We start from the raw sequence: 57,671 nt of genomic DNA, 5'->3' as shown, positions 1-57,671 counted from the left end.
TGAGCATCAATCTGGGCCTGCGTTACTCCGACTATACCAATGACAGCCTCGACGGCACGGTGACGAGCTATGGCGCGACGACCTACAAGGCCGAGCTGGATTATGCGCCATCACCCGACGTCCGCTTCCGCGCCAGCTACAACCACGCGATCCGCGCACCCAATGTCGCTGAACTGTTCGCCGCGCGCGGGCTCGGCAACGTCCAGGGCCAGGATCCGTGCTCGGGCCCGACGCCGATCGCGTCATTCGACCGCTGCGCGCTGACCGGCGTGACCGCGGCGCAATACGGCCGCATTCCCGAATGCCCCGCCGAAACCTGCGTCACGCAGGGCGGCGGCAATCCGCTGCTCAAGCCGGAAGAGGCGGACACCTACACGGTCGGCATGATCCTGACGCCGCGCGCGATCCCGAACCTCTCGTTCTCGCTCGACTACTATAATATCAAGGTCGACAAATATATCGGCACGGTCGATCCGTTCCTGACGATCAACCAGTGCGTCCAGACGGGCAATCCGTTCTTCTGCGACCTGTTCCACCGCGACCCGACGACGGGCGTAATCTTCGGCACCGATGGCTATATCGTCGCGACCACGCTCAATACCGGCTTTCTCAAGACTTCGGGCATCGACGTGAACGCGAGCTATGCTTTCGATCTGGATACGCTCGGTCTCAACGAGGGCGGAAAGCTGAACTTCGAACTGGTGGGTACATGGCTCGACGAGCACAAGGTCCAGCCGCTTCCTGGTCTCGGCACTTATGACTGTGCAGGCCTGTTCGGTCCGACCTGTGGCCAGCCGACGCCGCGCTGGCGGCACCAGTTCCGCACGACCTGGCAGATGCCCTGGTCGAACGCGACGCTCTCGTTCAACTGGCGTTACTTCGGGTCGACCAAGCTTTCGAGCAACACCGACAACGAGTTCCTCGCGGGCACGCCCTATGTCATCAACAGCAAGATCGACGCGTACAGCTATTTCGACCTTGCCGGCACGGTGGACGTTCTGGAGAACTTCACGCTGCGCGCTGGCATCAACAACATCTTCGACAAGGATCCGCCGGCGATCGTGCAGGGGCTGCTAAGCTCCTTCGGCAACGGCAACACCTATCCCGGTGTCTACGATCCGCTCGGACGGATGCTCTTCGTCGGCCTGACCGCGAAGTTCTGATCTTTCTCCCCTGCTGCTGCCGATGTGTCCCCGGACGCATCGGCAGCTTTTTTGCTGCGGGACGCAGGCGCCTGCCTGCCTGATCGCGGCCACCACATTCTGAACGATGGGCGTCGGCCCGACGCGAATGCCCATTTGCGGAGGTACAATGCGACGGACACCCTATTTCATCGCGATGCGGCAAGGTGTGGCTCTGCTGGCGCTCATTGGCCTTGGCACTCCAGCACTTGTGCCCGCGCAACCGGCCGAAGGCGGTCAGCAAGCTGGAAGCAAGAACATCATCTGGCTCGATGCGCTGGATCTCACGCATTACCATCAGCGTCGGGGACGACCTGAGAAGGGCAAATCGCTGAGCGGCAAGCCGATAACGATGAGCGGCGTCGTCCATTCGCGTGGCATCGGATCGCGCTCGATTGCCGAACTCGTGCTCGATCTGCGTGGGCAGGCGTTGCGATTCCGTTCGACGGTGGGGCTGGACGATTTCGCCGACGACAAGCAGCGTGAAGGATCCGTCCGGTTCCAGCTTTGGGCGGACGAAAAGCTCGTTGCGGACAGCGGCGTGCTGCGCGTTGGCGATGCTTCCAAAATACTCGATGTCGATCTTCGTGGTGCGCGGACCCTGACGATGCGCATCGACGATGGCGGCGACACGAGCAATGGAGATATCGCGAACTGGGGCGATGCGATGATCGAGATGGTCGCGGGCGCGGCTGCGCCGACGGCGTATGTCGCACCGGCGGCACCGCATCCCGTCATCGCCTTGCCTGATCGGACGCGCACGCAGCTTCACGGTCCGCGCGTCGTCGGCGCGACGCCCGGCAAGCCGTTCCTGTACCGGATCGGCGCCACCGGACCGGGCACATTTCGATACCGCACGCGTGGCTTGCCGAAAGGGCTCGTGCTCGATTCCACGACCGGGATCATCAGCGGCGCCATTCGCACCCGGGGCAAAAGCGAGGTCACGGTGTCGGCCACGGGTTCCGGCGGCACGGCGGAGCGCCGGCTGACGATCCTCGCCGAGCCGAATATGCTCGCCCGGACACCGCCAATGGGCTGGAATTCGTGGAACGTCTGGGGCACCGCGGTCGACGATGCCAAGGTTCGCGCCGCGGCCGACCGGCTGGTGTCGAGCGGGCTTGCCGCACATGGTTTCGACCATGTCGTACTCGATGATGCGTGGACGAATGGCCGCAACGCCGACGGGAGCCTGAAGCCCAACGAGAAATTTCCCGACATGAAGGCGCTGGTGGATTATGTGCACTCAAAGGGGCTCAAATTCGGCATCTATTCCTCGCCCGGCCCGAAGACGTGCGGGGGCTACGAAGGCAGCTACGGCCACGTAGAACAGGATGCCGCGACATTCGCCAGCTGGGGCGTCGATTTCCTGAAATATGACTGGTGTTCGTACGACGACGTGGCTCCGGATCGCGGCCTTGCCACGCTGAAGAAGCCCTATGATCTGATGGGACGGGCACTGGCGGCGCAAAACCGCGACATCATCTTCAGCCTCTGCCAATATGGCTATGGCGATGTGTGGGCATGGGGTGGCGATGTCGGTGGCCATCTCTGGCGCACGACGGGCGATCTGCTGGACAGCTGGTCAAATCTGGACAGTGTCGGCTTTCGACAGGCCGGCCGCGAGGAGTTCGTCTCGCACGGCCGCTGGAACGACACGGACATGCTGGTCCTCGGAACCGTAGGCTGGGGGCCCAACCTTCATCCCACGAACCTTACGCCCGACGAGCAGATTCTGCACATGACGCTTTGGGCAATGCAGGCGGCCCCGTTGTTCATCGGCGCCGATCTGTCGAAGCTCGATGATTTTACAATGGCGCTGCTGACCAATGATGAAGTGCTTGAGGTCGATCGCGATGCGCTGGCGAAAGCGGGCGGCCGTGTCTGGGCAAAGGACCGGCTCGAGATCTGGAGTCGCCCGCTCGCAGACGGCACGATCGCCGTGGCGCTGTTTAATCGCGGGCTTGAGCCGCAGCGCATAGACGCGCGCTGGAGCGACCTCGCAAGGACCGGTCCCCAACCCGTTCGCGACTTGTGGAAGCGCGCGGATCTGGGCGTCTTTGAGGACGGTTATGGCACAGTGGTACCGAGCCACGGCGCCGTTCTGCTGAAAGTCGGGCAATCGCGATGAGGCTGGCAGTGGCGACTAGCGGCCTCTCATCTTGCGGCGGGTTTCCGAGGGGGTTTCGGCGAACTCGGTGCTGTACCAGCGGGTGAATGAGCCGAGCGAGGAATAGCCGAGAAGCTCCGATATATCGGTCAATCGCAGCTTGGGATTGGCCATGTATCGCCCGACAAGCTGACAGCGCGTGCGCTGGAGCAGGTCCGAATAGCTCGATCCGGCGAGGTCGAGATGGCGTTGCAGCGTGCGCAGGTTCATGCCCAGCGCCTCGGCGCTGGCGCCGATCGTCGCGCGTCCGGTCGGGAGCAGGAGCAATATGGTTTGCTCGACCTCCTGATTGAGCGTCCTTTCGCCCGTGTCGACAATCGCGCTCACAAGGCTGCGCGCATGGCTCGCCAGCGCGGCATCGGCACGCGGATTGGGCTTGTCGAGATCGCTGCTTTTCAGGACGATGCCGTTGATGTCCGCATTGAACTCGATGCGGCAGCGGAACAGGCGCCGATAGACTTCACGGTACGGTGCCGCCGGCTCGTCATAGCTGAAACACATGGTTTCGGGCTGCCAGTGCGGCCCGAGAACGGTGCTGCAGATGCGCGAAAGCACGCCGATGGCGAGATCGGTCGCCTGGCGCGCCGGCTCCTTCCCGTCGAGTGTCAATTCCTCGCGCAGGATCGCGGTGTCTTCCACCTCCTCGATCTGGAGCATGAGCATCGAATTGATGCGGTTGCGATACTGTGAAATCACGTCGAGCGCCGCGCGCAGCGTAGGTTGATGTGCGATCAGCAGGCTGACGACGCCAAGATCCGCCAAATTCCGGCTCTCCGCCATCTGCAGCGCGAATGTCGGGCAGTTCGCGGCCGCAGCCGATTGCTCAAGCAAGGTCACGACCGCGGGGGCGGGGATCATCTGTTCGGGGTTGGCAAGCAGCGAGCGCGGCAGCCCCACCTGACGCAGCAATCTCGTCGTATCGAGCCCGAAGTGACGCGCGACCGGAAAATAGTTCGTCAAGGCAGCAGCACGAACCAGTGCGGGCATCGCGGGCGCTCCATCCTGGGCGGGTCGCAACGGGACCATCATTGAGATTTCAGTGACGCGCGGAGTGTCGCCAGAAACAAAATTTATGTCATCAAATGCGAAATAGGCAAGCGCGTTTGGGGCTATTCAGGCTGGCGTAGTTCTGAATGGAAGGCGAGAGGCCCCGCGAATGGCAAAAGTGATCCGTTTTCATACCGCCGGGGGGCCGGAAGTTCTGACGCTCGAAGACCTGCCCGTCGGCGATCCCGGCGCAGGCGAGGTGCGCGTTCGTCACGTCGCGGTCGGCCTCAACTTCGCCGACACCTATTTCCGCATGGGCTATTATCCCGTGCCGGTGCCCAACGGCATGGGCGTCGAAGGCTCGGGCGTGATCGAGGCGGTGGGCCCCGGCGTCAACGGCTTCGCGGTGGGCGATCGCGTCACTTATACGGGCAGCCCGCTCGGCGCCTATTCGACCGAGCGCGTGATGCCGGTGGATTCGCTCATCAAGCTGCCCGACGCGATCAGCCATGAGACCGCGGCTGCGATGACGATGCGCGGGCTTACGGCCTCCTATCTCATGCTTCGCATCAATCCCTGGCTGAAGTCGGGCGACACGATCCTGCTGACCGCCGCTGCGGGCGGAGTCGGCCTGATTGTCTGTCAATGGGCCAAGATCCTGGGCCTCAGGGTCATCGGTACGGTCTCCACCGAGCAGAAGGCCGAACTGGCCCGAGCACATGGCTGCGACGAGATCATCTTCTACCGGCAGGAAGACGTTGTCGCCCGGGTACGTGAGCTGACGGACGGGGAAGGCGTGCCCTATGTCATCGATACCATCGGCAAGGACACCTTCGAAGCCTCTCTGGCGTCGCTGCGCCCGCGTGGGCTGCTTGTGTGCGCTGGCACGTCATCGGGGCCGATCCCGCCGATCGACGCCTTCCAGCTTGCCTTGCGGGGATCGCTCTATGTGACCCGTCCGGCGCTCGCCAATTACATCGCTGACCCCGCGGAGCGCGCTGAGCTCTCGGGCCAGCTTTTCGATCATGTCGCATCGGGCAGGATCAGGATCGAGATCAACCAGCGCTACCAGCTGGAGGATGCGGTGCAGGCGCATCGCGATCTGGAGGCCGGCAACACGACCGGATCGTCGATTTTCGTGCTTTGAAGGAGAAGAGAGGATGCGCGCCGAACCCCTGACGGCCACCATCGGAGCCGAATTGTTCGATGTCAGCCTCGCCGACGCCGCCCGCGACGATGCGCTGTTCGGCGGCATCAAGGAACTGCTCCTCAAGTACAAGGTGCTGTTCCTGCGCGATCAGGCGATCAGCCGGGCGGATCACGTGGCGTTCGCCAGCCGGTTCGGCGCGCTTGAGGATCATCCGGTGGCGGGCAGCGATCCGGATCATCCCGGCCTTGTCCGGATCTACAAGGATCTCGACTCCCCGCCCGAGCATTATGAGAATGCGTGGCACTGTGACGCGACATGGCGCGACAGCCCGCCCATGGGCTGCGTTCTGCGCTGCATCGAGGGGCCTGCCGTGGGCGGCGACACCATCTGGGTCAATATGGCCAAGGCCTATGCCGACCTGCCCGAGCATATCAAGGCGCAGATCGAGGGGCTCTATGCTCGCCACAGCATCGAAGCGACCTTCGGCGCCAACATGCCCATCGAGCAGCGCCACGCGTTGAAGGCGCGCTTTCCCGACGCCGAACATCCGGTGGTGCGGACGCACCCCGAGACCGGCGAGAAGGTGCTCTTCGTCAGCGGCTTTGCGACCCATTTCACCAATTTCCACACGCCCGCCAATGTCCATTACGGGCAGGATTATGCGCCGGGCGCGGGGCAGTTGCTCGCCTGGCTTATCGGCCGCGCTGCGATCCCCGAATATCAGGTGCGCTGGCGCTGGACACCGAACAGCGTCGCCATCTGGGATAACCGCTGCACCCAGCACTATGCAGTGCAGGATTACTGGCCCGCGGTGCGCAAGATGGAGCGCGCGGGCATCATCGGCGACAAGCCCTTCTGATTGATTGACCGAAGACCCCTGAGGAGAGGTTCACATGCAGTTTCTCGACGATTCCCTGCTTCCTGAAACCCAGGAAAAGCTGGTCATCACGGTGGCGCCCTACGGACCCGAATGGGCGCCCGAGGACTTTCCGGAAGACATTCCCGTAACGATGGAGGCGCAGGCTCAAAAGGCGCTCGACTGTTACAATGCGGGCGCAACGGTGTTGCACATCCATGTCCGCGAACTCGACGGCAAGGGCTCCAAGCGGCTGTCCAAGTTCAACGAGCTGCTCGCCATGCTGCGCGAGACCGTGCCCGACATGATCCTTCAGGTCGGCGGCTCGATCTCGTTCGCGCCCGAAGGCGAGGGGGCCGAGGCGAAATGGCTTTCGGACGAAGCCCGCCACATGCTGGCAGAACTGACGCCCAAGCCCGACCAGGTGACGATCGCGGTCAACACGACCCAGATGAACATCATGGATCTGATGAACGATGTCGAATATCGCGACACGAGCCTCGCCGATCCCGAGCTTTACCACGCCTATCGCGAAATGGTCGTGCCCGCAGGCCCCGAATGGGTCGAGGAGCATCTGCGCCGGCTGACCGCGAACGGTATCCAGCCGCATTTCCAGCTGACCTGCATGCCCGATCTGGAAACGGTCGAACGGCTCGTGAGGCGCGGCCATTATATGGGGCCGCTCAACCTCACCTGGGTTGGCATCGGCGGCGGCTTTGATGGGCCAAACCCAAACAACTTCATGGAGTTCATCCGGCGCGCGCCCGACGGTTCGACCGTCACGCTCGAAACGCTGATGCGCCATGTGCTGCCCGTCAACGTGATGGCGATGTGCATGGGCATGCACACCCGCTGCGGGATCGAGGATACGCTCTATGACCAGCACGGCAACAAGATGACCTCGGTCCAGCAGATCGAACAGATCGTGCGGATCGCGGGTGAGCTTGGCCGCGAGGTCGCGACCGCGAAGGAAGCGCGCGAGATCTACCAGATCGGCGTGCAGTACAACAGCGTCGACGAGACGCTGGCCCGGCTGGGCATGGCGCCCAACCGCGCGCCGCGTCAGCGCGCCGTTCCGATCCGCTACGCCGCATGAAGCCAGCCGGAGAATCTGGCCTGCCCGCTCCGCAGCGCTACGCCTGGCTGATCTTCGCGCTCAGCTTCGGCCTGCTGATTTCGGACTATATGGCGCGTCAGGTTCTCAACGCGGTATTTCCGCTGCTCAAGGTGCAGTGGGCATTGTCGGACGCGCAACTCGGCGCGCTCAGCGGCATCGTGGCGCTGATGGTGGGGCTGCTGACCTTTCCCCTCTCGCTGCTCGCGGACCGATGGGGGAGGGTGCGCAGCCTTGCGTTGATGGCGGTCCTCTGGTCGGTCGCCACGTTCATCTGCGGCATGGCGCGTAACTATGAAGAGATGTTCATAGGGCGCCTGCTCGTCGGCGTCGGCGAGGCAGCTTATGGCAGCGTCGGAATCGCCGTCGTCCTCAGCGTGTTTCCTGCACGGATGCGCGCGACGCTGACCGGTGCCTTCATGGCGGGCGGGCTTTTCGGCTCGGTACTCGGCGTGGGTCTGGGCGGGTTCATCGCCGGACAATTCGGCTGGCGCTGGGCCTTTGTCGGGATCGCGCTTTTCGGGCTCGTGCTCGCGCTGATCTATCCGATCGTGGTCCGGCCCGATCGCATGAAGCTGGCCAGCGAGCAGGCCGGTGGACAACCCGATGAGGCCGAGACGAACAAGCGTCCGCCGCTTGCCTCGCTGTTCGCGTCCCGATCCGTGCGATGCGCCTATGTCGGCAGCGGCGCGCAGCTCTTTGTCGGAGGCGCCGTCCCGGCCTGGTTGCCAAGCTATTTCAACCGCTATTACGGCCTCGAGCCCAGCCGCGCGGCCCTGTATGCGGCGCTGTTCATCCTGATCAGCGGCGTCGGCATGATCCTGTGCGGCATCGCAAGCGACCGCGTCTCGCAAGGCGCGCCCGAGCGCAAGATCAGCCTCGCGATCGTCTATTGCCTCGCCTGCGCTGCATTTCTCTCGCTCGCATTCTGGATGCCCCCGGGCGCGATGCAGTTGGGCGCACTCGCAATCGGCGTCTTCCTTGCGGCGGCAACATCGGGGACATCGGGCGCGATGGTCGCCAACCTCACCCCGCTGGCGATTCACGGGACGGCCTTTGCCACGCTCACGCTTGCCAACAACCTGATCGGCCTCGCGCCGGGGCCCTATCTGACGGGGCAGCTGGCCGATTCCGTCGGTCTGCTCGGCGCCTTCCGCTACCTGCCGGTGGCGAGCATCGTGGCGGCCGTGGTGTTCTACATAGCGCGCCGCAGCTATCTCGCCGATCTGGCCGCGCAGCGCGCACCGAAAGCAAAAGCCGTACTGATATGATCCTGACGATGACGGCGGGATGGGACGCGCGTGCGCGCACGATTGCGCCCGGTTTTCTGGCGAGCCTGGTGATCGCCGCGGCAGCCACCTTCCTTTCGGAGCATTACGGCGCGCCGGTCATGTTGTTCGCGCTGTTGCTCGGCATGGCGATGAACTTCCTCGCCGACGATGGGAAATGCGCGAAAGGAGTCGAGTTCGCGGCGCGTCATGTGCTGCGGATCGGTGTCGCGCTGCTGGGCGCACGGATCACGCTTGACCAGATCGTCGCGCTCGGATGGCAGCCGGTGGCGATGGTGATCCTGGCCGTGGTGCTGACCATCACGCTGTCGATGCTGGTCGCACGGTGGATGGGTTTCCTGTCGCTGTTCGGCCTGTTGAGCGGTGGGGCTACCGCCATTTGCGGCGCCTCCGCGGCACTGGCGCTATCGGCCGCGCTCCCCGCGCACCCGGGCAAGGAGCGCGCGACGCTGTTCACCGTGATCGTGGTGTCCACGCTGTCGACGATCGCGATGATGGCCTATCCCGCGATCGTCCGGCTCGTCGGCCTCGATGCGACCGATGCGGGGATTTTCCTTGGCGGGACCATTCACGACGTCGCGCAGGTCGTCGGCGCCGGCTATTCGCTTTCCGAGGAAACCGGCGATGTCGCAACCGTGGTCAAGCTGATGCGCGTGGCGATGTTGCTGCCCGTCATCATAGTTGCCGGCATGATCACGCGCGCGCGCAGCGCGGGAGAAGCCGTCGAAAGACCGCCTCTGCTGCCATGGTTCGTGCTCGCCTTCATCGTGCTGGTGATCAACAGCCTCGGCTGGATCGCGGCGCCCGTCCAGCAATGGGGAAGCGATCTGTCGCGCTGGTGCCTGGTGACCGCGATCGCCGCGATCGGCGTGAAGACGCAATTGCGCGAGCTGCGCTCGGTAGGGCTGCGCCCGATTGTCCTGATGCTGGGCGAGACCGTGTTCCTCGCCGGTCTTGTGCTGGCGATGCTCAGGATCGCTTCCTGACCACCGCGATGGCGACCCCGACACCATGAAAGGATATTGCGATGAGCGCTGATAGATCCGCGACGATATTGTTCGTGCCCGGCCTGCGGGATCATGTTGCAGACCATTGGCAGACGCTGATCGCCGCCGAATTTCCGGGATCGGTGACGGTCGAGCCGCTGACCGAAGACCGGCTCAGCCGTGCAGCGCGTGTGGCCGCACTCGACGCCGCACTCAACGCCATTTCAGGCGACGTGATCATCGCCGCGCACAGCGCAGGCGCCCTTATGGTCGCGCACTGGGCGCAGAATCCGACGCGCGCCGTTCGAGGAGCGTTGCTTGCCACGCCGGCCGATGTCGAGGTGCCGCTCCCGGCGGGCTATCCCGCGTTCGCGGATCTCGAGGCCAATGGCTGGCTGCCCATTCCGCGCGGACGGATTCCTTTTCCGACGATCGTCGCGGCGAGCCGCAACGATCCGCTGGCGGCCTATGACAAGGTGGCAGGGCTTGCCGCGGACTGGGGCGCGGAGCTCTATGACGCGGGCGATGTCGGCCATCTCAATCCGGCCGGCGGATTTGGCCCATGGCCCGAGGCGAAGGCACTGCTGGCCAGGCTCGCCGAATGATCGGCCCGGAAGTGTGGTACCGGTATACGGTACACGCTTCCGCCGCATGGATCGAATTCGCGGACACAGAAAAACGCCCCGGTTCTCTCGAACCGAGGCGCTCCCCCCCTGTAGCCTGATCAGAAGCGTATCGTTGCCGACACGCCATAAGTGCGCGGATCGGCGCGAAGGCACCGCACCGCTGTGCTGCCCGTTCCCTGGACCCCGGGCGCAATCAGGCCGGTTTGTCCGGTGGGCACGCCATTGTTCAGACCGAATGCCGCGCCGATCGGTTGATAGGCGGTGCCCGAGCAATAGGCGGTGTCGGTCAGATTGTTGCCAAAGGCCGAAACCGACCAACGCTCATTTTCGCCGTTGATGGTCACGCGGGCGCCGAGCAGGGCGTAGCCATCGGCCTTGCTCTGTGGATTGGCGTCATTGACAAGGCCGTCATAATAGTCGCCCGTGAACGACAGGTTCGAGTTCACCGCCCAGGTCATGCCGGAATCGCCGAGATCGCCCGTCCATTCGGCCCCGACATTGCCCGACCAGCGGGGGGAGAAGGTGGCGGGCTTGCCGGTCAGGTCCTGCACGGCTGCCGGATTGGGCACGCCGCCAACGGTGGCGGGGAAGCCGGGAAGACCTGCCGCGCCGGGATAGCGGGTGAATTCGGAGTCCAGATAGGCCACCGCGCCATTGAACGAGAAATTTGAGCTCGGCCGGATCGCCATGTCGAACTCGACGCCCTGCTGTCGCAGATTGCCGGCATTGCGCACGACGAAGCTGGTTCCGTCGAAGCTGCGATCCTGGAAGCCCTTGATATCCATGCGGAAGATCGTGACGTTCGCGCGCAGCGCATCGTCCAGCCAGCTGGTCTTGGCGCCAATTTCGTAGTTCTCGACGGTCTCGCGCCCGAAGACGCGCTTGGTCTGCACATCGCCATTGGCATCGAGAATTGCGTTGCCGCTGGCGTCGACCACGGTCTGCGATGGTGTACCCCCGCCGCTGTTGTATCCGCCGGATTTGTAGCCCGTCGAATAGTTGGCGAACAGCAGGTGATCTTCGGACGGCTTGTAGTTGAGGCTGACGCGGTAGGTGAAGCGGTCTTCGCTCACATCGGGAAGCGTCAGATGCTCGGGCGCACGCAGCGCCGCTGCGAACGGATTGGCACGGAACTGGTCGAAGGATCCCGATTTCTCGTCCTTGGTCCAGCGCCCGCCCAGCGTCAGCGACAGCGGATCGGCGAGCTTGAAGGTCGCCTGGCCATAGGCCGCGAAACTGTCGACATCCTGGCTGAACGTCTGATCGGTCGCATTGACGCCAAGGCCAGCTGCAAGCGTGCCGTTGCACAGCCCGCGAGCCGGTGCCGGGGCGAGCACATTGCAGAACTGGCTGTCGAGATGGAACTGCTCGCCGATGCGATAGTCCTCGCTGAAATAATAGAGCCCGGCCACCAGGTCCAGGCGCCCGTCCATCCACTCGTCGGTGGGAGAGATGAACTGCAACTCGTGGTTCTGGCTCTTCGACGAATAGGCGCCGGTGCGCGACACCAGCGGCAAGGGCATGAAGGTGACGTCGCCGTCGATCTGTTCGTTCTGCCAGTCGCGATAACTGTTGATCAGCCGGATCGTCGAGCCGTCGAGATCGAGCGAGGCGTTGCTGGAGATACCCCATTGCTCGTCGTTGAGATCAGCGGTGATGAACTGGTTCATCGTCCGGTCGCTCAGATTGGTGTCCGGGAGAACGCCGCCCAGCCTTGTCCGCAGCGTGTTGAGTTGCGCGGGCGTGACCGACCGGGGGGCGAAATCGAAATTGGCGACACCGTCGCCCTCACTGCGGTTATAGTCGCCGCGGACGATCCAGGTCAGATCGCCGAATTCGGCCTTGAGGCTCGCGCGCAGCGCCTGATCATCGGTGCCGCCATATTGTTTCCCGTCGAGCGTATTGGTCCAGTATCCGCCGAACCACTGGCTCATGCCCGCGAGACGGAAGGCAATCGAGTCGCCCAGCGGAACGTTGATGTATCCATCAACCTTGTAGCGGTCGCCAGTGCCATATTCGCCCGTCACGCGCCCGGAAAAGTCGAATTCGGGGTCCGCGGTGCGCAGCGAAAGCGCGCCCACGCTGGCATTGCGTCCGAACAGCGTGCCTTGAGGGCCACGCAGCACCTCGACGCCTTCCATGTCCAGGAAATTGCCGATGATGGCGCCCGCGCGCGGCACATAGACGCCATCGACGAACACCGCGACGCTGGGTTCGATCGCAGTGTTGCCCGCTGCACCGATCCCGCGGACGTTGAGACGCAGATAGCTGGACTGCGCACCCTTGGCGACAGTGAAGTTGGTAGCGATCTTGCTGAGGTCCTGGACGGTCATGACATTCGCCTTGGTCAAGGCTTCTTCGTCGAAGACCGCCATGGAAATGGGAACGTCCTGGAGCCTTTCGGCGCGCTTCTGTGCGGTCACGACGATTTCGCCGGATCCGGCCTCTTCGGCTGGACCGGCCTCTTCCTGGGCCTGCGCAGCCGAACAGGAAAAGGCGATCGCCCACATGCTCGTGCACATTACGGGCCACCGAACGGCGTGTAATTTCATAGCTGCATCCCCATCAGGTTATAATTCTGGATGGATGGGATAAGCGGATAGCGGCGCAGTCACTTCGCTAATTGTGACAGTATTTTCTCATTCTGCGACATGCACGGGCCGGGTTGAAGGGTTCGTGTTCGTCGCCGGCACCCACTGCAAGCGCAACGCCCTGGGATTTCATCGGGAATGTCGCCCTGACACCGCGGGATGAAGATTGCAAACAATGGTGGCGTGCAATGCAATTGCGCCTGGCAAGCGTCTCCAGCGCGTGCGGGCTCCGGTCTGGACCGCCATCGCCTGGAACAAATGAATATATAGGGATACCTCTGCGCGTCTTGCTTCGTAAAATCGCGTAGTTACGATGGCCCGGTAAGCGCTTAACGTCAGCACCTGATCCTCTGAAGGGAGTTGCCGTCGATGAAAACCATCCTGCTTCACGTCCATGACGATGCCGGCCAGGAGGCGCGGCTCCAGGCTTCACTTGACCTTGCGCGGGCGACCGGTGGGCACATCGTCTGCGCACAGATCACCCCGCTCGAATATTTCGTGGGTACCGACCCCTTTGGCGGGATGTATGCGGTCAAGGAGGTTCTCGCCAATTTGCGCACGCAGGAAACCGTGGAGCGGGCGCGCATCGAAGCCCGGTTGGCGACCGAGGGTGTTTCGTGGGACTGGCGACAGTTCGACGGCAATGTCGTGCAGACACTGGTCAGCTATGCGCGGCTTGCGGACGTTGTGGTGCTGAGCCAGCCCCGGCGCGGCAGCGATCCGCTGACCGAGCCGATCCCGGTGGTGTCCGACGTCGCCATCCACGCGCGTGCGCCGGTCCTGTCGGTCCCTGCGGAAACGCGTTCGCTCGATGTCGGCGGCAAGGCGATGGTCGCGTGGGGCGGATCTTATGAAGCGGCGCATGCGTTGCGTTTCGCGCTGCCGCTGCTGCGGCTCGCGGGATCGGTGCATCTGGTCGAGATCACCGACGAGACCCGTGAATTCCCGTCGACCGCCGCTGCAGAGTATCTTTCGCGCCACGGTATTGCTGCCGAGATGCGTGAAATTCCGCATTCGGGGCGCGACACCGGCGCCGCGCTGCTGGATGAGGCGTCCACGCTGGGGGCGGGTTATCTGGTCATGGGTGCCTATGGACATTCGCGGTTGCGCGAGATGATGCTTGGCGGCGTGACCCGAAAGTTGCTCGGCGAAGCACCGATCCCGTTGCTGATGGCGCATTGACCCTCACACGATGACGATCGCGTCGATTTAGCATGGACCTGAACAGCCATCCCGCGTTATGCTGAGCTGACAGTGATGTTAATAGAAGATGCGGTACGAAACCGCGCGCGAGAGGAAGGATTGGCTGTGGAGCATTTCGACGTGCTTGTCGTCGGGGCCGGCATTTCCGGTATTGGCGCTGGCTATCATCTTCAAAAGCATTGCCCCGACAAACGCTATGTGATCCTCGAAGGGCGCGAGGCGATGGGCGGAACATGGGACCTTTTTCGGTATCCCGGTATCCGGTCCGACTCGGACATGTACACGCTTGGCTATGCCTTCAAGCCGTGGACCAATGCCAAGGCGATCGCCGATGGCCCCGCAATCCTCGATTATGTGCACGAGACCGCGCGCGAGCACGGCATCGATGCCAAGATCCGTTATGGCCATATGGTCAGGCGCGCGAGCTGGTCGAGCGAGGATGCCCGCTGGACGGTGGAAGTCGAGCATGGCGGCGAGACCCGGCGCCTGACCTGCGGCTTCCTGTTCATGTGCAGCGGCTATTACGATTACGAAGCGGGTTACACGCCCGAATTCGAGGGTGTGGAGGAATTCGCGGGAGAGCTCGTCCATCCGCAGAAATGGACCGATCGGATCGATTACAAGGGCAAGCGCGTCGTCGTGATCGGCAGCGGCGCGACCGCGGTGACGCTGGTCCCCGAAATGGCCCGGGATGCGGCGCATGTGACGATGCTGCAGCGCTCGCCGACCTATATCGTCTCGCGTCCGTCGGAAGACCGCATCGCCAACAGTCTCCGGTCGGTACTGCCGGCGAAAGTCGCCTATGGCATAACGCGCTGGAAGAATGTGTTGCTCGGCATGTTCTTCTTCAATCTTGCGCGCAAGCGGCCCGACCGCGTGAAGGGCAAGATCCTGGACGCAGTCAGGAGCGAACTGGGCGCCGACTATGACGTCGAGACGCACTTCACGCCGCGCTACAATCCGTGGGATCAGCGCCTGTGCCTTGTCCCCGATGGCGACCTTTTCCAGTCGCTTCGTGCGGGGACCTCGTCGATCGTGACCGACACGATCGACCGCTTCACGAAAAAGGGACTCAAGCTGGCATCGGGCCGGGAACTGGACGCCGACCTGATCGTGACGGCGACGGGGCTCAGTATCAAGCTGCTGGGCGGGCTCGAGGTCGTGGCCGACGGCGTTCCGGTGAATCCTGCGCGTTCGCTGGCTTACAAGGGGATGATGTATAGCGGCATCCCCAATCTCGCATCGTCCTTCGGCTATACCAATGCTTCCTGGACGCTGAAGGCGGATCTGACCTGCGGCTATGTCTGCCGGCTGCTCAGGCATATGGATCGGATCGGGATGCGTCAGTGCACTCCCGTGGCGGTGGACGGCGAGGTGCCCGAAGCACCTTTCCTCGATTTCAGCTCGGGCTATGTTCAGCGCGCGGTCGACAAGATGCCCAAGCAGGGCGCGCACCGCCCGTGGCGCGTCTACCAGAATTACGCGCTAGACATCATGGCGTTTCGCTTCGGCGCGCTGGAGGACGGCGCGATGCAGTTTTCCAATCCACGACGTGCCGCCGAACGGGGCGGGGCGTCGATCGGACGCGAGGCAGCGGCGGGCGCAACGCCATAGACGACGGCCGCGCGAGGCGACCCGCCGAAGCGGATCAAAATCGCGCGAAAAATGCCCGCCCTGCGCCGGCGGGCGGTGGCCCCGTCTCCTATAATGCTTGCAGAAACACAGTCCCGGCACGCCGTGGTGCCTTGGGGACCTTGGAGATGTGAGCATGATTTCGCCCGAAGTAAGGGGTCGTCTGGAATTCTGTGAAATGGACGACCGTCAGCGCGCGACGCTGGCTGCGGCGCGCCCGATCGTTGAGCGGTGCATCCACGGCGCGCTCGACCGATTCTATGCGGCCGTTCGCAGAACACCCGAAACCGCGCGTTTCTTTGGTGGCGAAGGCCATATCCGCAAGGCCCAATCGGCACAGGCAGCGCACTGGCTGACGATCGCGGAGGGGCGTTTCGACGCGCGCTATTACGAAAGCGTACGGCGGATCGGATCGGTGCATGCCAGGATCGGCCTCGATCCACGCTGGTATATCGGCGGCTATTCGCTGGTGCTGGAGGAGATTGTCGGGAGTGTCGGGCGCGCATTTTCACCGCTGAAACGTCTTGCGCGCCTGGGCCGGGGGCCGAGCCAGGCCGAGGTTACAGCGGCGCTCGTCAAGGCAGCGTTGATCGACATGGAGCTTTCTATATCGATCTACTTCGAGGTAGCCGACAACGAACGCCAGGCGGCGATTGGCGCGGTCGGCGGCGCGCTGGCACGGCTTGCGGCGGGCGACCTCGTGCAGGATCTTTCGGGCCTGCCCGAGAGCTTCAGGCCGCTCGAAGCTGCCTATAATGAATCGATCGGCAATCTGCGCGGGACCATCGGAGCGGTTTCGCAGAGCGCCAGCGGGATACGCACCGCGTCGCACGAGATCGCGCGTGCGTCCGAAGATCTGGCGAGACGGACCGAAAGCAACGCCGCGAGCCTCGAACAGACCAGCGCGACGCTCGTCCAGGTCGAGGGCAGGGTCAAGACCACCGCGGCCAATGCGCGTGCGACCGTCGTCAGCGCCGACCAGGCGATCGGCGTCGTGCAGGGCGGACGCGGCACCGCTGTGGAGGCGGTACGCGCGATGGATCTTGTCCGCGAAACCGCGCGGGGCATCGATTCGGTGATCGAGGGAGTCGACAAGATCGCCTTCCAGACGCGCGTCCTCGCGATGAATGCCGCGGTCGAAGCAGGCAGGGCGGGCGAGGCCGGGCGCGGTTTTGCGGTCGTCGCCGATCTGGTCAGTTCGCTGGCCATGCGCGCCGAGGAAGAGGCGCAACGCGCGCGTGACGGGCTGACCGCGACCCAGACAGAAATCGGCACCGCGGTCGAAGCCGTGACGCGCGTCGATCGCGCGCTTGAGGAGATCGCCGACGAGGTGAACAAGGTCCACGGACTGCTGGGGCGGATGTCCGAAGACAATGCCGCGCAGGCCAGCGCCATTTCGGAGATCGCGACCGCCATCGGCGCGATGGATCGTTCAACCCAGCAGAACGCCGCGATGGTCGAGCAGACGTCCGCCGCTGCGCGCGGGCTGACCGATGAGGTGGCAACGCTTGCCGATCAGGCCGCCCGTTTCGAAACTGGCGCGGCCCAGGAATCGCGCACGGGTCGAAGAGGGCTGCGCGCGGCCGCCTGACATGATTCCGGCCCCCACCAGTGGAGGCGCGTCAGGCCATTGGCCGGGCGCGTCTTTCGGGTTCAGGGGGGCTGGCAACATTTTCCGGTTGTGCGCGCGCGCGGATTTTGGCTTTTGGCGCGCATGACCATTGCCCGCCCGCGCCGCAGCGCCCTTTATCTGCCCGCCTCCAACGCTCGCGCGATCGAAAAGGCGCGCACGCTCGACGCCGATGTCGTCATTCTCGATCTCGAGGATGCGGTCGCGCCTGAAATGAAGGCGCAGGCGCGCGAACAGGCGGTCCAGGCCGCGCGCGAAGGCGGATTTGGTGGGCGTGAGCTCGTCATCCGGGTGAATGCGCTCGACACCGAATGGGGGGCGGACGACATTTCCGCGGTCGCCGGCGCAGGCGCGGACGCGATACTCGCGCCCAAGGTCAGCAGCGCCGAGGATGTAGCGGCATATCGCGCGCGGCTGGCGAACGCGCCGCTGTGGGTGATGATCGAAACCTGCGCGTCGCTGTTCCGGCTGGAGCAGATCGCCGCCGCGGGCCCCGCATGCCTTGTCATGGGCACCAATGATCTGGCCAAGGAAATGCGCGCACCGCTGACGCGCAAGCGAACCGTCTTCCATCCCGCGCTCGCAATGACTGTTGCCGCAGCGCGCAGCGCCGGAATCGCCGTGCTCGATGGCGTTTGCAACGAAATCGAGGATCAGCCAATTCTGGACGAAGCCTGCCGGCAAGGCGTCGAATTCGGCTTCGATGGTAAGACGCTGATCCACCCCGCGCAGATTGCGATCTGCAATGCCGCCTTTGCCCCCTCGCTGGAGGCGCTCGCGCATGCCCGAGCTGTGATCGCGGCCTTTGCCGATCCCGACAATGCCGGAAGAGGTGCGATCCGTGTTCAGGGTAAGATGGCAGAGCGGCTCCATCTGGCTGAAGCCGAACGTCTCGTCGCGGTAGCGGCAGCGATCGCGGAGCGCTGACATGGGCGAGATGCGCGGCGGGATCTATATCGACTGGCGGCGGCTCGCCGATGGCACGCTCGCCTATGAAATGCCCTGGCCCGCAGCCGATGGCGACCGGTTCGAACGGATCGCGCGTGGCTTCGCGGCGCATTACCAGCTCGACTGGCAATCGCCCGATGGCTTCGGCTTTTCGCGCGGCGAGGGCTATACCCGCTTCGGGCGTCGCGATGCGTTCAACTATGTCGACCGGGGGACCGTCGAGCGCGTGCGCGCCGAGGCTCAGTCGCTCGATGGAGAGGCAGAGAATGTCGTGCTGCTTCCTCCCGGCTATCGCGGTCTGCGTTTCACGCTGAACATGCGCGTGATCCTGATATTTTACGCGGTGTTGCTGGTGACAATCTATCTGGCCTTCTTCGGTGCCACTCCGGTCATGGCGTGGATCGGCGGATTTCTTGCGATCTATGCGCTCCACATCGTGCTGGTGATCGCCAGCCTGAAACGCAAGCTGGCGGGCTGGGTGGCCCGCGAAAGCTGGCACTGAAGGCTGCGGGGAGTGCCTGTTTCGACGTAAGTTTGAGTATGACGGTGGACCGGGTCATCCATATGGCGCCGTGCGCGTCTCCCGCGTGGGTACGGGAGAACGCCGGAACGGCCTGACGCCGGGACGGGGCGGTCAGCTTTCGCTTGCCGAAGCCGCGTCGGTTGCGATGTCGAGCTCGGTCTGCGCCTTGCCCGCCCAGAAATGATCCATGCTGTACGGATTTGCTGGATCGGACGCGAGTATGAGGAAGCCGCCTGCCATTGCCATGTTTTTCAGGAACATCACGAGCTGAACGGGCTCGGCGAAGTTCGTGTGGAACATCAGCGCGGTGATGAGGCAGAATCCGGCGAGCAGGATTGCCGTTGCGCGCGTGAACACACCGAACAGTATGAACAGCCCGCCGATCAGCTCGAAAAAAGCCACCGGCCAGGCAAACGCTTCAGGCAAGCCCGACCTGCCGATCGTGGCGCTCGTTTCCGCGATATCGACGATCTTTCCCCACCCGCTGATGATGAAGATTGCCGACAGGAGAATGCGTCCGATCAGCGTCGTCAACCCATTGATCGTAGTCATTGGTTCATCTCCCTCTCACGAGATGGAAAGAGGGTGCGCCCATCTGCGCGCGGCGTCAACGAATGTGGCGTTGCAGTAAGTGCAACCCGGTCCGTGGTGTGTTTCGATCACCGCCGATCCCGCCGCGATAACCGCGCTGGCGCGCCAAATCTTCGCCGAATTTTAGGAGCGATCTTGTTGCATTCTTTTCATTTGCGACCGTTTCACGAACATGACATTTAAATGTCATAAAAGTGAAACAAAGACGTCATGCAAATGACGCAAATGGAGTTTGGAGAGATGATCAAAAAGGCTCTGGGCGTCTCCGCAATCGTTCTCGTTGCGCTTTCCGGCGCGGCGCATGCGGCGGGCGAGCCCAATCGCTACGCTTTCGACGAGATCGCGGCAAAGAATCTGAAGGCTGCCGAAATGCGGCTGGATGCGCAGCGGGCCAAGGAGCCGACGGAACCTTCGGTGCTGCTTAACCTCGCCTATGTGTACAGCAGGACGGGGCGTGCAGCCGAGGCCAGAACGCTGTATAACGAGGTGCTGGCCCAACCCGACGTGCTCATGGCGCTTGGTGATGGCCGGCCAGCGTCGAGCCACGATATCGCGCTCAAGGCGATGGACCGTCCGAACGGCTACGCCGCGCGATAAACGATGTTCAGGGAGGGGAGGGCAGTACCCCGGCCTCGGTCTGTTAGCTCCGGACCGATGAGACGCTTGCCGGGGTACGCCCGACAATTTTTCCCGGTGGTCTGCCGCAGCGCGCATTGACGCGCCGGGCCGGGCTCACCTTTAAGCACCACATCGATCAGCGTTGCGCATTCACCAGCCAAAGGTCGATGCGCCCGTTCTGTGGCAGCGGATTGCGCGTATCGGTGATGAAGAGCAGCCTGCCATCACCGCCCTCGATCCGCGCCGAAACCGCATATTCGGCATGTGCGGAGGGGTGGTCGGCAGGATAGGCGAGCTCGAACGCGATCGGCACCTGCCTGCCCTCGGTTTCGATGCGCGTCTCTGCGATCGTCCGCGCCGGGACATCCTGCCTGGCCACGTCGGCAATCTGCACCTTCACCACCGCATCAGCTGGCAGCGCGATACGTTCGCGGTAGCTGACCGTGCCCGCAAGGCGGCCGGCCACAAGCCCCGGGGCAGGGAGGGGCTCGGGTGCAACGTCATTCGCGCAGGCGGTCGCCGCAAGCGTCAGGGCCAGTGCGCCGGTTATCGTCCTGAAATCCATGACGGGCCTTTCCGATATTGTCGTCGGGTTCCTTGTTATCGCGCATGCTTCGCGACGCGTCAGCCCCGGACCGCACGCGCGTGATGCGTGGTGACGGGGCGGGCCTCAGAGCCGCGGCAGCGTTACCCCGCGCTGGCCCATATATTTGCCCGCGCGGTCGGCGTAGCTCGTCTCGCAAGGCTCGTTGCCCTTCAGGAAGAGGAACTGGCACGCGCCTTCATTGGCGTAGATCTTCGCGGGCAGCGGGGTCGTGTTGGAGAATTCGAGCGTCACATGGCCTTCCCAGCCGGGCTCGAGCGGCGTGACGTTCACGATGATGCCGCAGCGCGCATAGGTCGACTTGCCGAGGCAGATCACGAGGACGTCGCGCGGCACACGGAAATATTCGACGGTGCGCGCGAGCGCGAAGCTGTTGGGCGGGATGATGCAGACATCGGTCTTGCGATCGACAAAGCTGTTCGACGCGAAATCCTTGGGATCGACCACGGCGGAGTCGACATTGGTGAAGATCTTGAACTCGTCGGCGACACGCGCGTCATAGCCATAGGACGAAAGGCCATAGCTGATGCAGCCGTCACGCCGCTGGCTTTCGACGAAGGGCTCGATCATGCCCGTCGCCTGCGCCTGTTCGCGGATCCACTTGTCGCTCAGAATTGCCATTTTTGCTCCGTAACCGGGTTATGCGATGCCGAGATCGGCGGGGCCGAAGGCGTGGGGAAGAAGGTCGGAAAGGCGGTGCGTTTCGAGCGCATCACCATCGCCCGACGAACAATGGACGAGAATGTCGCGCCCGCCAAGCTGTGCCGCCTCGTTGAGGATCTGGCGGCACCGCCCGCAGGGGCGAACCGCATCGGCGCCCGTGACGCTGCCGCCAGCGTCTAGCATGCCGCCGATGATCCCGATCTCGACGACCTGACGCAGCTTGCCCTCGCTATTGGCCTTGGCGAGCGCGACGGTCTCCGCGCAAAGCGAAAGCCCATAACTCGCATTCTCGAAATTGGTGCCCGTGACGACGCTGCCGTCGTCGAGCAACAGCGCAGCGCCCACTCCGAATCTGGAATAGGGCGAATGCGCGAATGCGGCTGCAGCACGCGCCGCGTCGATAAGTTTTTTCCTATTTGTCATTCGCGCACCACATTCCATTCGACGGGTCCCTCTACGCCGTCGATACGACGGAAATCCGAGGCGCGCCACATCACCCATGGCGAATCCGCCTGATCGGGCGCGAGGAAGTTGCGCGTGCGCCAGCGCGTGCGCTGCACGGCTTCACCGATCGCATATTCGTCCTCGAAATCTTCCTCGACGCGCAGGATGGCCGGCTTGCCGCTATGCGCCTCGATCATGTCGACGAGCGTTTCGACCTCCTTCTGCACATGTTCTCTTGATGGGCGCATCGTACAATTTTCATAGAATTGCAGTGATATAGCTGGTGGCAGTGCTTCGGCTTCGCGTGGGACGGTAGCGATAAATGCGGTCGCCTGTTCGGCGGCGTCGCGGCACAGGCTATAGCCGTGCCAGGCACCGCGCCTCAGTCCTGCCTCCGCACTCGCCTGCCAATGATCCGCAAAGCTCGTGTCCCGGGTCGCGCCGTCGGTCGCACGCAGATACGCGATATCGGCCCCTTCGGCCTTGAGCGTCGGCCAATGGATCGAGCCCTGCACCGACGACACGCTGATGCCCTGGATAGGAAATTGCTCAGCTGCCGGATGCCAGTCGCGCGCATAGCCCCAGGCAGCGCCGGCGAGCGCTCCGATCGCAAGCAGGCCGCCTCCGAGCAGCGCCAGCTGCCGCTTTACCGTCCTTTGCCCCATTGCCCCCGTCTTACCCCTTGATGTGCAGCACGCAGATCAGCGTAAAGAGCCGCCGCGCAGTATCGAAATCCAGGTCGATCTTCCCCTCGAGCCGCTCGACCAGCAGCGACGCGGCATCATTGTGGATAGCGCGCCTAGCCATGTCCACCGTCTCGATCTGCTGCGGCGTTGACTGGCGGATCGCCTGGAAATAGCTGTCGCAGATCGCGAAATAGTCCTTGATCGGTCGCCGGAAGCGCCCGAGCCCGAGGATGAGGGATTCGAGCGGCGTGCCGTCCTCGCGGCCGATATCGAGCGCAAGCCGCCCCTCCTCGACGCGCAGGCGTATGCGATACGGGCCCTTGTAGCCATCGGCGTGTTCGCGCTGCGGCGCGAAGTGATTGCCTTCGAGGATGTCGAAGATGGCGATCCGGCGCTCCTGCTCGACATCCGCACTGCGCCAGATGATCGTAGCCTGATCGAGCTCGATATCGATGATGCGCGGGTCCGCCATTGTTCCGCCTCTATCGGGGAAGCGCGCGCGCCTCAACTGCTTCGCCACCACGGCAATCCTGTGTTATCGGTAATCCACAGTTTTTCCACAGGCGCCGGGGCCAAACATACACAAGTTGCTCTGGGTTGAGCCCGGCCCCGGCGTGCGCGAGAAGCAGAGCCATGGCTGATCCGATCCGACTGATTCCCGCCAATGAAGGCGAGCAACCCGAACTTCCGCAGAATATCGAGGCGGAGGCCGCGTTGCTGGGCGCGATGATGCTCGACAATCGCGTTGCCGAGGACGTGATGCAGAAGCTGCGCGCCGAGCATTTCTACGAGCCTGTGCACGGCCGCATCTATGACGCGATCCTGAAGCTCGTCACCAAGAACATGATTGCGAGCCCCGTTACGCTTCGTCCGATGTTCGAGAGCGACGAGGCCATGAAGGATCTGGGCGGTCCGGCCTATCTCGCGCGGCTCACGGGCAGCGGCGCGGCGCTGATCGCGGCGCGCGACTTTGCCGAGCAGATCTATGAGCTCGCGATGTTGCGGGCACTCATCGGCGTCGGGCGCGAACTCGTTACCAAGGCGATGGACACATCGGATGAGGTGAATCCGAAGAAGCAGATCGAGGACGCCGAGGTCGCGCTCTACCGCGTCGCCGAAGAGGGCGGAGAGACCGGCTCGGTCAAGACCTTCCTGCAAGCCAGTCGCGTCGCGGTGGAAATGGCCGAAAAGGCCCTCAACGCGGGCGGCGGGCTGTCGGGCGTCACGACCGGGTTGTCCGTTATCAACTCGCGCATCGGTGGTCTCCACCACTCGGACCTTATCATCCTCGCCGGCCGACCGGGCATGGGCAAGACGTCGCTCGCCACGAACATCGCGTTTAACGCCGCCAGCCGCTGGCAGCGCGATTTCGAGGATGGGATAGACATGAAGAAGTCGGTCGGCGCCAAGGTCGCGTTCTTCAGCCTCGAAATGGCTGCGGACCAGCTCGCGACGCGTATCCTCTCCGAACAATCGGGGATCAGCGGTGAAAGCCTCCGCATGGGCAAGATCAGCCAGCAGGATTTCCGCAATCTCGCGCGGGCCTCGGGCGAGCTCGAAAACCTGCCACTGTTCATCGACGATACGCCGGGCCTGACGATCGCGGCGCTCCGCACACGCGCCCGTCGCTTGAAGCGCCGGCACGATATCGGCTTCATCGTGATCGACTATCTCCAGCTGCTCCAGGGCTCGGGCAAGTCGAGCGACGGCAACCGCGTGCAGGAAATCTCGGAGATCAGCCGCGGCCTCAAGACGCTGGCGAAGGAGCTCAACGTCCCCGTGATCGCGCTCTCGCAGCTCAGCCGTGCGGTCGAGCAGCGTGAGGACAAGCGCCCGCAGCTGTCCGATCTTCGTGAATCGGGCTCGATCGAGCAGGACGCCGACATGGTCTGGTTCGTCTACCGCGAGGACTATTATCACTCGTTCAAGAAGCCGGCTGAGCCCAACGCCAATTCGACGGCGGAAGAGCATGACGCCTGGAACGCGTGGCTGCAGGAGGACTTCAAGATCAGCGGCCTTGCGCAGCTCATCATTGCCAAGCAGCGCCATGGTGCCACGGGATCGGTCAAGATGCGTTTCGACAGCAAGATCACGCGCTTTTCCGACTATATTGAGGATAACCGGTTGCCCGAGCAGTATAACTAGAGCATCGCGCGCCAAATCGGCATGACCTGACCGCTTATCCTGAGGAGGGACTGAGCGAAGGCGAAGGCCTGTCTCGAAGGATCTGGCAGTGAGCGTCCTTCGAGACGCCGTTTCGGCAAGCTCAACGGCTCCTCAGGATGAGCGGGTCCGATTTAACCCTCGATGCTCCAGGTCTGTGCCGTGCCTTTCGGGCCGTTTCACAGGTTTGTGATAAGAGGGGTTTAACGGGATGCCACTAAGCCGGGCGTTGATGCTTATTACGTCACGTCCGCAATGACAGGTCACGAGATCGGCCTTTCCGAGCCCTGGCAGCTGCTCCATACTTGGCCGCTTCCGGCGATGGTGAACCCAAATCATGCAGGGGGCGATGCTGTGGCGCAGCAAGGTCGCCTGACAGTGCCGGCGGATCGCGAACTGCTCCGGAAATTCGTCGGGGTGGGGGCGTGGGAATGCGATCTGCGAGACGATTCCCTGACCTGGACGACCAGCATATTCGATCTATTCGGGCTGCCTCGCGACACGGGGGTCGACCGCGCCGATGCGGTCGCACGATATTGCGATGAATCGCGCGAAGCGATGGAGCTGCTGCGCGCCTACGCGATAAAGCACCGGCGAGGCTTCACCATGGACGCCCGGCTCATCTCGCCCGACGGCGAGCCGCGCTGGATGCGGCTTGCCACCGCCGTGGAATGTGAGGAGCGGCGTCCGAGCCGACTTTATGGGACGAAACAGGACATCACGCTGGAGCGCACGCGTCGCGAGCGTCTTCGCGGCATGGCGGGGGTCGACGAGTGCACCGGTTTTGCCACGCGTGCTGCGTTCGATGCGCATTTTTTTAACGGGCGCGCCGGGGAGCGCAGCTTGAGCGAGGCGCTCGTCATCATCAATGTCGAAGACATTGCGAGGATAGAAAAACGGTTTGGACCCGCCGCGAGCGAGGCTTGCCTTGGATCGCTCGCATCGAGGCTGGCATTTCTCGTGAAAGATGCTTCGATGATTGCGCGCGTCGGGGAGCATGATTTCGCGGTTCTCTTGCACGCTTCGTCCGGCTCCGGCGCCCTTGAGCGAACGGTTCACCGTCTTGTGCGCGCACTGGCGGAACCGGTCTACTGGCAGGGTTATCTGCTCAGCGTCACACCCGCGGCCGGAATTGAATATGCTGGCGATGCGGCGAGGCGCGACGCGGCGGGTTTCTATTCGGTGGCTCTGGAGAGGGCGAAGGGAGCGAGGCGCAAGCGTGACGCGGAGGCGCTCCCGTCGAGTTTCACTTCGCTGCTTTGAGATATGCGCGCCGTTGGCGGCGGCTCCGGAAGCGCACGCGAAAGGGCAGGCCCCCGGTCACGCCCGGCAGCCCGGTAGTGGCCGGGCTCTATTTGTTCCTTGCCAATACCTCGTCGCACGCCTTGTTCGTGGAACTGCCCTTGCCGATGGTGTGGCCCGCCAACGCGCCCGCGCCGGCTGCCAGTGCAGCCTCGGCGAGGCCGCCACCGGCGATCACCGCAACACCCGCGCCGCCGGCCGTGCCCGCGATGGCGCCCGTCTTGCCTCCCTTCTTGCGCTTGAGGAGGCAGTAGCGGACATCGTCCTGGTCTTGCGGGGCCGCCCGAGCCACCCTTGCTTCTTCCTTCTTGCTCAACGATTTGGCGGTAGCCGGCGTGGCCAGCAGCGACAGGAGAACAAGGCCCGAGACGGTCAGCTTAACCTTCGTCATGAGATCGCTCCTTGTAGCGCAACAGTGCGCAACGCCTGCGCGGCAATTGTCAGCGTGCGGATGCGGGTAGTCCCGACGGGGGCCGTATTCCGTCGAAATCCCGCAGTCGACACGGGCGGTAGCGAGGGCAGGCGTCGTTCTCAATTCTACGTGAAATTCACGAAATTGGCGAGAGTTCCGCGTCGATGGGAGCGAAGATAACGTACTGGATTTCCCGCCTGATATGCCTAAAGCGCCTGGTCACGGTACGAGCCGGCGACCAGCTCGAATTAGTCTCGTACAATCCGAACGCGTCGTCGGATCATGTGTTCAAGGGAAGGTGAACGGTCCTTCGCGGTTCCCCAGCGCGCAGGCCGGGGCCGCTTTCAGGCGTGCTTAAAATCCGACCTGGAGAAAGATCGCAGGCCCCTTGAACTCGTAAGCGATCCGTCCCTCCCATTCGGGCTTTTCGACATCGAGCCGATAGTCGACATAGCGATACATTGCGCCGATGCCGACATTCTTGAATACGCGATAGGTCAACGCAGCCTGGGTGTTGATGAGGCGGCCATCATAATCGTCAATCGACAGGGACAGATAGTCGATACGCCCGGTCAGGGTCAGCTTGGGCATGATCTCATATGCGCCGAACAGTCCGACCGTCGGAAGTGGCGCGAGCGCGGAGCGACGGCGTGACTCGAACTGTCCGGTTGCTCCCCCGACATTTCCGATACCCTCAATCTGAATCTCGAAATCGGTCGCATGCAACCCCAGCGCGGCGCCAATTTCGAAATTGTCCTCGCGCACGAAAGCATATCCGAGCGTAAGCCGATACACATCGGTATTGAACTTGCTCGTTATACTCGCGGTGGCGGGATATGTGACGTCGTCAAAGACGATATCACGCGCAAGATTGACAGTTCCATCGCGTCCCAGCGAATAATATTCGGCGCCGATCGAGAAATTGCTCCCCAGACGAACACCCGCGAATACCGCGGGCAGAGTGGAATCATTGTCGAGGCCCAGATCGGATTCGAGGTCGATCTCTGTTCCTACGGTGTTGTCTGTAAGCGACGATACTCTGATGTCCGTATCGACTTTTGGGAAATAGGCAGACCCTTCAATCCAGAACTTGTCGTCCAGGGCCTGAGCATTTGCTGACGTCGCTCCGAAAACCCCGCCAAGTACGGCGGCAACCATCACGCGCTTTACTGTCAACATGATCATCGACCATCTCCCCCTGTTGATCAGGCTCTGACGGCCCGGTACTGGCCGGCACTACGGAAGTCTCGTCTTTAACAAGGACATTATCACCGAAGACATTATCACTAAAGCGTCTTTTGCATAATAAGGACAAATACGTGGTGCTTCCGGATCGTCGCTGTGGCGGATTCCACACACCGACCTGACCGACCTTGCTTCGGTGCATCGGGTGATCGGAGTGCGGCGTGCGGTGGTGCTGCGGCAGGACCTTTTTCAAGCCGGCGAACATGCCCGATTCGTGAAATTGCCCGCCGTCGGATTCGCGCGGCGTGATAATCATTCAGAACGGGGTCATGACCAGAATCTTCGTTCGTAATGGCAAACAAGATCGCCGCTTAAAAATATCCGAAGCAAGATGACGCCGCGCAGACGTCATTGAAAAGCGGATCAATAACGTCACTCTATCAATTCTCTATTTGGAAAACTTTACAATGATGTGTCGAAACTTTCGTTGACCTATTTCTAAACGGAGAAATATGTCCTTCCCAGGATGACGTCACTTCCATCGAGAAAGTGACAGCTTGGGGAGTGCAATGTCGAGCGCCGACAAACATCATGGCATCCGGTTGGAGCTGGCTGTTGAGCAGTGGAATCTGAAGGCGCCCTTCAGGATTTCGGGCCACGTCTTTTCGCAACATCAGGCGCTCGTCGTTGCGCTTCATGACGGTGATCTTGTCGGACGTGGAGAGGCTGCCGGCGTCTATTACCGCGGAGACGATGTCACTGCGATGGTTGAACGCATCGAGCGGGTCAGGGGCGCGATCGAAGCGGGTATCGGTCGCGAAGAACTGCAGCATATTCTTCCTGCGGGTGGCGCCAGAAACGCCCTGGATTGTGCTCTGTGGGATCTTGAGGCGAAGCGTGCCGGTTGCCCGCTGTGGCGGCTCGCGGGACTGGAAAAACCCGGCGCGCTCATCACTACTTTCACTTTCGGCGCGGAGGCGCCTGCGGTGGTCGGCGCGGGCGCCCGGGCTTCGGATTTTGCAGCGCTCAAACTCAAACTCTGCGGCGACCAGGACGATGCTGCGCGCGTAAGGGCGGCGCGCGCAGCGCGCCCTGAAGCATGGATCGGGGTGGACGCCAATCAGGGGCTCGATCGCGCGGGCCTTGAGCGGCTCATACCCGTGCTGGTCGATGCCGGCGTCTCGCTGATCGAGCAGCCACTGCCCGTCGGCAGCGAAGCAGATCTGGAGGGGCTGGATTCCCCGATCGCGATCGCCGCCGATGAGACCGTCCAGACGCTCGCGGATGTGGCGGCATTCGCCGGGTCGTTCGACGTGATCAACATCAAGCTCGACAAGTGTGGCGGGCTTACCGAGGCGCTCGCAATGGCGCATGAAGCGCGCCGGCTCGGCCTTCAGGTCATGGTCGGCAACATGATCGGGACCTCGTTGGCGATGGCTCCCGCGTGGCTCGTCGGTCAGCAATCGACTGTCGTCGATCTCGACGGGCCGCTCCATCTGACGTCGGACCGCACCGAGCGCGCCACATATCGCGATGGCCAGATCCATTGCGGGGATGCGGTCTGGGGCGGTGCGACCATGACTGGGCAGGGCGCATGACAATCGCCGCGCTGCCCCAGCCATATCTGCTCTTCCTCGGCGACGTTGGGGAACGCGCTTTCCTGAAGACCGCGCTTGGTCTCGCAGACTGGGCAAGCGAGCACTGCATTGGCGAGTATCGACTGCCCGGCGCGGCAGTGACCACCGGCTTGCCCGCGATGGCGCCTGTGGAGGCGCGTGCGGGCGGCGCCCGTGCGATGGTCATCGGTGCCGCAACGCCCGGAGGCGGTATCCCGGACAGCTGGATCGACGGGCTGTTGCAGGCGCTGGGCGCGGGGCTCGATATCGTGAGCGGGATGCATGTGCCCTTGTCGAGCATCGCGCGGCTCGCAGAAGCGGCCGAGCGTCAGGGGCGGCAACTGATCGATGTGCGCCGGCCGCCGAACAGTATCAGCGTCGCTTCGGGTGCCAAGCGTACGGGCAATCGGTTGCTGACCGTTGGCACCGATTGCGCGCTGGGCAAGAAATACACCGCGCTCGCAATCGATCGCGCGTTTCGTCGGCGCGGAATCGCCTCCGATTTTCGCGCCACGGGCCAGACGGGAATCCTGATCGCCGGCCGGGGTATGCCGATGGACGCCGTGGTCGCAGATTTCTGCGCGGGCGCCGCCGAAATGCTGACGCCCGATGCCGCCGACGACCATTGGGACGTGATCGAGGGGCAGGGATCGCTGTTTCACCCTTCTTATGCGGGGGTTTCGCTCGCGCTGCTCCACGGCAGCCAGCCCGATGTGGTCGTGGTCTGCCACGAGCCGGGCCGACGCAACATGGTAGGCGCGGCGGGCTTCGCGCTGCCAACCGTGGAGGAGGCGATCGAAACCAACCTGCTATTGGCGCGCCGCGTCAACCCGCAGGTCCGTTGTGCAGGCGTAAGCTTCAACACCTCCGCACTTTCGGTGGAGGATGCCGAGCGCCTGATGGAAACCGAAGGCGCGCGGCTGGGCCTGCCGGTGGCGGACCCGGTTCGTGGCGGCCCGGCATTCGATCGATTGGTATCGGCATGTCTGGGGCAATGAGTCCGGCCGCGACCGACTGGTTCGGCCAGCCACGCGGGCTCGCGATCCTTTTTTGCACCGAGATGTGGGAGAAATTCTCGTTCTACGGAATGCGGGCCCTGCTCGTCTATTACATGACCAAGCATCTCCTCATGCCGCAGGATGCGGCCTCGCTCACCTACGGCGCCTATACCGCCTTCGTCTATCTGACGCCGATTGCCGGCGGGATCATCGCCGATCGCTGGCTGGGGCGCCGCCGGGCGGTGGTCCTCGGCGGATCGATCATGGCGGCGGGCCATTTCATGATGGCTTTCGAGACGCTTTTCTTCCCGGCGCTCGGCGTGATCGCGCTGGGCAACGGGCTGTTCCTGCCAAGCCTGCCGAGCCAGATCGAGGATTTGTACGCGCCTGCCGATGCGCGCCGCGCGAGCGCTTACAACATCTACTATGTCGGCGTGAATCTGGGCGCGTTTCTTGCGCCGCTGGGGTGCGGATATCTCGGCGAAACCTATGGCTGGCACTGGGGGTTCGGCGCTGCCGGGATCGGCATGGTCACGGGGCTGATCGTCTATCTCGCGGGCAGCCGATATCTTCCAGCAGAGCGCGTGCGTGACAAAGCGGAACCCACGTCGGACCGCGCCGCGGGCGATGCTGTGCGCGGTCGTTTCGCGGTGCTGATCGCGGTGATGGCCGCGGTGGTCATATTCCGCACGTCCTATGAGCAGGTGGGCAACACCGTCGCGCTCTGGATCGACCAGGGCGTCGATCGCAGCATCGGCGACGCGACCATACCGATGACCTGGTTCCAGTCGCTGAACCCGCTGCTCGTGTTCGTGCTTACGCCCTTGCTGATCCTGTGGTGGAGGACCCGCGACACCGGCGCATCCCACTCGACCGCGCGGCGCATGGCGCGTGGCGCGACAATCGTGGCGGGGGCCTATCTGCTGCTCGTACTGGTCAGCCTTGGCGCGGTGGGGGACGCGCGCGCGAGCTGGCTCTGGCTTGCCCTGTTCTTTGCGATCCTGACCGCCGGCGAATTGCACATTCTCCCGGTGGGGCTGGGGCTCTTCGGGCGGCTGGCACCCGCGGGATTCGCCGCGACCGCGATCGCGACATGGTTCTTCGCCGGTTTCGCCGGAAATCTGCTGGCGGGGCTGTTCGGCACGCTCTGGAGCAGAGTGGAGCCTGCGCTGTTCTTCGGCGGCGCGGCGCTGCTCGCGGCATTTTCCGCAGCACTGCTGACCGCGCTCGATGGAATGGTGTCGAGGGCCGAAGCGTCGCGGGACATCAATTGGAGGATGCGGTGATGAAGTTGGTCCTACGGATCGCGGCTGTCCTGTCTGGCGCGATCATGGCTCCGGCGCTGGCGCAGCCTGCACCGCCAGTTCGCACGACCATTGCGGCGCATGACCTCGAGCTGTTTGTCGACGGCGTGATGCGCGATGCGATGGCAAGCGAGCACATCGCAGGCGCCGCGGTCGCTGTGGTCACGCAGGACCGGACCCTGTTGCTCAAGGGATATGGTCAAGCGGACGTCGCCAGGAGCGTGCCGGTCGATCCCGCGCGCACGCTGTTCCGCATCGGTTCGCTGTCAAAGACCTTCACCTGGATATTGCTGATGCGCGAGGTCGAGCGGGGACGTGTGCGCCTCGACGCGCCGGTGAACGACTATCTTCCGCCAGCACTGAAGCTGCCCGACGATGGCTTTCGCCGCCCCGTTCGTGTCATCGACCTGATGGCGCATTCCGCGGGGTTCGAGGATATCGGGCTGGGGCACATGCTGGTCGGCGACGGTGCCAAAGTGATCCCGCTCGAGGACTATCTGGCGCGTCACCGCCCGCGTCGCGTCCGCGAACCGGCGGCAGCACCCACCTATTCCAATTATGGCGCAGCACTTGCCGGCGCGATCGTTGCGCGAATCTCGGGAGTCGACTTCCAGACACTGGTGGAGCGTGAAATTTTCCGTCCGCTTGCCATGCGCGATGCGACGTTCCGCGAACCCTATCCCTCACGCACTGGATTGCCCGCACCGATGGCGCCCGCGCTCGCCGCGCGCCTCGCGACCGGGTACACATGGAGCGCGGGCAGTTTTCAGTCGCATGGTTTCGAATATGTCAGCCGCATCGCGCCTGCGGGCAGCGCCTCGGCATCGGCGGCGGCGATTGCGCGATATATGCAGGCCCAGCTGGCGGGCGGAATGCTGGACGGCGCCTCGCTCTACGGATCCCGGGCGGCCGCGGCGTTCCGCGCTCCCATACCGGGGCAGGCGGCCGGACGGACCTGGGCGCACGGCTACATGATCTCGCCGCTAGGCAACGGCATGACCGGATATGGGCACGCGGGTGCGACGGGATTTTTCCTGAGCAACATGGTGCTGATCCCCGAACTCGGTATCGGCATCTTCGTCACCACCAACACCGACACGGGGCGCGCGCTGGCGGCGAGGCTTCCCGAACTGATCGCCCAGCGCTTCGGCGGCGGTGCACCAGTCTATCGCGCCGGGGATCAAGGACTCGCGTCACGGCGCGCGACATATGCCGGCACCTACCTCACGTCCCGCCGCGCCTATTCGGGGCTGGAGCAATTCGTATCGCTTCTCTCTTCCTCAGCTTCGGTCCGCGTCACCCCGACCGGATATCTCGTCACTCAAACAGGCCCGGCGATCGCGGCCTGGGTGCCCGACGGTGCGCCAGACCGCTTCGTCTCGGCCGCGGGTGACCAGCGCATGTCATTCCGGCGCGACGCGTCGGGCAATGTCAGCGGCTATGTCACCGCCAATGGGATGAGCGTCATGGAGCGCGCGAGCGCCGTCTATTCACCCGGCACGATGGCGTTGGCGGCTGTGCTCGTGCTCGTTGTCGCAGGGGGCACGGTCATCCGCGCGATTCTCAGGCGCCGCCAGGCGCCGGTATCGACGCGGAGCCAGAAATTGTCGGCTCTCGGTGGGTTGGTTGCGGCCGGCTTGTGGCTCGCATCCTGTCTCTGCTTCGCGCTCTGGGGGGCTTCGGCGGGCAGTCGCGAAACACTGGTCTACGGCTTTCCGGGGCCGTTCCTCACCGGCGCGTCGCTCATGGCGCTGAATGCGACGATCATAGCGGCGCTATCGGTGGTGGCGCTGCCGCTGGTCTGGAAAGGCGCTGGATGGGCCCGGTGGCGCAAGCTCAGACACAGCGTTTCGATGCTCCTTTTTCTTTCATTTGGCGCGCTGGTTGGCGCATGGGGAGGGCTGTCTTCATGGGCATGATCCGCACGGTGCTGCGCTGCAGCCTGACGATCGCTTCGATCCTCGCGCTGACGAATTCGGCGCAGGCGAGATCCACGAACGTTCGCTACGACATCGTAATTCGCGGCGGTCAGGTGATTGACGGGACGGGCGCGCCGCCGATCCGTGCCGACGTCGCGATAAAGGACGGGCGGTTGGTCAGAATTGGCCGCGTTCGCGACAAGGGTGCCAGGGAGATCGATGCCAGCGGACGATATGTCAGTCCCGGGTGGATCGACATGCTCGACCAGTCGGGCAGGGTCCTGTCGACCGATGGTTCGGCGCTTAACAAGCTCCAGATGGGTGTCACCACGCTCCTCGGCGGCGAGGCCGGGACGCCCGTGCCCGCGGCGCAAACCGATGCGTGGCTCTCGGCATTCGAGGCGAAGGGGATCGCGGTCAATTTCGGCAGCTATTATGGCACCACGCAAGCCCGGATCGAGGTGATGGGTGACGGGGCAGGTACGCCGAGTGCCGACCAGATGCGCGCGATGGAGGGGCGCGTTGCCGCAGCAATGGAGGGGGGGGCGCTTGGCGTCGCCAACGCTCTGATCTATCGACCCGCCGCTTTCCAGACGACTGACGAACTGGTCGCGCTCGCGAAGGTAGCCGCGCGCTATGGCGGAATCTATGGCAGCCATGTTCGTGACGAGAGCGCCGGGCTGGTCACGGCTGTCGACGAGGCCATAGCGATCGGCGAGCGTTCAGGAGCCTCCGTCGAGATCTTCCACTTCAAGGGGGCATATCAGCCGGGCTGGGGCCGGCTTTTGCCCGAGGCGGGCGCACATGTTGAAGCAGCGCGCAGCCGCGGCGTCGACGTCTGGGCGAACATCTATCCCTATATCGCGGGTGGAACCGGGCTCGAAGCGACGCTTCCAACCTGGGTGTTCCGCGACGGCATCGCCAAGGTTGGCGAAAAGCTGGCCGATCCGGCGATCCGGGACAGGCTGAAGCGGGAGATTGCGGCAGGCTCGCTCCCCGGCTGGGCCAATCTGGTCGAGGCGTCGGGGGGATGGAAGGGTGTTATCCTCGCGAACAGTCACAGCGAAGAGTTCCGCCGGTTTCATGGCCGCAGCATGCTGGATATTGCCAACGAACTTGGCCGCGACCCGACCGAGCTTTCCTGGGAGATTATGGCCAAGGCCCAGCCACACAGGGCGATGGCGCTGTTTTTCCTGACCGCAGAAGCCGATATCCGCACCGCGCTTTCCTATCCGTGGACGACGATTGGCAGCGACGCCGCGGCCGCTGCCGGTGCGGGGCTGGTGGACGCGCTCGGGCTGCCGCATCCGCGCGCCTATGGAACATTTCCGCGCATCGTCGCCGAATATGTGAAGCGCTCCAAACTGCTCACGCTGCCCCAGGCCGTCCATCGCATGACCGGTCTGTCCGCGCGCCGGATGAAGCTCGCCGATCGCGGGCTCGTTCGTGCGGGATACTGGGGAGACCTCACAATCTTCGATCTCGACCGGCTCGACGACCGGGCCAGCTGGGACCAGCCAACCGCCATTCCGACCGGGATCGACTACGTCCTCGTCAATGGCGAACTCGTGCTCGAGCACGGAAAATACACCGGCGCAACGCCGGGAAAAGTGATCCGAGGCGCAGGCTACAAGGCGCCGGCCGACTGACCGGGGCGGCAATCACGCTCCAGAAGACACCGACAACAAGACCGAGAGGGGCATTTACTATGACGCATCACGCGAAAAATACCGCGACGAGCCGAGGCAAGGTTCATCTTGCGCGCATCGCCTTGCTGGCGCTGAGCGCGCACACGCCGCTTTGGGCGCAAGATGCACAGCCCGCCGATGCGGCCGCGAGCGCGGAAGGGATTCCTGACATCATCGTCACCGCGGAAAAGCGCGAGGCGTCGGTCAAGGATGTGCCGAGCTCCATCACGGTGCTGGGCGGAGACCGGCTGGAAGCGACGTCGTCCAGCCAGATCGCGGACTATGCGGGTTATGTTCCGGGCCTGACGACGACCGCCGGTTCGGCGCCCGGTCAGAACCACCTCATCCTGCGCGGCCTCACCACGGGATCGACCGCGACCGCCACGGTCGGCGTCTATGTCGACGATACGCCCTACGGAACCGCGCGCGGGCAGGGGCGCTTCGCGCTCGATCTGATGCCCTATGATATCGAGCGGGTCGAGATTCTGCGCGGGCCGCAGGGTACGCTTTACGGGGCCAGCACGATCGGCGGGCTCCTGAAATACGTGACCCGCGCGCCCGATACCGACGACGTGGAAGCGCGTTTCGGCGTCGAAGGGCGCAGCGTCGCGCATGGGGGTGAGGATTTCACGGTGCGAGGGGCCGTCAACCTGCCCATCGTCTCTGACGTTCTTGCCCTGCGCGCGAGTGGCTATCTGCAAAACAATCCGGGCTATGTAGACCGCGTCGGTGACAAGGCCGACAGCAATTCGGACAAGCAGGAGGGCGCGCGTGTGTCGCTTCTCGCGCGGGCGGGTGATACGCTGACCGTGCGGCTGTCCGCCGCGCTGCAGACGCTGCACAGTCGCGACAGTTCGATCATCAATGTCGCACCCTCGACATCAAAGCGCGCATCCGACCGTGCGCCCGTGTACGGCGCCTATGCCCATGCCAACATCATCCCCGGCACCTTCGCGCAGCATGTCGAGATCTACAGCGCCAATATCGATTGGGATGTCGGCTTTGCATCGCTGACCTCGGACACCAGCCTTTCCAAAAGCCGGACACGTACCGCCACCGACAATTCTGTGCTGTACCGCCCGATCCTCCAGCCCATCCTCCGTATTCCGCTCGGTACGACGATCAACGTGGCCCAGGCGTCGGAGAAGTTCACGCAGGAACTGCGGCTTGCGTCGCCATCGGGGGGCAGCGTCGAATGGCTCATCGGCGGCTATTACACGCATGAAGACAATACCAACAACCAGGTCCTGACTGCCGTTACGCCAACGGGCGGCGCAATACCTGGCCCGATCGGCGCGGTCGGAGCTCTCGCGACCGTCGCGGCACCGTCCCGTTACGAAGAGACCGCGATATTCGGCGATCTCACCTATCGCTTCACCGAACGTTTCGATGTCACCGCAGGCCTTCGCTATAGCCATAACAGCCAGCGGTCACAGCAGGTCTCGCGAGGCCTGCTCTTTGGTCCCGCCGGGACCAACGGCACCGGCGGATCGAGCGAGAACGTCACGACCTTCGCGATCAGCCCGCGTTACCATCTCGATGACGACGTCATGCTCTACGCGCGTGTCGCCAGCGGATATCGACCCGGTGGGCCGAACGTCGTTTTCCCCGGCCAGAGCGTGCCGGCAACCTATGACGCCGACACCGTCGTCAACTACGAAGCCGGGATCAAGGGCTTCTGGCTCGATCGCACGCTCTCGATCGACGCCGATGTGTTCTACATCGACTGGGACGATATCCAGATCACGCAGGTGTTCGGGGGCGTCCAGGGGCTCGGCAATGGTCGGACCGCGCGAAGCCAGGGCTTTGAGCTTTCAACCGTTGTGATGCCGACGGCCGGTCTGACAGTCGGATTCAACGCATCCTACACCGATGCGAAATTGACCGCTGATGCCCCGTCGATTGGCGGACACGCCGGCGATCGGGTGCCGTTCGTGCCCAAGTGGAACGCTTCGGCGACCGTCGATTATACGGTTCCGGCCTTTGCCGATTTCGATCTGAATGTCGGTGCGGGTTATCGCTTCCGCAGCGGTACGACCGGCAGCTTCGAGAGCGCGACGGACTTCATCCGCTACGACAGTTACGGCATCCTCGACGCGCATATCGGCCTGTCCAACAAGAACTGGAGCGTTCAGCTCTTCGCGCGCAACCTGGCCGATCGACGCGAATATATCGGCGCGGCACTGCCGGGGCAGCTCATTATCAACCAGCCGCGCGTCGTGGGGCTTAGCGCGAACGCGAGCTTCTGAACGATGGTGGGCGCGGCGTTGGGCCGCCGCGCCCCGTCATCTGCACATATGTAAGGAATTGAATGATGCGCACGCGACTGGCTCTCGCATTCATCGCAAGCGTGTCGCACGTCTGTACGGCGGCGTCCGCGGCGGAGACCATCGATGCCGTGGCGGACGCCTATGTCGATGTGCGACTGTCGCGCGATCCCATGTCGGGGATCGCGAGCGGGCTGGTCGATCCCGGCGCGGCGCTTCTGCCCGATCGATCGCCAGAGGCGCTGGCACGCTTTGACGCGCGCGAGGACGCGATCGCGCACCGGCTGGAAAAGATCGACCCCGCTTCGCTTTCCATGCCCGTTCAGCGCGCGCGCTACGAAACGCTGCGCGAACTGATCGAGGCGGAAAAGGGCCTGCGGATATGCCGACGCGCCTATTGGAACGTCAGCCATATGCAGGGATGGCAAATCGGACTCGCCGCCTTTGCCGCGAGTCAGCCGGTGGCGACCGGCGCACAGCGGGCGCATGCGCTGACGATGTGGGCGGGCCTGCCGCGCTTTGTCGATATTGAAATCGCCAATCTGCGCGAGGGACTGGGCCGTGGCTATTCGGTCCCGCGCCCTGTGGTGGAGCGTGTGCTCCAGCAACTGGACAAGGCGCTTTCGGCGCCGGCTGATCAGGCGGTACTATTGTCGCCTGCAGCGCGCGCCAGCGATGCCACATTCGCCAGCGCGCTGCGGGCGCAATATGACGGGGCGACGCGTCCGGCGCTTGTCAGGTACAGGGATTTCCTGCGCAGCGAGTATCTTCCAAAAGCGCGCGAAACCCTCGGGTTGTCGGCCTTGCCTGACGGCCGGGCGTGCTATGAAGCCCATCTGCGCGCCTATACGACGCTGGATCGCGATGCGCAGGGCGTATTCGAACTCGGCCGCAAAACCGTCGCGGCCAATATGGCGGAGGTCGCGCAAATCGGTCGTGATCGGCTCGGCGCCACCGACTTTGCGGACACGATCCGCAAGACCAACGCCGCCGGCGACAATCGTTTCGCATCCGAAGGCGATTTGCTTTCCTTCCTGCGCAGCGCAGTGGCACGCGGTAGGGAAAAGTCGGCGCGCCTGTTCGCAGCACCCGTCGATCAGGCAATCACTGTCGAACCGCTTCCCACATTTCAGCGTGGCTCGGGGATACCGTCGCACTATCAACCCTCCCCGGATCCGGGCACGCCCGCGACCTATCGCGCCGCGTCCGAGCAATGGGCACAGACATCGCGCGGCGATGCCGAAGTGACCGCCATGCACGAAGCCGCGCCGGGCCATCACCTGCAGACGGTTCTCGCGCGGCGTTTGGCGACACCCGATCGGCTTTCCCGGATCGCTGGCAATGCCGCCTATTTCGAAGGGTGGGGGCGTTATGGCGAAGCGCTCGCGGAAGAAGCCGATGCATATGTCACCCCCTATGCGAGGGTTGCGCGCCGTGTGTGGCCGGGACGCGGCATGGTCGCCGATCCGGGGCTCCATGTGTTCGGCTGGACGCGCGCCGAGGCCGTCGCGCTGATTGTGGAAAGCGGCCGCTTCGGCCCTGCGGAAGCCGACGCGATGGTCGATCGGATCGCCGCGATGCCCGGGCAGATGACAGCCTATGACAGCGGCGCCCTCGAAATCGTGGCGCTGCGCCGGGAGGCTGAACGCGTCCTCGGCTCCCGGTTCGACCTGCAGCGCTTCCATGGACAAGTGCTTGACGGCGGCGCCGTACCGCTCGCGCTGCTCAGGACCCGGGTAATGCACTGGATCAAGCAGGAGGCGACGCGATGATCCGCGCCGCGCTCCTGCTGCTTGCTACCTTGTCCGCCACGACCGCGAAGGCGGAAATGCCGGACGCGGTTCTGAGCGATATCGACGCCCGGACGCGCGCGATCGAACCGCGCATGATTGGCTGGCGTCGCGACATCCATGCCAATCCTGAGCTCGGAAATGCGGAATCGCGCACGGCGGCGCTGGTTGCACGGCATTTGCGCGCGCTGGGGCTCGAAGTCAGGTCCGGCGTGGCGGGCACGGGCGTCGTAGCCCTTTTGCGGGGCGGCAAGCCGGGACCCGTCGTGGCCTTGCGCGCCGATATGGACGCGCTGCCTGTCGCCGAGCAGACCGGGCTGCCCTATGCGTCAAAGGCAAAGGGGATGCACCAGGGCGTAGCAGTAGACGTGATGCACGCGTGCGGACACGACGCGCACGTGGCGATCCTGATGGCGGCCGCTGAAGTCCTTGCCGGAATGCGGAACGACCTGCACGGGACCGTCAAGTTCATCTTCCAGCCGGCGGAGGAGACGCCCGCCGACTTCACGCCCGACGGCGTTCGCGACTGGGGCGCCAGACGCATGATCCGCGAAGGGGTACTCGAAAACCCCAAGGTCGACGCGATATTCGGTCTTCATGTCACATCCGCTACGCCTGCCGGCCATCTTACATGGAAGAAGGGGGCGGCGATGGCGGGCGCCGATCGTTTTGCGATCACCGTCAACGGACGCCAGGCACACGGTGCGATGCCGTGGACCGGGATTGATCCGATCGTCCTGGCCTCGCAGGTCGTGCTGGGTATCCAGACGATCGCGAGCCGCCAGCTCGACATCACCCGAGAACCCTCGGTCATCTCGATCGGCCAGATTCACGGCGGCAACCGCATCAACATCATCCCCGACAGTGTGACGATGGAAGGCACCGTGCGTACTTATGATCGGGCGGTGCAGGCCGACATTCGCACCCGCCTTGCGCGTACGGCGAAGGATATCGCGGCGAGCGGAGGAGGAACCGCGGATACAGCGGTGATCGAACTCTATCGGCCAACGGTCAATGACGACGCACTGGTCGAACGCATGTCCGGCGCCTTGAAACAGGTGGCCGGGGATGCATGGGGTGAAGGTGCAAGATCGAGCGCCTCTGAGGATTTTTCCTTCTATCAGGAAAAAATTCCAGGACTGTTTTTCTTTCTGGGCGTCACTCCGTCGGACAAGATCGGAAGCGCGGCGCCCAATCATTCGCCCCAGTTTCAGGTCGATGATGGTGCATTGGCGCAGGGCGTCAGGGCGCTTTCGGCGCTGGCCGTCGATTTCCTCCGGGGCGACTGATTTACGATGTTGGGGGCAGGGTCAGTTGCCAATCGATCCAGTCGCCATAGGCATGACATTTCGCGAGCACATATGTCTCGCCGGTCGGCCAGCAGCTGAGCGTGAGCTGCACTTCGCTGCGCGTCGGCGTCCATTCGAAGCCGATCCAGGCAAGCGGGCGTTCGGTCGTTGCGCGGGCGCCGGTTCGGCGGATCATGGCCGCAATGGCCTGGCGATCTTCTTCGCCAAGATATTGCAGGACCATCGAGTGAAACACCGCGCGGCACAGGCCCGCCTGCTGCGGTGCGTCGAGGCGCTCCGCCAGCCAGGCGACGGCGTTGCCCTGATCGACGCGCGGCGGGTGAAGCCTGGCGAGCGCCAGCGCCTGCTCGAGCCGTCCGGCGCGCTGCGGCTGGTCGGCCCAGACATAGGAGAGGAGGCGTTCGCGCGTGACTTCGTCGCCCGCATCGAGCGGATTCAGGTCGACCCCGCGCGCAGCGACAACCTCGATGGGCGCAAGGATCGGCGGTGATCCGTGCCAGGCCGGTGCGATACGAACCGGCGAGTCAGCGATGCCCGCCGCCGTGCCGTCGAAGTCATAGGCATAGCGCGCGAGATTGAGATTGAGCCCGCAGCTTGAACCGAGTTCGAGAAGCTCGAACGGTAGTCCCGTGTTGCGCCGGGTCACCATGAGCGCCGCGCCGATCGCAGCGGCGCGGCCGACCTCGTTGGTCTGCGGCGTATCGCACATCCATTCGGCAATAAAATCATCTTCGGCGGCGAGCACCGCACCGATGGCGCCGTCATAATCGTCGTGACGGCGTTGATAGAGTGCACTGAGTTCAGGCGCGGCGTCGCGCCGGGCGAGCGCGTGGAGCGCTGCATTGAACCGCATGGCCAGCGCCGCCGCGGAAGGGTCTCCCGACCAACGCGCGATCAGCGCGGCGGTCATCGGAGCGCGACCAAGCTGACGTTGGGCGGCTTCAAGGACCGCGGCTACGAAGGGCGAGCCAAGTTCACGCGCGACCACGGCCTGGCGCCCAAGTTCACCGTCATTTACGCGACGGCCGATCATATGCATTCTGAATTTCCTTGCCGCTGCTGACATTTGGGGGCGGCGAAATCATGGATCTGAGGAAATGGCTCCGGTGCTATCCGGGGCGGCCCACCGTCGGAACATCACCCGCCCCGGAGCCGACCGGAGCCATTGCCTAGAACGCTTGCCAGCCGCCATCGACATCGCCACGCGGGCGTTGCAGCGCAGATATGGCGGCCGCGGGCAGCGGTCTGGGAGTGTCGGTGAAGCGTGTCGCCACGCCCCGCAGGCTGGTCTTCGAAACCTCGCCGACGTTGAATTCACCCGCCTGTTCGGACAGGACCGAAACTTCCTCGGCAAGGTTGCGCGCGGCGGCCGAGGTTTGCTCGACCATTGCGGCGTTCTGCTGCGTCGCCTGATCCATCGTGCCGATGGCGGCCGAAACCTGCGTGATCGCGGCCGACTGCGCCAGATTGTCGGCGGCCATTGTCGCGAGCAGTTCATGCACCTGGCCAACATCGTTGGAGATGTCGGCAAGCGCGCCGTCCACCTTGTGCACCGCGTCGACGGCCGTGCCGATGTCGGACTGGGTAACGGAGAGCTGATCGCGGGCGCGTTTGGCCTCTTCCTCGGCGCGCATCGCGAGCGCAGAGACAAGGTCGGCGACCACCGCGAAGCCTCGGCCGGCATCGCCGGCGCGGCCCGCTTCCACTGCAGCATTCATCGCAAGCACGCGGGTCTGGAAGGCAATCTTGTCGAGACCCTCGATGACGCTGTCTATACCCTTGGCGCTTTCCGAGACACGTCCCATCGCCTGGACAGCCTCCTCGGCGACCGCACGACCACCGCCGACGGTCGCGATCGCCTGATCGGCGCGTTCGACGGTGCGCGATGCGGCGGTTGCGCCGGCCTTCAGTCGGCCATCCATCTGCGTGATCGACGCTGCCGTCTCCTCGAGGCTGGCGGCATTGCTCTCGGTCCGGCGCGCAAGATCCTCCGAAGCGCGGGCGATCTCGCTCGAGCCGGTGCGGATCGAACCGGTCGCCTGCATGACCGACGCGATAAGACCGCGCAGCGCGTCCAGAGCAGCGTTGAAGTTGGTTTTTACTGCCGCATAGTCGCCCGGGAAGTCTCTGGTGATCTCGGCGGTGAGGTTGCCGCCGGCAAGCTCGGTCAGATGCGTCGAGACCGTCTCCACCACCATCTTCTGGTCGGCTTCCGCCTTCGCGCTCGCTTCGTCAGCAGCCTGCTTGGCGACCGCTGCGTCGCGGAAGATGAGGACCGCGCGTGCCATGTCACCCAGTTCGTCACCACGAGCCGTGTCCGGTATCGCGATGTCGTTCTTGCCCGCGGCAAGCTCGGCCATCACACGTGTGAGCTGGCCGATTGGTCCCGCGATCATCCGGCTCAGCATCACGGCGAGCGTGATGGCAATGCCGATCAGCGCGATCCCGCCGAGGATCAATGCAGTCGTCGCCGAGCGGATCGCGGTTTCCTGACGCTGCGAATTCTTTTCGATGAGCGCGACCTCCGCATCGCGGATGTCGCGGAGCGGAAGGACGGCATCGCTGACCAGCACGGCCTTGCCCGCAGCACGCACTTCCTGCTGCGCGGCGTCGCGGTCGCCGGCCTTGACGCGCGCGATCAGCCTGTCGCCCCACTTGCTGCGCCAGGCGAGCGTTTCGTCGCGCGATTTCTGCACGGCTGCACGTTGCGCGGGATCGTCCAGTTGCTGTTCGAGCTCGGTCGAGATGCGATCATATTCGTCGCGGCCTTCGTCGTAGGATTTGAGATAGGAGGCGTCACCGGTAACCAGAAAGCCGCGAAGCTGGCTGTTCTGCCGGAGAAGTCCGGTTTCCAGGGCCAGCGCCTTGGCGTGGATCGACTGGCTGAGATTGTTGTGATCGGTCGAGGTCCTGATCATCGTGATGTTCACAAAGAACACGATCATCATGATTGCCGCCGAAACGCAGATCATGAGGAAAGACCATCCGAGCTTCCTCGGAATCTTCATTGAATCAAGCATCTTCACTGTCTTCACCATCCTAGATTGGCAGTTCGACGAACCGATCCGGACAGCCGACGCACTCATGTGGCCGGCTGTCCGGTCCAACTCAGAAATCGAAGCGCAGCGACGTCGAGATGGTACGGCCATTGATGGCACGGACCGAGACGATGCCGCTGGCGGGGATCGCCGCCTGCGCCACGTCGGTGAGGCCTGTCACGTCGAAGAGGTTGTTCGCGTTGAGAGACAACTGGATCCGCTCGGTCGGACGGAATTGCAGGAAGGCGTTGACCACGGTGAAGCCGGGCATCTTGAGCTGATTGCTGTCCTGCGCAAAGCTGCTCGTCGTGCCGACGAAGTTCGCACCGACGGTGAACATGTCGTTCTCGAACTGCGGCGTCGCCTGGAAGATCAGCTTTGGCTGGTGGCGGGGGGTGTTGCCCTCGATCGCGGGATTCAGGGTGTCGCTCGCGATCTCCGCGTCGGTGTAGGTCGCTCCTGCCGTAATGCTGAACGGGCCGTGGCGGACGCTGCCCTCGAACTCGGCGCCCATCGCCTTGTACCCGCGGACGATGATCTGCGGAACGAGAGTTCCATCGGGCTGAACAACCGTCTGCTGGTTGATCTCCTGCGTCTTGGCCCAGAAGCCGGTCAGGTTGAGCGTGAGGTTGTTCTTGCGATATTTGACGCCCGCCTCGGCCTGCTTGACGGTATCGTGGCCGGCGCGCTCGTCCGCGAGTTCGCCGGTGACCGGGCTGACGATCGGCGTGAACAGGACGCGGTCGGCGGCACCGCGGCCACCGCGGCTGTAGCGCGCGAAGACCGCGAGCGGTTCGGCGACGCGGTAGTTGATACCGGCCGAATAGCTCAGATACTCATAGTCGAAATTGACCGGGGCCGGGCGGTCAAGCGGGATGAACGCCGTGTTCCGCTCGGGCAGCGAGATCACCCCGTCGCCGTTGATGTCGTAGGCCATCAGGCCGACGCGACCGCCGCCGAGATCGGCGCCGAAGAGCGAGCCCTCGGCCTTGCCGATGTCGTAGCGGATGCTGCCGCCGATCGCGAACTTGCCGATCATGAAGTTGAGCGAGCCATAGGGCGCCATGACATCGAATTCGACGTCATACTTGCGGCGGAAGGCGGCGCTGCCCGGCTGGCCGCTATAGGCGATGATTCCGTTCTGGGTCATCGGAATGCCGCCGGCACGCGTGATGTCGACGAGCGCGCCCTGGCCGTCGCCGCGAACGTCCGAAATGCCCGAGATGAAGAGCCAGTCGGCGTCGACGGTCTGGGACGACTTGTAGAAGCCGGCCGTGGTCGTGAGCACGCCATCACCGACGGTCCACTGGCGCGTGGCGCGGATGTCATTGGTCATGACGTCGAGCGAGTTCAGCTCCATGTCGCGAAGCACCGCCAGCGAGAGCAGGCCGTTGCCGTTGAGCGACGCCGGATCGGCGATCGCCTGGCCCGCATTGGGGCCGGTGGCGTAGCTCAGCGTCGCGCCGGGGCCGCCAAACATGGCAGCAAGCGTGGCGCCAGGCAATGTGAGGCCATACTGGAACTGCGTCATCTGCCCGGAGAGGTCGGCGTAGCGGAATTTCTCGGTGATCGTCCATCCGGCCACTTCGAACTGGCTCTCGAGCCCGATAGCCTTGGCGATCGTATGAACGCCGTCGCGCAGATCCTTGCGCGCCAGATTGTTGTTGCCGTCGAGCGTCACGATGTTCGCGACATGCGGCGACAGCAGCGAGCCACTATTGGCGTCGAAATTCGCGATGTACTTGTATTCCGGATCCGAATTGGTGCCGCTGACGCTCATGGGGACCGACAGATAGGTCGGCGTGCGGTCGTCGAGATACTTGCCCGACAGGCGGATATAGCCGCCTTCGAAATCCTTGGTTACGTTGAGCTTCAGCTGGCCGCCCCTGTAGGCCGTATAGCCCGTCTCGCGCGGACCTTCTCCCGCTCGATAGAAGCCGCCGACATGGAAGCGCAGCGTATCGCTGATCCTGGTGCCATAGTCGAAGTCGAGGCGCTTCTCGTCGAAGTCGAGACCCGCGCTCACCTGGACAGCGCCGCCTTCGGCATCGCCGGTCCGCGAGATGAAGTTGATCACGCCGCCCGGCGAATTGGACGCGAAGGTCGATGCAGAACCCCCGCGGATCGTTTCCACCGCGTTGAGATTGAAGTCCGGACGAAGAAACACGTCGGCGCCGACGAACAGATCGCCATATTCGAGCACCGGAAGGCCGTCTTCCTGGAGCTGCAGATATTTGGATCCGGACGAGGCGAGCGGCAGGCCGCGGATCGTGAAGCTGTTGTTGACGTCGCCGCCCGAGGCCTCGACCCGAATGCCGGGGATGTTGCGCAGAACCTCGGCAACCGAGCGCGCGCCGATCTTCTGGATATCGCTACCGCGCAGCGAACTGGTGGATGTGGCGCTGTCGAGACGATCGCGACCCTTGGCGACGCCCGTCGTGAAAACCTCCGTCCTGGATGCGTTTGCGGCGCGCGCCTCCGCATCCGCGTCGGTTGCCGATGTGTCTTCGGGCTGCGACTGCGGCGCCGACGACATTTGGGCCATCGCGGGAGACAGCAACGCAAAAGGAGCGACGGTAAATAAAAGAATGCTGAGTTTCATTTGAATTTCCCACATTTGGCTAATTATATTTGATATTTCATCAAAATTTTATAGCTTTGAAGATGTATTGTTGTGACTGTTTTTATTTTACTTTGTCTATTTGTGAAAATAGCGCTATGATATCCGCGTGGTTCTGAGTTCTATTTAAAGTTTGTTTTGTCTGGATCGAATTTATCGAGGCCGTTCAACGGAATTATAGTTGAGTGAATTATGGGCCTGCGCTTTGTCATGCCTTACATCGCTGTGGCGATGCGGCGTTGCTCCTGGCCGACTGGCCTGCTCGCGGCGTGTTCACGCGCGGCGGCATGTCTGTTCGAAGCCCATCAATCGGATTTCTGATGCGATGCGCATTGCGCGTTCGACGCCGTGCGTCGTAGGCTAGGCACCGCTGAAGGCTCTAATTTTGCGAGGCTTTTGACGTCTTCGTCACGTTCTGGAGAAGTGCTCTCGTCCGCGCATCGCAAGATGATCCGGCACCGCCCGGACATGGGCCGCGCCACGAGATGCCCACGCGCTTGCCGTTCCGGACGGTCGAGCTTCCGAGCCCGGCATCAGAGATGCGGTTGGTCTGCCCGTCGCGTTCGCTATCGCTGCATCTGGCTCGAACAGGTCAGCAGCGTGCAATGCCATGAACTCAGTTTCAGATGACTAGCGCGCCGCAGGCTCGGTCTTGTCTTCCATCGGGGCGGGGGGCGCCACTATGCTTGAAGCGGACGAAACCGACGCATCTTCCTTCACGGCCGCGACCGATGGCGGCGCGACGGACTGGGCGCGTGCCTTCATGCACTCGCCGCTGTCCGCGCGCTTGAACTCCGCGCAATTCCAGAGTGGCTTGGCGAAGCTGTCTGCGCGGTTGCGCAAATAGCTGAACGACATGCCGCGCAGCAGCGATTCCGGGACGGGGAAGCGCCCGGGGGTCATCGCGGCCTGGGTCCAGCCCATGACCTTGCAATATTCGCGACTGCCGCACAGCGACAATGCGACGGCGGCGAAACTGTCGGGCGGAGACTGGCGGTCAAGCAGCACGATGAAGATGTCCCCGTCGCGAGCGACAAGTTTGCTGGCTTTGGCGACGACAGCGGGATCGAAACGCGCCAGAAATGCGGTCTCGCGCTCAAGGCTTGCGGCGACCAGGCCTACACCCAGCGCCGCATCGGCAAGCTGTGTCGGCGTAGCGCTGCCATGCGCAGGCGAAAGGAGGGCAAGCTGGCCGATCGCGGGCTCTCCGCCAGCAGGCTGGCCGCGAAACGCGCCGGGTGTGCCCCACCAGCCTGTCCACCGGAAGAACAGGTGCGTATCAACCGCTGCGATCTTGTCGAGGCTGGCGCTCCAATAGGGCACGACCCAATTGGTGTGGTAATGCGTGGCGTAGCCGACGGCGCGATAAACCGAACCCGAAAGCGCGCTCTTTGCAACCGCACGCGCGCGTTCCCATGCCGCGGCCGAAGGCGTGCGTCCCATCGCGCCATCGCAGGTGAAGGTGAACTGGCATCCGGTGGCGCGTTCCGATCCCTGGAAGACAACGCCGCATATTGATTTCGGAAAAGCGGGGTGACGAAGCCGGTTGATCACGACCTGGGCCACCGCGCGCTGGCCCTTCGCATCGTCGCCCGCCTCATAATAGCCCGCAGCGGCCAGACAGTCGATCGCGCGCTCCAGTTCGGCTGGAGTGGCCGCATATCGAAAGGCGCGCGCTGCCGGGTTGGGTCGCGTGGAAAAAGGCACGGCGGCGTTGATCGCGACCGCCTCTTCGGGGGGCAACGCGCGTAATGTCACGGGTTCGACGGGCGGCGGGGGCGGCGCGTCGGCAGGCATCGGCGCCGCCGCAGTCGTTGGCAACGCACGCTCCACGCCCCGCGTCCCCGATACGAGCCATCCCGCAGCCACTACGCCCAAGACGAGCGCGATGGTGAGCAGGCTGCCCAGCCATTCGCGTCCGCCGCTCGCGGGAGCGTCGACGGGCGTGTCGCCTTCACCATCTGGTGCAATCTGCGACATGCCGGTCTGTGCGCGTTTCGTGTCAGCTCTCCGGAAGGAAGTCGGGCACCGAGAGATAGCGCTCGCCGGTGTCGTAGTTGAAGCCAAGAACGCGGCTGCCTTCAGGCAGTTCCTTCAGCTTCTGCGCGATGGCTGCGAGGGTCGCGCCCGACGAGATGCCGACGAGCATGCCTTCCTCGCGCGCAGCGCGACGCGCCATTTCCTTGGCCTCAGCGGGATCGACCTGGATGACCCCGTCGATCGCCTGGGTATGGAGATTGGCGGGGATGAAGCCCGCGCCGATGCCTTGGATCGGGTGGGGGCCAGGCTGCCCGCCCGAGATGACGGGAGAGAGCGTGGGCTCGACCGCGAAGACCTTGAGGTTGGGCCAGGCCTTTTTCAGCACCTCGGCGCAGCCCGTGATGTGGCCACCAGTGCCCACGCCGGTAATCAGGGCGTCGAGCGGACTGTCCCTGAAATCGGCGAGAATTTCCTGCGCTGTCGTCTTCACATGCACGTCGATGTTCGCAGGGTTTTCGAACTGTTGCGGCATCCAGGAATTGGGCGTTTCCGCGATCAGCTCGGTGGCGCGCTCGATCGCGCCCTTCATGCCCTTTTCCTTGGGGGTCAGGTCGAAGGTCGCGCCATAGGCGAGCATCAGCCGGCGGCGTTCGAGCGACATGCTTTCGGGCATGACGAGGACGAGCTTGTAGCCCTTGACCGCGGCGACCATGGCAAGGCCGACGCCGGTATTTCCCGAGGTCGGCTCGATGATGACACCGCCGGGCTTGAGATCGCCCGAGGCTTCGGCCGCCTCTATCATCGACAGCGCGATGCGATCCTTGATCGACCCGCCCGGATTGGCGCGCTCGGATTTGATCCAGACCTCGGCACCATCGAACAGGCGGCTCACGCGGACATGCGGCGTATTGCCGATGGTCTCGAGGATTGATCCGGCTTTCATGTCGCTTTCTCCTTGAGTGGGATGTCTTCTGGCATTTGAGGCGGGTCAAAGGTCCGCGCGGCGCGCAGTTCGGGGAACCATCGCGCCCAGAGGCCCGCGACCAATATGGCACCGATTCCGCCGGCGGCAACTGCTGCGGTCGGACCGATCACCGCGGCGAGGAAACCCGCGCGCGCCTCGCCGAGTTCGTTCGAACCTGAAATGAATAATGTGGAGACCGCGCCGACGCGTCCGCGCATAGCGTCGGGGGTGTAGAGCTGGATCAGCGACTGGCGGACATAGACCGAGAGCATGTCGGCGGCGCCCAGCAGGACCAGCATGGCGAGCGACAGCGGCAGGCTGCGCGAAACGCCGAACACTGCGGTCGCGGCGCCGAAGATCGCGACGCCGACGAGCAGCTTCACCCCGACATTTTCGCGCAAAGGGCGCCATGCAAACCAGACCGCGGTAGCGACCGCACCAACGGCGGGCGCCGCGCGGAGCTGGCCGAGGCCATCGGCGCCAACCTGCAGGATGTCGCGCGCATAAATGGGCAGGACCGCGGTGACGCCGGCGAGCAGAACCGCGAACAGATCGAGCGAGATCGCGCCGAGGACGAGGCGGTTCTGGCGCACATAGCGCATCCCGTCCTTCATCTGCTCCCAGGGGTGCGCGGGGCCGGTGATCGCGCTGCGGGGCACGGGGCGTATGAGCATCAGTGCCAGAAAGGCGAAGACGAACAGCGCCGCGCTGAAGGCATAGGAAATTACGGCATCTATATCGTAGAGGATGCCGCCCACCGCAGGGCCCAGCACCGATCCCGTCTGCCATGCGATCGAACTCAGCGCGATCGCGGTGGGCAAGACGGCTATGGGCACGAGATTGGGCGCGAGCGCCTGCAGCGCGGGGCTGGCGAACGCGCGCGCAACGCCAAGCAGCGCCGCGACCGCAAAGAGCGCGGGTAGTGAAATCTCTCCGGTCCATGTCAGCAGCCCCAGCGCGATCGCGCATCCTGCTTCCAGCGCGACCGCGCCGCGCGCGATCCAGCGGCGGTCGATGCGGTCCGCTATCCAGCCGACGACCAGCGTCAGCACGAGCAGCGGCACGAACTGGGCGAGGCCGATCAGGCCAAGCTGGAATGCAGCTTCCTTGGGAGTCATGCCCAGATCGGTGCGCGCGATGTCATAGACCTGCCAGCCGATGACGATGACCATTGCCATCTGCGCGAGCGTGGAGGTGAGCCGCGCCGCAAAATAACAGGTGAAGTCGCGGAACGCGAAGGGATGCGGCGGCTTTTCCATCTGGCCCTCTATGCCTGCAATGCGTTGCAGTTCAAGCGCAGCAAAACTTTGCTTCCGAAAACGCCATGTCGTTCGTCGAAAAGCGCGTGGCTCCCGATTGCGGCCAATGCAAGCATCCGCGCCATTCGAATCGCAATCCCGAACATTCAAGGAGTTGGCTGGTGAAGCTGTCCGGTCTTGCAATCGCGGTTTCTGCAATCTCGCTCGCGCTGGCGGGCTGTGCCAAGGCGCCTGAGGGAAATGCCGCCGCGCAAGCCGAGACCGTCGACAAGAGCGAATGGGGGCAGTTCGTCGGCAACTATCTGGAGGGCTATTTCAAGCTCAACCCGAGCTTTGCTGTCTATCAAGGGCGTCATGAGTTCGACGGCAAGTTGCCCGACTGGAGCGATGCCGGGCTCAAGGCTCGGGCCGATTATCTGAAAAAGGCGATTTCTGACGCCAAGGGTTTCGATGCGGCGAAGCTGAGCAAGGAGCAGGCATTCGAGCGCGACTATCTGATCTCGGTCGCCGAGGGCGAATTGTTCTGGCTGGAGGATGCCGACCAGCCGCGCACCAATCCCGATTTCTATATCGGCGGGCTTGACCCCAACGTCTATATCGCGCGGCCCTATGCCGATGCGACGACGCGGATGAAGGCGTTCATCGTCTTCGCGAAGGGCGTGCCGGCCGCTGCGGCACAGATCCGCGCGAACCTCAGGATGCCGATGCCGCTGAGCTTCATCGATTATGGCAAGGCGGGTTTCCAGGGGCTGGCAGACTATTATGTCGGCGACGCCAAGGCCGCCTTTGCCGAGGTCAAGGACGAGGCGCTGCACAAGGAGTTCGATGCGGCGGCGGGCGCTGCGTCGAAGGCGATGAAGGATCTGGCGGTCTGGATCGAAAGCGGGCGCGCCACGGCGACGCAGGATTTCGCGCTTGGCCCCGACAGGTTCGCGCGAATGGTGCTGAAGACCGAGGGCGTGAATGCGCCGATCGCGGAACTGGAGCGCGTCGGCTGGGAAGACCTGAGGCGCAATCAGGCTGCGCTCAAGGATGCGTGCGGCAAGTTCGCGCCCGGCACGACGATCCAGGCGTGCATGGCGAAGATGAATGCGAACAAGCCCGAGGGCGGGCCGGTGGCGGGCGCACGCAAGCAGCTTTCCAGCCTCAAGCAGTTCCTGATCGACAAGGATCTCGTCTCGATCCCCGGCACCGAAGAGGCGCAGGTCGAGGAATCGCCCCCCTATAACCGGCAGAATTCGGCGTATATCGACATCCCGGGGCCGTACGAGAAGGGGCTGCCTTCGGTCTATTACATCTCGCCGCCGGACCCGACGTGGACGAGGGAGGTGCAGAATGCGTATGTCCCCGGTGAGCGTGATCTGCTCTTCACCTCTATCCACGAGGTCTGGCCGGGGCATTTTCTCAACTTCCTGCACGCCAACCGCGCAAAGTCGCTCTTCGGCAAGGTGTTCGTCGGTTACGCCTTTGCCGAGGGCTGGGCGCATTATGCCGAGGAGATGATGTGGGATGCGGGGCTGGGCGAGGGCGACGCGGAGACGCATGTCGGCCAGCTTTCCAACGCGTTGCTGCGCAACTGCCGCTATCTCTCGGCGATCGGCCTCCATGCCAAGGGCATGACGCAGGAACAGTCGCGCGAGCTGTTCCGCAACGAATGCTATCAGGACGAAGGAAATTCGCGACAGCAGGCGGCGCGCGGCACCTATGATCCCGCCTATCTCAACTATACGATGGGCAAGCTGATGATCCGCAAGCTGCGCGACGACTGGGCAGCGGACAAGGGCGGACGCAAGGCGTGGAAGGGATTCCACGATGCGTTCCTCGGTTATGGCGGTCCGCCGATCCCGCTGGTCCGCAAGGCGATGCTCGGCGGCGACGCAAAGGCGGTATTCTGAGCTCTCAGGCCGTCCTGAGCTTGCGCGTGCGGGCGAGCAGGCAGATCAGGACGGGCCAGAACAGCGTGAAGGCAACGTCGCTCAGCGTATTGGGCCAGCGCCACGAACCATGATTGATTCGATCGAGGCATTCGTTGAGTGCTTCGATCAACGTGACCGCGAGCAGCGGGATCGGCGAACGGAAGGGCTTGCGAAGCAGCACCGCGGCTGCAACGAACACGAGCATGCCCAGATGGGTATGCAGGATCGGATCGCTGAGATTGGTCCAGGTGCCGACCTGGTTCTTCAGCTGTGCGTACGCGGCTACAATTTGCATGGGCGCGGATATGGCGTGCGAACAATCGCTTGCCTAGTGTAATTCGCCGGAACACCCGCCGGGCAGGTCAGGCGGCGGGCACCGCGCCGCCGAGTTGCATCATCTGGCCGTCGGTGATGATCACGCGATCTCCGAGCTTCGCTTGTGCGAACAACAACGCTGCGAATTCGGTGGGGACGCCGATGCACCCGTGCGTTGCCTTGCCCCATTCGACATCGCTGCCATGGATCGCGACGCCGTCGTTGGTGAGGCGCAGCATATAGGGCATCGGCGCGTCGTAGAGATTGGACACATGGTCCGCGTCCTTCTGCGAGATCGCGAAGGTGCCGAGCGGGCTTTGCTTGTTGTCGGCGCCGTAGAGGATGACCGCCACGCCAATCTCGTAGCCGGCGCGGAAGACCGAGAGAGTCTGCGCCTTTAGGTCGACCGTGATCAGGATCTCGCCCTGCGGCACGCCCTCGTCGCTCCACGCATAATCGCCGTGATCGAGCGGGCCGTCGAGCGTGAGCACACCCTTGATCGGATAAGCGCGGTCGCGTTTGGCGAGCGCCGCGACGGGCTGGGGCGCGGCTACCGAGGCGGCAGGCGCTGTCGATACCGCGGGCGTGGATAGCGTCCGCGCCGACAGGCCGCCGACCAGGACCGCAGCGGCGAGCGGGACAAGGGCAAGCAAAAGCTTGCCAGCCGTCCGCCTCCATTTTGTCCCGCCGATGTCCGCCATTGCCCAGCCCCTTGATAGATTTACGCTTTCTTTACCAGAAGCGCGGGGCAGGGCCAGTGGGCGATTTGGGGCGTACCGTGGCGGGACGATCGCTATGGTAAATCTTAACGGGCCGGATCAGGCGATCGAGACGAAGCTGTCCATCACGCGCTTGCGCCCTGATTGCTCGAAATCGATCTCGAGCTTGTTGCCCTCGATTTCGGCGATCTCGCCATAGCCGAACTTCTGGTGGAAGACGCGCAACCCAATCGACAGGTCGCTGCGCCCCTTGTTGCCGAGGCTGACCGCGCTGGCGCGCGCTTCCATCACACGTTGCGGCGTGGTCGAGTAGCTGCCCGCGGTTGCGGCACGCTGCCAGCCCGGGCCGCGACCGGTGCCGCGCCCGACGGTGTGGAAGGGGTCGGCGCGTTCGGACCAGTTGGCGCGCCACAGGCTTTCGCCGCCTGCCATGCTGCTTTCGCTTTCGATATGCTCGTCGGGAAGCTCCGCGACGAAGCGCGAGGGGATCGAACTGGTCCACTGCCCGTAGATGCGCCGGTTGGCGGCGTGCAGGATGATGCATTTGCACCGCGCGCGCGTGATCGCGACATAGGCGAGGCGGCGCTCCTCCTCGAGGCTCTTGAGTCCGCCCTCATCCAATGAGCGCTGCGAGGGGAAGATGCCTTCTTCCCAGCCCGCGAGGAAGACGGTGTCGAACTCGAGACCCTTGGCGGCGTGGATCGTCATGATCGTGACCTTGGCGTCATCGACCGCGGCGTCATTGTCCATGACGAGGCTGACATGCTCGAGGAAGGCGCCGAGCGTCTCATATTCCTCCATGGCGCGGACGAGTTCGCCCAGGTTCTCGAGCCGGCCCGCCGCGTCGGTCGATTTCTCCGCCTGCCACATTGCGGTGTAACCCGATTCATCGAGCACCTGCCGGGCGAGCTCTGCGTGCGGCAGGTCGTTCGCCATGTCGCGCCAGCGCGCGATATCGCCGATAAAGCCGCCAAGCGCGCGGCGCGCCTGCGGGGTCAGCTCGTCGCTGTCGAGAATGCGCGCACCGGCGAGTGCGAGAGGAATCTGCTCGATGCGCGCGAGCTGGTGGATCTTGGCGATGGCCTTGTCGCCCAGGCCGCGCTTGGGGACGTTGACGATGCGTTCGAAAGCGAGGTCGTCAGCAGGCTGGAAGATCAGTCGCAGATAGGCGAGCGCGTCGCGGATTTCCTGCCGCTCGTAGAAACGGAAGCCGCCGATGATGCGATAGGGCAGGCCGATCGCGATGAAGCGGTCCTCGAACTCGCGCGTCTGGTGCTGTGCGCGAACGAGGATCGCGGTGTCGTTGAGTGATCCGCCGCGGCGCTGGTGCGCCTCGATCTCGTCGCCGACGCGGCGTGCCTCCTCGGGGCCGTCCCAGACGCCGAGCACCTGGACCTTTTCGCCTGCATCGCTTTCGGTCCACAGCTCCTTGCCAAGCCGCCCGCCATTATTGGCGATAACGCCCGAGGCGGCGGCGAGAATATGGGGCGTGGAGCGGTAATTCTGTTCCAGCCGGATGATAGCAGCGCCTGGGAAGTCCCTCTCAAACTTCAGGATATTCTCAACCTGCGCGCCGCGCCAGGAGTAGATCGACTGGTCGTCGTCGCCAACGCAACAGATGTTCCTGTGACGCTGCGCGAGCAGGCGCAGCCAGAGATACTGGACCGAGTTGGTGTCCTGATATTCGTCGACGAGGATATATTTGAAGCGCTGCTGATACTGTTCGAGCACATCACGATCGCGCTTCAGGATGGTAAGCACGTGGAGCAGCAGATCGCCAAAGTCGCAGGCGTTGAGCGTGCGCAGACGATCCTGATACGCGGCGTACAGTTCCTTGCCGCGGCCGTTCGCGAACAGCTCGCTCTCGCCCGCGTCCAGATCGGCAGGTGTCAGCCCCTTGTTCTTCCAGTTGTCGATGAAGCCCCCGAGCTGGCGCGCGGGCCAGCGCTTCTCGTCGAGGTCCGCGGCCTGGATGAGCTGTTTCATCAGACGGAGCTGATCGTCGGTGTCGAGAATCGTGAAATTGCTCTGGAGACCGACGAGTTCGGCATGGCGGCGCAGCATCTTCGCGCCGATCGCGTGGAAGGTGCCGAGCCACGGCATGCCTTCGACAGCTTCGCCGACGAGCCGGCCGACGCGCTCCTTCATCTCGCGAGCCGCCTTGTTGGTGAAGGTGACCGCGAGTATCTCCGACGGCCAGGCCTTGCGGGTGTAGATGAGGTGCGCAAGCCGTGCGGTCAGCGCCGCGGTCTTGCCCGTGCCAGCACCCGCAAGCACCAGCACAGGCCCCTCGGTTGTCAGTACCGCCTCGCGTTGGGGCGCGTTGAGCCCCTGTAGATAGGGTGGCTCCGGAGCGGGGGATGCGGGCAGACTCATTGGCGAACAGTTAGGGAACATGTGCGCCAAGGGCAATGGCGCTTCAGTGGGCGAGCGTACGGATCATCCTCAGTACGCCGTCGCCCTCATTCACGTAGCGGCGCAGACGTTCGCAGTTATAGGCGTGGAAATCGCCCGCAGTAACAAGGCGCTCGGCATCGTCCCACAGGATTTTGAGCGTCCCTTCGAGCACATAGACGGTTTCGGTCCACGCCGCGTCGTGGACTGTCGGGTAATAGGTTTCGCCGGGACCGAGCGACCAGCGCCAAACCTCAACCTCGGTATGCGCGGGAAAGCTCGAGAGCAGCATTCCCTGGCTTTCGGGTTTTTGGCCCGCCCATGCGACCGCTTCGATGCGCGTCGGGTCGGCCGCCTGCGGGGCAAGGACGATGTCCGAAAAGCGGACGCCCATTGCCTCGGCCAGCCGGTCGAGCGTCGCGAGGCTGACATTGGCGTCGCCTGTCTCGATATTGATGATCATGCGCCGGCTGACCCCGGATGCGATCGCCAGCGCTTCCTGACTCAGTCCAATTTTCTGGCGCAGCGCGCGGACATTGCCCGCGACATGCTCGAGAACCTTCGGACGGTCTTGACTGTGCAATATAGTGCTCATATGGCTGAGTGCACTATGCTGCACATTTGCTTCCGGAACAAGCCATGAACCGCGCCGCCGCGCTCAGGCAGAGCGTGATCTGGCCCGTGATCCTCGTGATTGTCGCGATGATCTCGATCCAGACGGGGGCGACGATCGCGAAGAGCATGTTCCCGATCGTCGGTGCACCGGGCGCGACCGCGCTCAGGTTGTTCTTTGCCGCGCTGATCCTGATGATCGTGATGCGCCCATGGCGCACGATGCCCGAAAAGGGCGGCTGGCGGCCGATTTTGCTCTATGGCGCCGCGCTCGGTGGGATGAACCTGCTTTATTACATGGCGCTGCAAAGGCTCCCCTTGGGCATCGCGGTTGCGCTCGAATTCACCGGGCCGCTCGCTGTCGCGATGCTCGGATCGCGGCGTCCGCTCGATTTTCTCTGGGTTGGCCTTGCAATAGCGGGACTGCTGCTTCTGCTGCCCGTGGGGGTGGGCGCCACGAGCATCGACCCCGTGGGTGCCGGTTTTGCGCTCGCCGCCGGCGGCTGCTGGGCGCTCTATATAGTCTTCGGCCAGAAGGCGGGAGGCGACCATGGCACCCGATCGGTCGCATGGGGATCGATGGTCGCGGCCACACTGGTCGTCCCGATCGGCATCGCCGATGCGGGCGCGGCGCTGCTCAACATGGGGGTGATCCCGATGGCGATCGGGGTGGCGGTGCTGTCCACCGCGCTGCCCTATACGCTCGAGATGAAGGCGCTGACGCAACTGCCCTCGCGCGTGTTCGGGACAATGATGAGTATCGAGCCCGCGATCGGTGCATTGTCCGGCCTGATCCTTCTCGGCGAGCGACTTACGGTGCTGCAATGGGGCGCGATCGGTGCGGTCGTCGCCGCCTCGTTCGGCGCGGCACTGACCATCGCACCACGGCCCGCGGAGCCGCTGCTCGATTGACAGGCGCTTGAGCCATTCCTAGATCGCTCCGCGACGCCGCCTCTTTCGGGTTTCCGGTAGCGTCCGCATCGAACGAGCCCGCATTCAGGAGTCTCGTTCCATGGCTTGGATCATCCTTGCAGTTGCCGTCGTCACCGAAATCATCTGGGCGCTCAGCCTCAAATGGGCGCAGGTTCAGCAGACGCTCGCCGCAGCAGCGGTGCCCATCGGCCTGTCCTTCCTCAACATGTGGCTGCTTTCACTCGCGATGAAGGGGATTTCCGCGGGAACCGCCTATGCCGTCTGGACGGGGCTTGGCGCGGTCGGCGTCATCATCGGCGGTATCATCCTGTTCGGCGAGCGCGTGTCGGCGGTGCAGGTCGGTTTCATGGCGATGATCGTGCTGGGCGTTGTCGGGACCAAGGTTTTCGCGCAGGGATGACGCCTAGATGTGAGCTTTCAGGAGGTTGTTCATCCGGCGTGACCGGATCAGACTGAGGTTGCGACACTTCAGGTCTGA

Annotated in this window: 47 protein-coding genes (1 of these 47 running past the window's edge); 27 read left to right on the top strand and 20 right to left on the bottom strand. The window is 63.7% G+C overall.

The features are described 5' to 3' along the window. Positions 1–1,163: the 3' portion of a TonB-dependent receptor domain-containing protein gene (locus tag MKI88_RS10210; RefSeq protein WP_241631258.1), read on the top strand. It extends 1,795 nt beyond the left edge of the window; only the last 1,163 of its 2,958 coding nucleotides appear in the window; its start codon lies beyond the left edge, outside the window; it ends in the stop codon at positions 1,161–1,163. Between the two features lie 148 nt (positions 1,164–1,311). Next, the gene (locus MKI88_RS10205; RefSeq protein ID WP_241631256.1) at positions 1,312–3,309 is read left to right on the top strand and encodes an NPCBM/NEW2 domain-containing protein; all 1,998 of its coding nucleotides are present in this window, start codon (positions 1,312–1,314) and stop codon (positions 3,307–3,309) included. Positions 3,310–3,324: 15 nt separating this feature from the next. Here the strand turns inward: MKI88_RS10205 and MKI88_RS10200 are convergent, their stop codons facing one another. Further along, positions 3,325–4,335, bottom strand: coding sequence for an AraC family transcriptional regulator (locus MKI88_RS10200; RefSeq protein ID WP_241631252.1), 1,011 nt, complete (start codon positions 4,333–4,335; stop codon positions 3,325–3,327). Positions 4,336–4,504: 169 nt separating this feature from the next. Between MKI88_RS10200 and MKI88_RS10195 the strand changes: the two genes are divergently transcribed. The 6 genes from MKI88_RS10195 to MKI88_RS10170 are packed head-to-tail and all read left to right on the top strand — an operon-like array spanning position 4,505 to position 10,335. After that, positions 4,505–5,482, top strand: a complete 978-nt coding sequence (locus MKI88_RS10195; RefSeq protein ID WP_241631251.1) for a quinone oxidoreductase — start codon at positions 4,505–4,507, stop codon at positions 5,480–5,482. 13 nt (positions 5,483–5,495) lie between these two features. Continuing rightward, entirely contained in the window at positions 5,496–6,344 is an 849-nt protein-coding gene (locus tag MKI88_RS10190; RefSeq protein WP_241631250.1) for a TauD/TfdA family dioxygenase, read from the top strand. Positions 6,345–6,378: 34 nt separating this feature from the next. Beyond that, positions 6,379–7,437 carry a 3-keto-5-aminohexanoate cleavage protein gene (locus MKI88_RS10185; protein ID WP_241631249.1) on the top strand — a complete coding sequence of 353 codons (1,059 nt, stop codon included), beginning with the start codon at positions 6,379–6,381 and terminating at the stop codon, positions 7,435–7,437. Continuing rightward, positions 7,434–8,726 carry an MFS transporter gene (locus MKI88_RS10180; RefSeq protein WP_241631248.1) on the top strand — a complete coding sequence of 431 codons (1,293 nt, stop codon included), beginning with the start codon at positions 7,434–7,436 and terminating at the stop codon, positions 8,724–8,726. Before MKI88_RS10185 ends, MKI88_RS10180 begins: the two co-directional genes overlap by 4 nt. Next, positions 8,723–9,730: a YeiH family protein gene (locus tag MKI88_RS10175; protein WP_241631246.1), complete on the top strand. Its 1,008-nt coding sequence runs from the start codon at positions 8,723–8,725 to the stop codon at positions 9,728–9,730. The genes MKI88_RS10180 and MKI88_RS10175 overlap by 4 nt, the downstream gene beginning before the upstream one ends. A gap of 41 nt (positions 9,731–9,771) precedes the next feature. After that, complete coding sequence (locus MKI88_RS10170) at positions 9,772–10,335, top strand: alpha/beta hydrolase (RefSeq protein WP_241631245.1); 564 nt, start codon at positions 9,772–9,774, stop codon at positions 10,333–10,335. Between the two features lie 119 nt (positions 10,336–10,454). Here the strand turns inward: MKI88_RS10170 and MKI88_RS10165 are convergent, their stop codons facing one another. Continuing rightward, positions 10,455–12,878 carry a TonB-dependent receptor gene (locus MKI88_RS10165; protein ID WP_241631239.1) on the bottom strand — a complete coding sequence of 808 codons (2,424 nt, stop codon included), beginning with the start codon at positions 12,876–12,878 and terminating at the stop codon, positions 10,455–10,457. A gap of 438 nt (positions 12,879–13,316) precedes the next feature. Here MKI88_RS10165 and MKI88_RS10160 point away from each other — a divergent pair, with 438 nt between their 5' ends. The 5 genes from MKI88_RS10160 (at position 13,317) to MKI88_RS10140 (ending at position 18,862) form a co-directional block, all read left to right on the top strand. Beyond that, positions 13,317–14,129: a universal stress protein gene (locus MKI88_RS10160; RefSeq protein WP_241631238.1), complete on the top strand. Its 813-nt coding sequence runs from the start codon at positions 13,317–13,319 to the stop codon at positions 14,127–14,129. A 75-nt stretch (positions 14,130–14,204) separates the two neighbouring features. Continuing rightward, entirely contained in the window at positions 14,205–15,764 is a 1,560-nt protein-coding gene (locus MKI88_RS10155) for an NAD(P)/FAD-dependent oxidoreductase (RefSeq protein WP_241631296.1), read from the top strand. A gap of 154 nt (positions 15,765–15,918) precedes the next feature. Then, entirely contained in the window at positions 15,919–17,373 is a 1,455-nt protein-coding gene (locus tag MKI88_RS10150; protein ID WP_241631237.1) for a globin-coupled sensor protein, read from the top strand. Between the two features lie 123 nt (positions 17,374–17,496). Then, positions 17,497–18,339 (top strand): CoA ester lyase, encoded by an 843-nt coding sequence (locus MKI88_RS10145; RefSeq protein ID WP_241631236.1) that lies wholly within the window; start codon positions 17,497–17,499, stop codon positions 18,337–18,339. 1 nt (position 18,340) lies between these two features. Continuing rightward, positions 18,341–18,862, top strand: coding sequence for a hypothetical protein (locus tag MKI88_RS10140; RefSeq protein ID WP_241631235.1), 522 nt, complete (start codon positions 18,341–18,343; stop codon positions 18,860–18,862). A 132-nt stretch (positions 18,863–18,994) separates the two neighbouring features. On the opposite strand, the gene MKI88_RS10135 is transcribed toward MKI88_RS10140, so the two are convergent. Beyond that, on the bottom strand, positions 18,995–19,435 hold the full coding sequence (locus MKI88_RS10135) for a DoxX family protein (protein WP_241631234.1): 441 nt from the start codon (positions 19,433–19,435) through the stop codon (positions 18,995–18,997). A gap of 279 nt (positions 19,436–19,714) precedes the next feature. On the opposite strand from MKI88_RS10135, the gene MKI88_RS10130 reads away from it, so the two are divergent. Next, entirely contained in the window at positions 19,715–20,071 is a 357-nt protein-coding gene (locus tag MKI88_RS10130; protein WP_241631233.1) for a tetratricopeptide repeat protein, read from the top strand. 157 nt (positions 20,072–20,228) lie between these two features. Here the strand turns inward: MKI88_RS10130 and MKI88_RS10125 are convergent, their stop codons facing one another. The 5 genes from MKI88_RS10125 to MKI88_RS10105 all read right to left on the bottom strand — a co-directional run bounded on the left by MKI88_RS10125 (position 20,229) and on the right by MKI88_RS10105 (position 22,961). Next, positions 20,229–20,657 carry a YbaY family lipoprotein gene (locus MKI88_RS10125; protein WP_241631232.1) on the bottom strand — a complete coding sequence of 143 codons (429 nt, stop codon included), beginning with the start codon at positions 20,655–20,657 and terminating at the stop codon, positions 20,229–20,231. Between the two features lie 105 nt (positions 20,658–20,762). Beyond that, on the bottom strand, positions 20,763–21,317 hold the full coding sequence (gene dcd / locus MKI88_RS10120; RefSeq protein WP_241631231.1) for a dCTP deaminase: 555 nt from the start codon (positions 21,315–21,317) through the stop codon (positions 20,763–20,765). 18 nt (positions 21,318–21,335) lie between these two features. Continuing rightward, positions 21,336–21,782: a cytidine deaminase gene (locus MKI88_RS10115; RefSeq protein ID WP_241631230.1), complete on the bottom strand. Its 447-nt coding sequence runs from the start codon at positions 21,780–21,782 to the stop codon at positions 21,336–21,338. Next, the gene (locus tag MKI88_RS10110) at positions 21,779–22,468 is read right to left on the bottom strand and encodes a GH25 family lysozyme (RefSeq protein WP_241631229.1); all 690 of its coding nucleotides are present in this window, start codon (positions 22,466–22,468) and stop codon (positions 21,779–21,781) included. Before MKI88_RS10110 ends, MKI88_RS10115 begins: the two co-directional genes overlap by 4 nt. 10 nt (positions 22,469–22,478) lie before the next feature. Next, positions 22,479–22,961 carry a UPF0262 family protein gene (locus MKI88_RS10105; protein WP_241631228.1) on the bottom strand — a complete coding sequence of 161 codons (483 nt, stop codon included), beginning with the start codon at positions 22,959–22,961 and terminating at the stop codon, positions 22,479–22,481. Positions 22,962–23,122: 161 nt separating this feature from the next. Between MKI88_RS10105 and MKI88_RS10100 the strand changes: the two genes are divergently transcribed. Both MKI88_RS10100 and MKI88_RS10095 read left to right on the top strand, forming a co-directional pair. Continuing rightward, positions 23,123–24,634, top strand: a complete 1,512-nt coding sequence (locus tag MKI88_RS10100; RefSeq protein WP_241631227.1) for a replicative DNA helicase — start codon at positions 23,123–23,125, stop codon at positions 24,632–24,634. A gap of 372 nt (positions 24,635–25,006) precedes the next feature. Further along, entirely contained in the window at positions 25,007–25,915 is a 909-nt protein-coding gene (locus MKI88_RS10095) for a GGDEF domain-containing protein (RefSeq protein ID WP_241631226.1), read from the top strand. A gap of 88 nt (positions 25,916–26,003) precedes the next feature. Here the strand turns inward: MKI88_RS10095 and MKI88_RS10090 are convergent, their stop codons facing one another. Continuing rightward, positions 26,004–26,345 (bottom strand): hypothetical protein, encoded by a 342-nt coding sequence (locus MKI88_RS10090; protein WP_241631225.1) that lies wholly within the window; start codon positions 26,343–26,345, stop codon positions 26,004–26,006. A gap of 375 nt (positions 26,346–26,720) precedes the next feature. Beyond that, positions 26,721–27,551: an outer membrane beta-barrel protein gene (locus tag MKI88_RS10085; protein WP_241631224.1), complete on the bottom strand. Its 831-nt coding sequence runs from the start codon at positions 27,549–27,551 to the stop codon at positions 26,721–26,723. A gap of 569 nt (positions 27,552–28,120) precedes the next feature. Here MKI88_RS10085 and MKI88_RS10080 point away from each other — a divergent pair. From MKI88_RS10080 to MKI88_RS10045, 8 genes are all read left to right on the top strand, one after another. After that, positions 28,121–29,149, top strand: a complete 1,029-nt coding sequence (locus MKI88_RS10080) for a dipeptide epimerase (RefSeq protein ID WP_241631223.1) — start codon at positions 28,121–28,123, stop codon at positions 29,147–29,149. Next, positions 29,146–30,165 carry a DUF1611 domain-containing protein gene (locus MKI88_RS10075; RefSeq protein ID WP_241631222.1) on the top strand — a complete coding sequence of 340 codons (1,020 nt, stop codon included), beginning with the start codon at positions 29,146–29,148 and terminating at the stop codon, positions 30,163–30,165. Before MKI88_RS10080 ends, MKI88_RS10075 begins: the two co-directional genes overlap by 4 nt. Further along, positions 30,162–31,451 carry a peptide MFS transporter gene (locus tag MKI88_RS10070; protein ID WP_241631221.1) on the top strand — a complete coding sequence of 430 codons (1,290 nt, stop codon included), beginning with the start codon at positions 30,162–30,164 and terminating at the stop codon, positions 31,449–31,451. Before MKI88_RS10075 ends, MKI88_RS10070 begins: the two co-directional genes overlap by 4 nt. Further along, a complete protein-coding gene (locus MKI88_RS10065; protein ID WP_241631220.1) occupies positions 31,451–33,388 on the top strand; it encodes a serine hydrolase in 1,938 nt (645 codons plus the stop codon). Before MKI88_RS10070 ends, MKI88_RS10065 begins: the two co-directional genes overlap by 1 nt. Next, positions 33,379–35,037 (top strand): amidohydrolase family protein, encoded by a 1,659-nt coding sequence (locus MKI88_RS10060; protein WP_241631219.1) that lies wholly within the window; start codon positions 33,379–33,381, stop codon positions 35,035–35,037. The genes MKI88_RS10065 and MKI88_RS10060 overlap by 10 nt, the downstream gene beginning before the upstream one ends. A gap of 59 nt (positions 35,038–35,096) precedes the next feature. Beyond that, entirely contained in the window at positions 35,097–37,325 is a 2,229-nt protein-coding gene (locus tag MKI88_RS10055) for a TonB-dependent receptor (protein WP_241631218.1), read from the top strand. A gap of 62 nt (positions 37,326–37,387) precedes the next feature. Beyond that, entirely contained in the window at positions 37,388–39,115 is a 1,728-nt protein-coding gene (locus tag MKI88_RS10050; RefSeq protein ID WP_241631217.1) for a DUF885 family protein, read from the top strand. Then, on the top strand, positions 39,112–40,422 hold the full coding sequence (locus tag MKI88_RS10045; RefSeq protein ID WP_241631216.1) for an amidohydrolase: 1,311 nt from the start codon (positions 39,112–39,114) through the stop codon (positions 40,420–40,422). The genes MKI88_RS10050 and MKI88_RS10045 overlap by 4 nt, the downstream gene beginning before the upstream one ends. 1 nt (position 40,423) lies before the next feature. Here the strand turns inward: MKI88_RS10045 and MKI88_RS10040 are convergent, their stop codons facing one another. From MKI88_RS10040 to MKI88_RS10015, 6 genes are all read right to left on the bottom strand, one after another. Then, positions 40,424–41,482 carry a DUF2332 domain-containing protein gene (locus MKI88_RS10040; protein WP_241631215.1) on the bottom strand — a complete coding sequence of 353 codons (1,059 nt, stop codon included), beginning with the start codon at positions 41,480–41,482 and terminating at the stop codon, positions 40,424–40,426. A gap of 130 nt (positions 41,483–41,612) precedes the next feature. Beyond that, on the bottom strand, positions 41,613–43,391 hold the full coding sequence (locus MKI88_RS10035) for a methyl-accepting chemotaxis protein (RefSeq protein WP_241631214.1): 1,779 nt from the start codon (positions 43,389–43,391) through the stop codon (positions 41,613–41,615). Between the two features lie 160 nt (positions 43,392–43,551). Beyond that, positions 43,552–46,017, bottom strand: coding sequence for a TonB-dependent receptor domain-containing protein (locus MKI88_RS10030; protein WP_348636253.1), 2,466 nt, complete (start codon positions 46,015–46,017; stop codon positions 43,552–43,554). 714 nt (positions 46,018–46,731) lie between these two features. Then, positions 46,732–48,081, bottom strand: coding sequence for a cell wall hydrolase (locus MKI88_RS10025; RefSeq protein ID WP_241631213.1), 1,350 nt, complete (start codon positions 48,079–48,081; stop codon positions 46,732–46,734). Positions 48,082–48,103: 22 nt separating this feature from the next. Further along, positions 48,104–49,024 (bottom strand): cysteine synthase A, encoded by a 921-nt coding sequence (gene cysK / locus MKI88_RS10020; RefSeq protein ID WP_241631212.1) that lies wholly within the window; start codon positions 49,022–49,024, stop codon positions 48,104–48,106. Further along, positions 49,021–50,304 (bottom strand): MFS transporter, encoded by a 1,284-nt coding sequence (locus tag MKI88_RS10015; protein WP_241631211.1) that lies wholly within the window; start codon positions 50,302–50,304, stop codon positions 49,021–49,023. The genes cysK and MKI88_RS10015 overlap by 4 nt, the downstream gene beginning before the upstream one ends. Before the next feature lie 161 nt (positions 50,305–50,465). Between MKI88_RS10015 and MKI88_RS10010 the strand changes: the two genes are divergently transcribed. Then, on the top strand, positions 50,466–52,199 hold the full coding sequence (locus tag MKI88_RS10010; protein WP_241631210.1) for a DUF885 domain-containing protein: 1,734 nt from the start codon (positions 50,466–50,468) through the stop codon (positions 52,197–52,199). A gap of 4 nt (positions 52,200–52,203) precedes the next feature. On the opposite strand, the gene MKI88_RS10005 is transcribed toward MKI88_RS10010, so the two are convergent. The 4 genes from MKI88_RS10005 to MKI88_RS09990 form a co-directional block, all read right to left on the bottom strand. After that, positions 52,204–52,515 carry a hypothetical protein gene (locus MKI88_RS10005; protein ID WP_241631209.1) on the bottom strand — a complete coding sequence of 104 codons (312 nt, stop codon included), beginning with the start codon at positions 52,513–52,515 and terminating at the stop codon, positions 52,204–52,206. 67 nt (positions 52,516–52,582) lie between these two features. After that, positions 52,583–53,236, bottom strand: coding sequence for a L,D-transpeptidase family protein (locus tag MKI88_RS10000; RefSeq protein ID WP_241631208.1), 654 nt, complete (start codon positions 53,234–53,236; stop codon positions 52,583–52,585). Between the two features lie 117 nt (positions 53,237–53,353). Further along, positions 53,354–55,630 (bottom strand): ATP-dependent helicase, encoded by a 2,277-nt coding sequence (locus MKI88_RS09995; protein ID WP_241631207.1) that lies wholly within the window; start codon positions 55,628–55,630, stop codon positions 53,354–53,356. Between the two features lie 43 nt (positions 55,631–55,673). After that, complete coding sequence (locus tag MKI88_RS09990) at positions 55,674–56,231, bottom strand: helix-turn-helix domain-containing protein (RefSeq protein ID WP_241631206.1); 558 nt, start codon at positions 56,229–56,231, stop codon at positions 55,674–55,676. A gap of 56 nt (positions 56,232–56,287) precedes the next feature. Between MKI88_RS09990 and rhtA the strand changes: the two genes are divergently transcribed. Then, a complete protein-coding gene (gene rhtA / locus MKI88_RS09985; protein ID WP_241631205.1) occupies positions 56,288–57,172 on the top strand; it encodes a threonine/homoserine exporter RhtA in 885 nt (294 codons plus the stop codon). 100 nt (positions 57,173–57,272) lie between these two features. Beyond that, on the top strand, positions 57,273–57,593 hold the full coding sequence (locus MKI88_RS09980) for a multidrug efflux SMR transporter (RefSeq protein ID WP_241631204.1): 321 nt from the start codon (positions 57,273–57,275) through the stop codon (positions 57,591–57,593). Positions 57,594–57,671: the final 78 nt, after the last annotated feature.

Origin of the sequence: Sphingomonas sp. LaA6.9 (assembly GCF_022601895.1) — a bacterium.
Classification (GTDB): Bacteria; Pseudomonadota; Alphaproteobacteria; order Sphingomonadales; family Sphingomonadaceae; genus Sphingobium_A.
The sequence above is the reverse complement of the archived record's forward strand: the minus strand, read 5'-3'. Positions and strand labels throughout refer to the sequence as shown.

Coding starts and splice junctions, on each gene's coding strand:
- MKI88_RS10030 (WP_348636253.1), bottom strand. CDS start 46,017: ATGTCGTCGGCGCCGCAGTCGCAGCCCGAAGACACATCGGCAACCGAC.
- MKI88_RS10165 (WP_241631239.1), bottom strand. CDS start 12,878: ATGTGCACGAGCATGTGGGCGATCGCCTTTTCCTGTTCGGCTGCGCAG.
- MKI88_RS10000 (WP_241631208.1), bottom strand. CDS start 53,236: ATGGCGGACATCGGCGGGACAAAATGGAGGCGGACGGCTGGCAAGCTT.
- MKI88_RS10150 (WP_241631237.1), top strand. CDS start 15,919: ATGATTTCGCCCGAAGTAAGGGGTCGTCTGGAATTCTGTGAAATGGAC.
- MKI88_RS10155 (WP_241631296.1), top strand. CDS start 14,205: ATGTTAATAGAAGATGCGGTACGAAACCGCGCGCGAGAGGAAGGATTG.
- MKI88_RS10145 (WP_241631236.1), top strand. CDS start 17,497: ATGACCATTGCCCGCCCGCGCCGCAGCGCCCTTTATCTGCCCGCCTCC.
- MKI88_RS10200 (WP_241631252.1), bottom strand. CDS start 4,335: ATGCCCGCACTGGTTCGTGCTGCTGCCTTGACGAACTATTTTCCGGTC.
- MKI88_RS10055 (WP_241631218.1), top strand. CDS start 35,097: ATGACGCATCACGCGAAAAATACCGCGACGAGCCGAGGCAAGGTTCAT.
- MKI88_RS10170 (WP_241631245.1), top strand. CDS start 9,772: ATGAGCGCTGATAGATCCGCGACGATATTGTTCGTGCCCGGCCTGCGG.
- MKI88_RS10135 (WP_241631234.1), bottom strand. CDS start 19,435: ATGACTACGATCAATGGGTTGACGACGCTGATCGGACGCATTCTCCTG.
- MKI88_RS10130 (WP_241631233.1), top strand. CDS start 19,715: ATGATCAAAAAGGCTCTGGGCGTCTCCGCAATCGTTCTCGTTGCGCTT.
- MKI88_RS10065 (WP_241631220.1), top strand. CDS start 31,451: ATGAAGTTGGTCCTACGGATCGCGGCTGTCCTGTCTGGCGCGATCATG.
- MKI88_RS10040 (WP_241631215.1), bottom strand. CDS start 41,482: ATGCATATGATCGGCCGTCGCGTAAATGACGGTGAACTTGGGCGCCAG.
- MKI88_RS10075 (WP_241631222.1), top strand. CDS start 29,146: ATGACAATCGCCGCGCTGCCCCAGCCATATCTGCTCTTCCTCGGCGAC.
- rhtA (WP_241631205.1), top strand. CDS start 56,288: ATGAACCGCGCCGCCGCGCTCAGGCAGAGCGTGATCTGGCCCGTGATC.
- MKI88_RS10140 (WP_241631235.1), top strand. CDS start 18,341: ATGGGCGAGATGCGCGGCGGGATCTATATCGACTGGCGGCGGCTCGCC.
- MKI88_RS10115 (WP_241631230.1), bottom strand. CDS start 21,782: ATGACAAATAGGAAAAAACTTATCGACGCGGCGCGTGCTGCAGCCGCA.
- MKI88_RS09980 (WP_241631204.1), top strand. CDS start 57,273: ATGGCTTGGATCATCCTTGCAGTTGCCGTCGTCACCGAAATCATCTGG.
- MKI88_RS10085 (WP_241631224.1), bottom strand. CDS start 27,551: ATGATCATGTTGACAGTAAAGCGCGTGATGGTTGCCGCCGTACTTGGC.
- MKI88_RS10070 (WP_241631221.1), top strand. CDS start 30,162: ATGAGTCCGGCCGCGACCGACTGGTTCGGCCAGCCACGCGGGCTCGCG.
- MKI88_RS10025 (WP_241631213.1), bottom strand. CDS start 48,081: ATGTCGCAGATTGCACCAGATGGTGAAGGCGACACGCCCGTCGACGCT.
- MKI88_RS10160 (WP_241631238.1), top strand. CDS start 13,317: ATGAAAACCATCCTGCTTCACGTCCATGACGATGCCGGCCAGGAGGCG.
- cysK (WP_241631212.1), bottom strand. CDS start 49,024: ATGAAAGCCGGATCAATCCTCGAGACCATCGGCAATACGCCGCATGTC.
- MKI88_RS10180 (WP_241631248.1), top strand. CDS start 7,434: ATGAAGCCAGCCGGAGAATCTGGCCTGCCCGCTCCGCAGCGCTACGCC.
- MKI88_RS10175 (WP_241631246.1), top strand. CDS start 8,723: ATGATCCTGACGATGACGGCGGGATGGGACGCGCGTGCGCGCACGATT.
- MKI88_RS10015 (WP_241631211.1), bottom strand. CDS start 50,304: ATGGAAAAGCCGCCGCATCCCTTCGCGTTCCGCGACTTCACCTGTTAT.
- MKI88_RS10080 (WP_241631223.1), top strand. CDS start 28,121: ATGTCGAGCGCCGACAAACATCATGGCATCCGGTTGGAGCTGGCTGTT.
- MKI88_RS10205 (WP_241631256.1), top strand. CDS start 1,312: ATGCGACGGACACCCTATTTCATCGCGATGCGGCAAGGTGTGGCTCTG.
- MKI88_RS10090 (WP_241631225.1), bottom strand. CDS start 26,345: ATGACGAAGGTTAAGCTGACCGTCTCGGGCCTTGTTCTCCTGTCGCTG.
- MKI88_RS10050 (WP_241631217.1), top strand. CDS start 37,388: ATGATGCGCACGCGACTGGCTCTCGCATTCATCGCAAGCGTGTCGCAC.
- MKI88_RS10060 (WP_241631219.1), top strand. CDS start 33,379: ATGGGCATGATCCGCACGGTGCTGCGCTGCAGCCTGACGATCGCTTCG.
- MKI88_RS10035 (WP_241631214.1), bottom strand. CDS start 43,391: ATGATGATCGTGTTCTTTGTGAACATCACGATGATCAGGACCTCGACC.
- MKI88_RS10045 (WP_241631216.1), top strand. CDS start 39,112: ATGATCCGCGCCGCGCTCCTGCTGCTTGCTACCTTGTCCGCCACGACC.
- MKI88_RS10005 (WP_241631209.1), bottom strand. CDS start 52,515: ATGCAAATTGTAGCCGCGTACGCACAGCTGAAGAACCAGGTCGGCACC.
- MKI88_RS10185 (WP_241631249.1), top strand. CDS start 6,379: ATGCAGTTTCTCGACGATTCCCTGCTTCCTGAAACCCAGGAAAAGCTG.
- MKI88_RS10110 (WP_241631229.1), bottom strand. CDS start 22,468: ATGGGGCAAAGGACGGTAAAGCGGCAGCTGGCGCTGCTCGGAGGCGGC.
- MKI88_RS10190 (WP_241631250.1), top strand. CDS start 5,496: ATGCGCGCCGAACCCCTGACGGCCACCATCGGAGCCGAATTGTTCGAT.
- MKI88_RS10105 (WP_241631228.1), bottom strand. CDS start 22,961: ATGGCGGACCCGCGCATCATCGATATCGAGCTCGATCAGGCTACGATC.
- MKI88_RS10195 (WP_241631251.1), top strand. CDS start 4,505: ATGGCAAAAGTGATCCGTTTTCATACCGCCGGGGGGCCGGAAGTTCTG.
- MKI88_RS10100 (WP_241631227.1), top strand. CDS start 23,123: ATGGCTGATCCGATCCGACTGATTCCCGCCAATGAAGGCGAGCAACCC.
- MKI88_RS09995 (WP_241631207.1), bottom strand. CDS start 55,630: ATGAGTCTGCCCGCATCCCCCGCTCCGGAGCCACCCTATCTACAGGGG.
- dcd (WP_241631231.1), bottom strand. CDS start 21,317: ATGGCAATTCTGAGCGACAAGTGGATCCGCGAACAGGCGCAGGCGACG.
- MKI88_RS10125 (WP_241631232.1), bottom strand. CDS start 20,657: ATGGATTTCAGGACGATAACCGGCGCACTGGCCCTGACGCTTGCGGCG.